Origin of the sequence: Arthrobacter sp. MYb224, from assembly GCF_002975455.1 — a bacterium.
GTDB lineage: Bacteria > Actinomycetota > Actinomycetes > Actinomycetales > Micrococcaceae > Glutamicibacter.
The window spans coordinates 1-57,544 of the sequence record NZ_PCPU01000013.1; the positions used below are offsets into that span (position 1 = coordinate 1).

At 59.9% G+C, this 57,544-nt stretch carries 52 protein-coding genes and 1 pseudogene (1 of these 53 cut by a window edge); 30 read left to right on the plus strand and 23 right to left on the minus strand.

Annotation, left to right across the window (positions count from 1 at the left end; all coding sequences use genetic code 11):
* The first annotated feature begins 86 nt into the window (after positions 1-86).
* Positions 87-1,508: an amino acid permease gene (locus tag CQ017_RS17060; RefSeq protein WP_258133789.1), complete on the plus strand. Its 1,422-nt coding sequence runs from the start codon at positions 87-89 to the stop codon at positions 1,506-1,508.
* Positions 1,509-1,795: 287 nt separating this feature from the next.
* Here the strand turns inward: CQ017_RS17060 and CQ017_RS17065 are convergent, their stop codons facing one another.
* The 3 genes from CQ017_RS17065 to CQ017_RS17075 form a co-directional block, all read right to left on the minus strand.
* On the minus strand, positions 1,796-3,448 hold the full coding sequence (locus tag CQ017_RS17065) for a thiamine pyrophosphate-binding protein (protein WP_105554726.1): 1,653 nt from the start codon (positions 3,446-3,448) through the stop codon (positions 1,796-1,798).
* Positions 3,449-3,585: 137 nt separating this feature from the next.
* Positions 3,586-4,353: a cyclase family protein gene (locus CQ017_RS17070; RefSeq protein WP_105554727.1), complete on the minus strand. Its 768-nt coding sequence runs from the start codon at positions 4,351-4,353 to the stop codon at positions 3,586-3,588.
* A gap of 189 nt (positions 4,354-4,542) precedes the next feature.
* Positions 4,543-5,022 (minus strand): thioesterase family protein, encoded by a 480-nt coding sequence (locus CQ017_RS17075; RefSeq protein WP_105554728.1) that lies wholly within the window; start codon positions 5,020-5,022, stop codon positions 4,543-4,545.
* Between the two features lie 131 nt (positions 5,023-5,153).
* On the opposite strand from CQ017_RS17075, the gene CQ017_RS17080 reads away from it, so the two are divergent.
* The gene (locus CQ017_RS17080) at positions 5,154-6,497 is read left to right on the plus strand and encodes an aromatic acid/H+ symport family MFS transporter (RefSeq protein ID WP_105554729.1); all 1,344 of its coding nucleotides are present in this window, start codon (positions 5,154-5,156) and stop codon (positions 6,495-6,497) included.
* Between the two features lie 755 nt (positions 6,498-7,252).
* On the opposite strand, the gene CQ017_RS17085 is transcribed toward CQ017_RS17080, so the two are convergent.
* The 3 genes and pseudogenes from CQ017_RS17085 to CQ017_RS18515 form a co-directional block, all read right to left on the minus strand.
* The gene (locus CQ017_RS17085) at positions 7,253-8,740 is read right to left on the minus strand and encodes an MFS transporter (protein ID WP_105554730.1); all 1,488 of its coding nucleotides are present in this window, start codon (positions 8,738-8,740) and stop codon (positions 7,253-7,255) included.
* Positions 8,737-9,477: an MBL fold metallo-hydrolase gene (locus CQ017_RS17090; protein WP_258133792.1), complete on the minus strand. Its 741-nt coding sequence runs from the start codon at positions 9,475-9,477 to the stop codon at positions 8,737-8,739. Before CQ017_RS17090 ends, CQ017_RS17085 begins: the two co-directional genes overlap by 4 nt.
* Positions 9,478-9,564: 87 nt before the next feature.
* Positions 9,565-9,912 (minus strand): annotated as a pseudogene (locus CQ017_RS18515) (MBL fold metallo-hydrolase); the annotation flags it as partial.
* An 87-nt stretch (positions 9,913-9,999) separates the two neighbouring features.
* Between CQ017_RS18515 and CQ017_RS17095 the strand changes: the two are divergent.
* Together CQ017_RS17095 and CQ017_RS17100 are read left to right on the plus strand one after the other, a co-directional pair.
* Entirely contained in the window at positions 10,000-10,488 is a 489-nt protein-coding gene (locus tag CQ017_RS17095; protein ID WP_105554731.1) for a cupin domain-containing protein, read from the plus strand.
* A gap of 69 nt (positions 10,489-10,557) precedes the next feature.
* Positions 10,558-11,301, plus strand: a complete 744-nt coding sequence (locus tag CQ017_RS17100; protein ID WP_181148514.1) for a S9 family peptidase — start codon at positions 10,558-10,560, stop codon at positions 11,299-11,301.
* Here CQ017_RS17100 and CQ017_RS17105 read toward each other — a convergent pair.
* A complete protein-coding gene (locus CQ017_RS17105; protein ID WP_258133785.1) occupies positions 11,278-12,159 on the minus strand; it encodes a PaaX family transcriptional regulator C-terminal domain-containing protein in 882 nt (293 codons plus the stop codon). The genes CQ017_RS17100 and CQ017_RS17105 overlap by 24 nt on opposite strands.
* A 645-nt stretch (positions 12,160-12,804) precedes the next feature.
* Here CQ017_RS17105 and CQ017_RS18210 point away from each other — a divergent pair.
* Positions 12,805-12,981: a hypothetical protein gene (locus tag CQ017_RS18210; RefSeq protein ID WP_181150585.1), complete on the plus strand. Its 177-nt coding sequence runs from the start codon at positions 12,805-12,807 to the stop codon at positions 12,979-12,981.
* A gap of 230 nt (positions 12,982-13,211) precedes the next feature.
* Here the strand turns inward: CQ017_RS18210 and CQ017_RS17110 are convergent, their stop codons facing one another.
* The 3 genes from CQ017_RS17110 to CQ017_RS17120 all read right to left on the minus strand — a co-directional run bounded on the left by CQ017_RS17110 (position 13,212) and on the right by CQ017_RS17120 (position 16,554).
* Positions 13,212-14,213, minus strand: coding sequence for a sugar phosphate isomerase/epimerase (locus CQ017_RS17110; protein ID WP_105554733.1), 1,002 nt, complete (start codon positions 14,211-14,213; stop codon positions 13,212-13,214).
* Between the two features lie 56 nt (positions 14,214-14,269).
* A complete protein-coding gene (locus CQ017_RS17115) occupies positions 14,270-15,418 on the minus strand; it encodes a Gfo/Idh/MocA family protein (RefSeq protein WP_105554734.1) in 1,149 nt (382 codons plus the stop codon).
* A gap of 92 nt (positions 15,419-15,510) precedes the next feature.
* Positions 15,511-16,554, minus strand: a complete 1,044-nt coding sequence (locus CQ017_RS17120) for a substrate-binding domain-containing protein (RefSeq protein ID WP_105554735.1) — start codon at positions 16,552-16,554, stop codon at positions 15,511-15,513.
* Between the two features lie 152 nt (positions 16,555-16,706).
* Between CQ017_RS17120 and CQ017_RS17125 the strand changes: the two genes are divergently transcribed.
* From CQ017_RS17125 to CQ017_RS17145, 5 genes are all read left to right on the plus strand, one after another.
* Positions 16,707-18,227, plus strand: coding sequence for a sugar ABC transporter ATP-binding protein (locus CQ017_RS17125; RefSeq protein ID WP_105554736.1), 1,521 nt, complete (start codon positions 16,707-16,709; stop codon positions 18,225-18,227).
* Positions 18,224-19,300: an ABC transporter permease gene (locus CQ017_RS17130; protein ID WP_374955001.1), complete on the plus strand. Its 1,077-nt coding sequence runs from the start codon at positions 18,224-18,226 to the stop codon at positions 19,298-19,300. The genes CQ017_RS17125 and CQ017_RS17130 overlap by 4 nt, the downstream gene beginning before the upstream one ends.
* Before the next feature lie 9 nt (positions 19,301-19,309).
* Positions 19,310-19,516, plus strand: a complete 207-nt coding sequence (locus tag CQ017_RS17135; RefSeq protein WP_105554737.1) for a hypothetical protein — start codon at positions 19,310-19,312, stop codon at positions 19,514-19,516.
* 178 nt (positions 19,517-19,694) lie between these two features.
* Positions 19,695-19,955: a hypothetical protein gene (locus CQ017_RS17140; protein ID WP_146112526.1), complete on the plus strand. Its 261-nt coding sequence runs from the start codon at positions 19,695-19,697 to the stop codon at positions 19,953-19,955.
* A gap of 94 nt (positions 19,956-20,049) precedes the next feature.
* The gene (locus CQ017_RS17145) at positions 20,050-21,303 is read left to right on the plus strand and encodes an ROK family transcriptional regulator (RefSeq protein ID WP_258133786.1); all 1,254 of its coding nucleotides are present in this window, start codon (positions 20,050-20,052) and stop codon (positions 21,301-21,303) included.
* A 342-nt stretch (positions 21,304-21,645) separates the two neighbouring features.
* Here CQ017_RS17145 and CQ017_RS17150 read toward each other — a convergent pair whose 3' ends face one another.
* Together CQ017_RS17150 and CQ017_RS17155 are read right to left on the minus strand one after the other, a co-directional pair.
* Positions 21,646-21,894 (minus strand): hypothetical protein, encoded by a 249-nt coding sequence (locus CQ017_RS17150; protein ID WP_105554740.1) that lies wholly within the window; start codon positions 21,892-21,894, stop codon positions 21,646-21,648.
* Positions 21,891-22,250, minus strand: coding sequence for a hypothetical protein (locus CQ017_RS17155; protein ID WP_146112527.1), 360 nt, complete (start codon positions 22,248-22,250; stop codon positions 21,891-21,893). The genes CQ017_RS17150 and CQ017_RS17155 overlap by 4 nt, the downstream gene beginning before the upstream one ends.
* Positions 22,251-22,614: 364 nt before the next feature.
* On the opposite strand from CQ017_RS17155, the gene CQ017_RS17160 reads away from it, so the two are divergent.
* Positions 22,615-23,814: an ROK family transcriptional regulator gene (locus tag CQ017_RS17160; protein WP_105554742.1), complete on the plus strand. Its 1,200-nt coding sequence runs from the start codon at positions 22,615-22,617 to the stop codon at positions 23,812-23,814.
* 148 nt (positions 23,815-23,962) lie between these two features.
* On the plus strand, positions 23,963-24,895 hold the full coding sequence (locus tag CQ017_RS17165) for a sugar phosphate isomerase/epimerase (protein WP_105554743.1): 933 nt from the start codon (positions 23,963-23,965) through the stop codon (positions 24,893-24,895).
* Between the two features lie 298 nt (positions 24,896-25,193).
* On the opposite strand, the gene CQ017_RS17170 is transcribed toward CQ017_RS17165, so the two are convergent.
* Entirely contained in the window at positions 25,194-27,437 is a 2,244-nt protein-coding gene (locus CQ017_RS17170; protein WP_105554744.1) for a polyribonucleotide nucleotidyltransferase, read from the minus strand.
* Between the two features lie 570 nt (positions 27,438-28,007).
* Between CQ017_RS17170 and CQ017_RS17175 the strand changes: the two genes are divergently transcribed.
* From CQ017_RS17175 to CQ017_RS17190, 4 genes are all read left to right on the plus strand, one after another.
* A complete protein-coding gene (locus CQ017_RS17175; protein WP_105554745.1) occupies positions 28,008-28,376 on the plus strand; it encodes a hypothetical protein in 369 nt (122 codons plus the stop codon).
* A gap of 780 nt (positions 28,377-29,156) precedes the next feature.
* Positions 29,157-31,415 (plus strand): PT domain-containing protein, encoded by a 2,259-nt coding sequence (locus CQ017_RS18465; protein WP_258133787.1) that lies wholly within the window; start codon positions 29,157-29,159, stop codon positions 31,413-31,415.
* A 250-nt stretch (positions 31,416-31,665) separates the two neighbouring features.
* On the plus strand, positions 31,666-32,709 hold the full coding sequence (locus CQ017_RS17185; RefSeq protein WP_105554746.1) for an NAD(P)-dependent alcohol dehydrogenase: 1,044 nt from the start codon (positions 31,666-31,668) through the stop codon (positions 32,707-32,709).
* 147 nt (positions 32,710-32,856) lie between these two features.
* Complete coding sequence (locus CQ017_RS17190; protein ID WP_176484260.1) at positions 32,857-33,159, plus strand: DUF1883 domain-containing protein; 303 nt, start codon at positions 32,857-32,859, stop codon at positions 33,157-33,159.
* A gap of 79 nt (positions 33,160-33,238) precedes the next feature.
* Here CQ017_RS17190 and CQ017_RS17195 read toward each other — a convergent pair whose 3' ends face one another.
* From CQ017_RS17195 to CQ017_RS17205, 3 genes are all read right to left on the minus strand, one after another.
* Complete coding sequence (locus tag CQ017_RS17195) at positions 33,239-34,219, minus strand: ADP-ribosylglycohydrolase family protein (RefSeq protein WP_219843968.1); 981 nt, start codon at positions 34,217-34,219, stop codon at positions 33,239-33,241.
* A 90-nt stretch (positions 34,220-34,309) separates the two neighbouring features.
* Positions 34,310-34,822, minus strand: a complete 513-nt coding sequence (locus tag CQ017_RS17200) for a PaaI family thioesterase (RefSeq protein WP_096288225.1) — start codon at positions 34,820-34,822, stop codon at positions 34,310-34,312.
* Positions 34,812-35,282, minus strand: a complete 471-nt coding sequence (locus tag CQ017_RS17205) for a PaaI family thioesterase (protein ID WP_105554749.1) — start codon at positions 35,280-35,282, stop codon at positions 34,812-34,814. The genes CQ017_RS17200 and CQ017_RS17205 overlap by 11 nt, the downstream gene beginning before the upstream one ends.
* Before the next feature lie 84 nt (positions 35,283-35,366).
* Between CQ017_RS17205 and CQ017_RS17210 the strand changes: the two genes are divergently transcribed.
* From CQ017_RS17210 to CQ017_RS17230, 5 genes are all read left to right on the plus strand, one after another.
* The gene (locus CQ017_RS17210) at positions 35,367-35,843 is read left to right on the plus strand and encodes a helix-turn-helix domain-containing protein (protein WP_105554750.1); all 477 of its coding nucleotides are present in this window, start codon (positions 35,367-35,369) and stop codon (positions 35,841-35,843) included.
* Between the two features lie 751 nt (positions 35,844-36,594).
* Complete coding sequence (locus tag CQ017_RS17215; RefSeq protein WP_176484261.1) at positions 36,595-37,620, plus strand: 3-oxoacyl-ACP synthase III; 1,026 nt, start codon at positions 36,595-36,597, stop codon at positions 37,618-37,620.
* Positions 37,614-40,205, plus strand: coding sequence for an alpha/beta fold hydrolase (locus CQ017_RS17220; protein ID WP_181148527.1), 2,592 nt, complete (start codon positions 37,614-37,616; stop codon positions 40,203-40,205). Before CQ017_RS17215 ends, CQ017_RS17220 begins: the two co-directional genes overlap by 7 nt.
* Positions 40,202-41,218, plus strand: coding sequence for an NAD(P)-dependent oxidoreductase (locus CQ017_RS17225; RefSeq protein ID WP_105554752.1), 1,017 nt, complete (start codon positions 40,202-40,204; stop codon positions 41,216-41,218). The genes CQ017_RS17220 and CQ017_RS17225 overlap by 4 nt, the downstream gene beginning before the upstream one ends.
* 274 nt (positions 41,219-41,492) lie before the next feature.
* Positions 41,493-42,353: a prephenate dehydratase gene (locus CQ017_RS17230; protein WP_096288237.1), complete on the plus strand. Its 861-nt coding sequence runs from the start codon at positions 41,493-41,495 to the stop codon at positions 42,351-42,353.
* A gap of 202 nt (positions 42,354-42,555) precedes the next feature.
* Here the strand turns inward: CQ017_RS17230 and CQ017_RS17235 are convergent, their stop codons facing one another.
* On the minus strand, positions 42,556-43,122 hold the full coding sequence (locus CQ017_RS17235) for a TetR/AcrR family transcriptional regulator (protein ID WP_096288318.1): 567 nt from the start codon (positions 43,120-43,122) through the stop codon (positions 42,556-42,558).
* Between the two features lie 153 nt (positions 43,123-43,275).
* Here CQ017_RS17235 and CQ017_RS17240 point away from each other — a divergent pair, with 153 nt between their 5' ends.
* The 3 genes from CQ017_RS17240 to CQ017_RS17250 are packed head-to-tail and all read left to right on the plus strand — an operon-like array spanning position 43,276 to position 46,446.
* The gene (locus CQ017_RS17240; protein WP_096288239.1) at positions 43,276-44,739 is read left to right on the plus strand and encodes an APC family permease; all 1,464 of its coding nucleotides are present in this window, start codon (positions 43,276-43,278) and stop codon (positions 44,737-44,739) included.
* A 39-nt stretch (positions 44,740-44,778) separates the two neighbouring features.
* Complete coding sequence (locus CQ017_RS17245; protein WP_105554753.1) at positions 44,779-45,111, plus strand: cupin domain-containing protein; 333 nt, start codon at positions 44,779-44,781, stop codon at positions 45,109-45,111.
* Positions 45,112-45,123: 12 nt separating this feature from the next.
* Complete coding sequence (locus tag CQ017_RS17250) at positions 45,124-46,446, plus strand: NAD(P)/FAD-dependent oxidoreductase (RefSeq protein WP_105554754.1); 1,323 nt, start codon at positions 45,124-45,126, stop codon at positions 46,444-46,446.
* 53 nt (positions 46,447-46,499) lie between these two features.
* Here CQ017_RS17250 and CQ017_RS17965 read toward each other — a convergent pair whose 3' ends face one another.
* Complete coding sequence (locus CQ017_RS17965; RefSeq protein WP_141393591.1) at positions 46,500-46,688, minus strand: hypothetical protein; 189 nt, start codon at positions 46,686-46,688, stop codon at positions 46,500-46,502.
* A 431-nt stretch (positions 46,689-47,119) separates the two neighbouring features.
* Here CQ017_RS17965 and CQ017_RS17255 point away from each other — a divergent pair, with 431 nt between their 5' ends.
* On the plus strand, positions 47,120-48,520 hold the full coding sequence (locus tag CQ017_RS17255) for an NAD(P)-binding domain-containing protein (protein WP_105554755.1): 1,401 nt from the start codon (positions 47,120-47,122) through the stop codon (positions 48,518-48,520).
* 373 nt (positions 48,521-48,893) lie between these two features.
* On the opposite strand, the gene CQ017_RS17260 is transcribed toward CQ017_RS17255, so the two are convergent.
* Positions 48,894-49,565 (minus strand): response regulator, encoded by a 672-nt coding sequence (locus tag CQ017_RS17260; RefSeq protein ID WP_096288247.1) that lies wholly within the window; start codon positions 49,563-49,565, stop codon positions 48,894-48,896.
* A gap of 10 nt (positions 49,566-49,575) precedes the next feature.
* Positions 49,576-51,183, minus strand: coding sequence for an ATP-binding protein (locus tag CQ017_RS17265; protein ID WP_308729564.1), 1,608 nt, complete (start codon positions 51,181-51,183; stop codon positions 49,576-49,578).
* A gap of 221 nt (positions 51,184-51,404) precedes the next feature.
* Here CQ017_RS17265 and CQ017_RS17270 point away from each other — a divergent pair, with 221 nt between their 5' ends.
* Genes CQ017_RS17270 through CQ017_RS17285 form a run of 4 tightly spaced genes read left to right on the plus strand, consistent with a single transcriptional unit; the run spans position 51,405 to position 54,945 of the window.
* Positions 51,405-52,424 carry a tripartite tricarboxylate transporter substrate binding protein gene (locus CQ017_RS17270; RefSeq protein WP_176484262.1) on the plus strand — a complete coding sequence of 340 codons (1,020 nt, stop codon included), beginning with the start codon at positions 51,405-51,407 and terminating at the stop codon, positions 52,422-52,424.
* The gene (locus tag CQ017_RS17275; RefSeq protein WP_105554757.1) at positions 52,421-52,924 is read left to right on the plus strand and encodes a tripartite tricarboxylate transporter TctB family protein; all 504 of its coding nucleotides are present in this window, start codon (positions 52,421-52,423) and stop codon (positions 52,922-52,924) included. The genes CQ017_RS17270 and CQ017_RS17275 overlap by 4 nt, the downstream gene beginning before the upstream one ends.
* Positions 52,925-52,945: 21 nt before the next feature.
* Positions 52,946-54,547 (plus strand): tripartite tricarboxylate transporter permease, encoded by a 1,602-nt coding sequence (locus CQ017_RS17280; protein WP_374955002.1) that lies wholly within the window; start codon positions 52,946-52,948, stop codon positions 54,545-54,547.
* Positions 54,544-54,945: a universal stress protein gene (locus tag CQ017_RS17285; protein ID WP_105554758.1), complete on the plus strand. Its 402-nt coding sequence runs from the start codon at positions 54,544-54,546 to the stop codon at positions 54,943-54,945. The genes CQ017_RS17280 and CQ017_RS17285 overlap by 4 nt, the downstream gene beginning before the upstream one ends.
* A gap of 154 nt (positions 54,946-55,099) precedes the next feature.
* On the opposite strand, the gene CQ017_RS17290 is transcribed toward CQ017_RS17285, so the two are convergent.
* The 3 genes from CQ017_RS17290 to CQ017_RS17300 all read right to left on the minus strand — a co-directional run bounded on the left by CQ017_RS17290 (position 55,100) and on the right by CQ017_RS17300 (position 57,060).
* Complete coding sequence (locus CQ017_RS17290) at positions 55,100-55,540, minus strand: DUF4282 domain-containing protein (RefSeq protein ID WP_096288253.1); 441 nt, start codon at positions 55,538-55,540, stop codon at positions 55,100-55,102.
* A gap of 234 nt (positions 55,541-55,774) precedes the next feature.
* Complete coding sequence (locus CQ017_RS17295; RefSeq protein WP_146112528.1) at positions 55,775-56,269, minus strand: hypothetical protein; 495 nt, start codon at positions 56,267-56,269, stop codon at positions 55,775-55,777.
* A 104-nt stretch (positions 56,270-56,373) separates the two neighbouring features.
* Positions 56,374-57,060: a GntR family transcriptional regulator gene (locus CQ017_RS17300; protein WP_096288257.1), complete on the minus strand. Its 687-nt coding sequence runs from the start codon at positions 57,058-57,060 to the stop codon at positions 56,374-56,376.
* A gap of 224 nt (positions 57,061-57,284) precedes the next feature.
* Between CQ017_RS17300 and CQ017_RS17305 the strand changes: the two genes are divergently transcribed.
* Positions 57,285-57,544, plus strand: the beginning of a protein-coding gene (locus CQ017_RS17305; protein WP_096288259.1) for an ABC transporter substrate-binding protein. 649 nt of this gene lie beyond the right edge of the window; 260 of the gene's 909 nt are visible here — the first part of the coding sequence; the start codon lies at positions 57,285-57,287; the stop codon falls past the right edge of the window.

The window sequence follows — 57,544 nt, forward strand, 5'->3', positions numbered from 1 at the left end:
CTTTATTTTCGCAGTTCAGGATCACTTTTTCTTTGTTAATGACGCTTAATTACTGGCCTCTCGATGAAATACCTGGGTTAGAGCGCATCAAAAATCACGAAGCAGGGCTTTCGCGCCAATTAAGTGCCAAACAGCTAAGTATGATTGCACTGGGCGGGGCCATCGGCACCGGTCTGTTCCTAGGCAGCAAGTTCGCAATTTCCTTTGCCGGACCCAGCGTCATCATCAGCTACGCCATCGGCGGATTTATCGCGGTACTGCTGATGGGCGCACTCGCCGAAATGACGGTGGCGCACTCGACTACAGGTTCATTTGGCGCCTTCGCGGAGCACTACATCAATCCTTTCACCGGATTCATGCTCAAGTACCTGTACTGGTCGTGCATTGTTCTGGCGGTCGGCACCGAAATCACTGCGGTGGGCGACTACATGCAAATGTGGTTCCCCGAGGTGCCGCCGATCATTTGGGTTGTCGGGCTGTCGGTGCTGCTCATCGGGGTCAATATGTTTAACGTCAAAGCCTTTGGGACCTTGGAATATTGGTTCTCGGCCGTCAAAGTGTTTGCGATCGTGGCGTTCATCTTGCTGGCGGCCATATTGGTATTCGGCAAAACCGATCCTTCCTATGGATTGGGCAACTACACCGCCGGCGAGGGATTCTTCATGGGCGGAATCCAAGGCGTATGGTTTGCGGTCGTGCTCTCGATCTTCTCCTATTTGAGCATCGAGATGATTGCGGTCGCCGCGGGCGAGGCCAAAGAGCCGGAATCGGCGGTCAAGAAGGCCTTCAAAGTTACCCTGCTGCGCTTATTTCTGTTCTATCTCCTGACCTTGTCGCTGATCTTGGCAATTGCACCGGTGGACGAGATCCTCCAAGGCGACAGCCCATTCGTCACGGTCATGCAGGTCATTGGCATTCCGTTTGCCGACTCGCTGCTGAATTTCGTGGTGATCGTGGCGGCCTTGTCAGCGATGAATTCCCAGCTATACATCTCCACGCGCATGATGTTCTCCCTCGCCCGCGCCCGGCAGGCTCCGGTTGCCCTGGGCCGTCTGCGCAAGAATGGTGCACCGGTTAATGCCTTGTTGCTCTCGGCCGCTGGAATCGCGGTGGCGACTATCATCTACGCGACGAACCCGGAGAAGGGTTTTACCCTCATGATGGCCCTGTCGATGTTCGGGGCTATGGCCACCTGGTTGCTGATCTTCCTGACTCACCTGTTCTTCCGTCGCCAGCATGCCCGCACCGGGGAACCGCTGAAGTACAAGCTTTTCTTCTACCCCCTCGGGTCGGTCCTGGGAGTCCTGCTCATGCTGGCGCTTTTGGTCACTACGCTCTTTATCGAAGAATTTAGACTCACCTTAATCTTCGGGATTCCCTTCGCGGCCGTGGTGGCCGGGTTCTACTTCCTCATGCGCAAACGCATGCGGGCCGCTCAAGAAGCCGATGCATCCCATGAGGCAGCCGAAGATGAGCCAGATTCCCTCACCTCGGTAGGAGTGGGCTGACCGAACTCACCGATGAGCTGCCCGGTCCCCAGGGAATGAGTTCAAAGGCGTGGCGTGCGCAGGATTTCTCAGCGCACGCCACGACTATTTTTAGCTCCGCGTGGATACTTCTTGGGACGCCATCCGGAATTTTCGCACCGCCGGAGCACCTTTCGCTCATTGGCGATAGGCAGCAGGTTCGGGTCTTAGGCCGGATGCCGAGCTCTCAGCGCTCAGCAGATTGGAGGCTCCATTTGGGTGGAAGCGGTCGAGGCGGCTGCCGCTCACCGGATACCTGAAGCGCGCCTCTAGTGCCCCTTGAACGCCTCGGCCAGCCACCAGGCCCCGCCATCCGAGGCGATCTTCGCATCGATGACCAATGGTCCCGATGGGTCCGAATCCAGCCAGCGCTTCACCTCCTGTAGATCTTGCACCGTGCGCACCGTAATGCCCGAGGCGCCGAAGCCGCGGCCCAGGGCCGCGAAGTCGGTGTCAGGGAAGACCACCGAGCTCATGTCCGGGGTTTGCCCCGACTCAGCGAAGTGGTGCACCTCGGCACCATAAGCGGCATCGTTGTAGACGATGCAGACCAGCGGCATTTTCAGCCGCACCGCGGTGTCCAGTTCGGCGATGGCCATATGGAATCCGCCGTCCCCGGTGCCCAGCACCGGCAGCCGATCGGGCCGTGCCAGCCCGGCGCCGATCGCCGTATACAGGCCAAGGCCGATGGACTGGAACGCCTGGGTAAAGCAGAAGCCATGCTCATCGGGCACCGAGAGGTACTGGCTCGGGTAGCCCATGAAGTTCCCCGAGTCGACGCTGACCACGCGCCGCTCGGGCAGGAGCTCATCCAGCGCCTTACTCAGTGTCCGCGGATCGATTGCCGACTCCGTGGAGAGATCCTCGAACTCGACCTGCTGCCAGTGGATCCGTTCGGTCAGGCGCTTGCTGATCTCGGGGGTGCGATAGCCAACACAGGCGGAGACCTTCTCGCGGCGCAGCAGCTCCAGCACGTCGCGGGCGCATTCGGCGGAGTCCCCAACCACTCCCAGGTCGATCGGGCGGTTGGCGCCCAAGGCCGGTTCATCCAGATCCACTTGGACGACCTTGGTTCGAGCGCCAATCAAATGGCCATGGCGCATGGTCCACATATTCAGGGCGCAGCCGAACCCGACGATCAGATCCGCGTCCGAGATCAGCTCGGCGGCCAGCGGCGAGGAGAAGCCGCCGGATATTCCGAGATTGAATTCATCCTCGTTGAACAAACCCTTGGCGACGGCCGAGGTAGCCACCAGTGCGCCGGTGTGGCGGGCCAGAGAACGTATTTCCTCCTTGGCGCCGCGTCCTCCGCGTCCTGCGACGAAAACCGGGCGGCTGGCGTTCTCGATCAGCACCGCCAGCGCACGGATCGAATCCCGGGAAGGACGCACCGGTTCACGGGGTATCACCTCGATCTCCTGGGTCGTTTCCGGGGCAGGCAGCACCTGGATATTCAACGGCAGATTCAGTACCACGGTGCGCCGGTCGTTGATCGCCGTGCGGTAGGCCCGGACGGTATCGGCCACGGCGCTTTGCGCACTGTGCACACGTTCGGAAACCGCGTAAACGGACGTGGCGAAAGCTTCCTGGTCCATGGCGAAATTCGAGTACACGGCGCTGGGTGCTGCCTCCGCGGCGAGGACGAGCAGCGGGGTGCGTGATTTGGCGGCCTCGCCAATTCCGGTGGCTGCGTTGGTCAACCCGCACCCCTGGTGCACGGAGACCACGCCCACCTTGCCGCTGGTGCGTGAATAGGCATCGGCCATCGTGGCCGCGCCGCCTTCGTGGCGTGCTTGGGTATAGGGCACTCCGTACTCGATCAGCGCGTTGGTGACGGCAAAGTTCCCGCTGCCCACCACGCCGAAAGCATGTCCGATACCGAGGTCCGCGAGGGTCTTGCCAACGAGTTCTGCGACGTTCATCAGGAATTCCTTAGAGGCTTGTAGTTTGTCGCTGACGGCCTGGGCGTACCTGGCCGCCAGCGGTTCCGGGCAACAGCCCACGCGAGCAGCGCTGGCCTTACCCATATGGAATCGGACAAGCTAGTCGGCGGCGGCCGCTAGCTCAGTGCGAGAACCCGCGCGGGCGCCCCGGTGCCTCCAACGATCGGCAGCGGGGCGACCACGAGCAGCGCTCCGAAGACCGGCAGCTTATCGAGGTTCTTCAGCGAAGTGATGCCGTACTTGTCATGGCCGAGCAAGAAGTTGTGCATCGGGAAAGGCGGATCGAGCAAGGCAGCGTTGCCCGCGTCGATGCCCACGGTTTCCACGCCCACCCCGGAGATCACCAGCTCCTGGGCTATGTATTGGGCGCATTCGGCGGTGAATCCCGGGGTATGCGAACCCTGCTCATCGGTGTTCAGGAACGCTGCACTGTCTTCTCCGTATTGGTCCCATCCGGTGCGGAAGAGCAGCCATGAATTGGGCGGGAACTCGCCATGTTGAGCCTGCCAGGCTTTCAGATCATCAACTGTGATCAGGTAATCCGGACTCTCGGCGGTCTCGGCGCTGAAGTCCAGGACCACCGCCGGCCCGACCAGTCGCTGCGGATCGATCTGTGACACGTCCTTGCCGTCCCGCCCCGAAATCCAATGGATCGGGGCGTCGATGTGCGTGCCGATATGCTCTCCGGTATGGATGTTATGGTGCTTCCAGAATGGGCCGGGTTCGTCATATGCGGAAACTTCCTCGATGCTGAAGTCTATTAAGTTGGAGAAGGGTTCCGGCAGCACAAGGGTCGGTGTATTGACGGAGAGCGGCGCCGTCAGGTCGTGAACAGTCACAGTTCCACTGGCGAGTGAAGACAGAACGTGGGCTAGCTGGGTCATGAGAACTCCGATAACTGGCGAAAACTTGACTGGGCATTGAACATGTATGACGGCCGTCATAGCCATTGGACGACTTCAACCTACCACCGAATCCATGCTCCGAGAAGAGCTATGCGCATCAGGCGCGCACCAATTCCCGCCCGCGCTTCGCGGCACCGACCGGGCAAAGCCCTGCATTGGGCCAACCCCTTACTGCCGCCCACCACTTGCCTGGGCGTCGACAATGGTCTGCCGAATTTCCGCAGGCCAGGGCCCGGATCCCGATGACCCTTCAGGCACGCAGACGGTAATGACCTTGCCTTCGGCAGCAACTGCCAGACCGTTGCCCTCGAACGGGTGACCCCACACCCTAAAGGCAAAGTGCATGGAGCTGGTCCCCAATCTGTCGATGCGGATCGCCGCCGTTGCAGACTGCCCGAAATACAGCTTGGACTTGAAATCTATTTCCTGCCTGACCCGCGGTGAAATGGGAAAATAACCCTTCAGGCCGAGCTCTCTAAAGAGCTTCGACTCGGCGGCTTCAACGAAGCGCATGATCACCGAATTGTGCTGATGACCTGCAGCGTCCGTGTCAACCCATTCGACAGTTCGTTCCAGCGAGCTTCCGGCGAGCGCAGCCCCGAGGAACTCGGACACCTCGGCCGCAACGGCTTCAGGCGCACCAGTCATTGGTTCCCGTCCATGGAAAGTCATGTTCACCTTTCTTTTATAGAACTATTGTAACGCACGTCACTTTAAGGCAATAATACTGGCTAGGCCCATTCGGGCGCTAACGACCACCCCTACGCCAGGAGAACGGTATGGCCTCACCCACCGCAGTAACCGAATGGAACATCCCAAAACGCACCACGGGATTGGTGCTCTTTGCCTGTTGGCTGGCAATTCTGGCCGAAGGCTACGACGTCGGCGTGCTCGGTGCGGTCCTCCCGGCCCTCGCCGAGTACAAAGAATGGTCGCTCACCCCTCTCGAACTGGGCGGCCTCGGCGCCTACGCGCTGGTCGGCATGCTGTTTGGCGCCCTGTTTATCGGGACCCTAAGCGACGTTATCGGCCGCAAGCGGATGCTACTGCTCGCCATGGTGATCTTCACTATCACCCAAGCAGGTGCGGCATTTGCCCCCACACCTGAAATCTTCGGACTGTTCCGGTTCCTCGGCGGCCTGGGAATGGGCGGGATCATACCGGTGGCAGCGGCCCTGACCATCGAATATTCCGCGCCTCGAAAACGATCGCTGAACTACGGCATCATGTATTCGGGATACTCCTTGGGAATTGTTGCCGCTGCTCTGGTTGCCATGGCGCTCCTTCCGGTACTTGGCTGGCGTTGGGTTGTAGCTGTCGGCGCATTGCCGGTTGTGCTGCTGCCGATTATCGCCTGGATTCTCCCTGAATCCTTGGAGTACTTGGTGTCCAAGGGACGCCTGGCCGAAGCCAAGGCACTGGCCTCGAAGCTCAAGGTGCCCAATTACCAGCCGGTCGCTCCGGCTCAGCCAGGCAGAAAGATTCCTTGGCGAGAAGTCATGTCGGCGATGTTCTCTGGTAAATACCTGCGTTCCACGGTCTTTTTCTGGATTTCACTGTTTTGCGGCATGGTGCTGGTCTATGGCCTGAACACTTGGCTGCCGCAAATCATGCGCAAAGCTGGCTACGACCTCGGGTCCTCGCTGACTTTCTTGTTGGTCTTCTCCTTGGCCTCGGCCGTCGGCGGATTGATCCTCGGATATCTGGCTGATAAATACGGCCAGAAGACCATCCTGGTGATCTTCTATCTGCTGGGGGCTGGTGGAATCTTGCTGCTGATGTTTCCGAACACCATGTTTATCAACCTGTGCTTTGTCGCCTTCGCCGGTATTGGTTCGATCTCCACCTCGTTGGTGCTCACCGGCTACATTGCCGACTACTATCCGGCGGCCCAACGCGGCACCGCCACCGGCTGGGCGTTGTCTTTCGCCCGCATTGGTGCAATATCGGGTCCCATCATCGGTGGCTGGATCGCGGCAACGGGGATTAGCTTCGAATTCAATTTTGTCTTCTTCGCAATCGTTGGAGTCGTAGCGGCGATTGCGGTGTCCCTGATACCACCGCGAATCGTGGAGAACCGGTCCCCAAATACCGCCGTCGAACGCGAGCTAGCAGTGGACTAATCCGCAGGAATTTACCCCCGTATTTTTGCAGGCACGGCTTCGGATCACGCATTCTCGCGTGGGCCGAGGCCGTGTTCGCTTGCGTGCAAGAAGGAAAAACCTTCTACCGCGACTTGCCCATGCACTCGGCTGAGCAGCAGCCGATGCAAGCACCGCTGCCCGGGTCGATTCCAGGTTCTGCACCGCCGTGCCATGATCTCCGGAACCGAAGCGACCGATCGCAGTTCGTACCTGGTGGCGCAAATTGATCAAGGCACATTCCCCAATTCCTATCGGCGAGGTTCGATAGGCGGCCGCAGTATTGGCGCAGTTCATGCCGCGAATGCACTCATCGGCGCCGCTGGTTCGCTTCAGTGCCATTGCGTTTGACGCTCCGGAGTTCACCGCACATCGCGGATGAAACTCCGCCGTTGCTGAAACGGAAACTCCACCGATCCAGCCTAGCTCCGCAGAATTCAGGACCTGCAGTTCGCGCACCTCGCCATTGACCGCTGGATCCACCTTGGTGGATTGCGCTCTGGGCGACTTCCGAATCGCCCATAAAAAACACAAAAATCATCGAATGGGCCGGCGATGTGCGCAGGTAATTTGAGCTTGCCGCGCCCGGCGTTCCCCATGTTCTTTGGATGGGATCTCGTCTCACGAGAATTCCGGGTTCGTCCCAAGCCTGAACCCCTCTTTGCTCCCGCGGTGATCGCTGCGCAAGCCAGCGAGCCACGGGAGCAAAGAGAATACCCAAAACCCCTACTGGATTGTCAGCCGGTGAACGTGAAACTGGTTTGCAGCTTACGGGCCGTCCGGTCCGGATTGAGCATCAGTACGCAGAAGATGCCAACGACGACCAGGTAGATTCCGATCATCCCGAACGAAGAGTTCATCCCCTGTGCCAGCAATGCAGCCATTTCAGCCGTATCCGCAACGCCCTTGGGGCTGGGCACGTACCCCGCCCGATCCATCAGACCACCCACCATGGCTGGAGCGATCACGCCGCCCACCGACGCCAGGCCCGTCAACGTGGCCATAATTGCCGCACGCTGCTTGGAACAGACGCTGAAGGCGATCGCAGTTGGTGCCAGCGGATAGATCATGGCCGTGCCGGCTCCCAAGGTCAACATGGCCACCGCGGCGTACCCCGAGAGGAATGGAAGAATCGAGAAGCACACGCCCGAGATCAGCAAGGTTGCCCCGAAAAGTGCACCGAGCGCCCAACGCACGGTAACCCCACGTTTCATCAGGTAGCGCGAGCCAAAGCCCAGAATCAACAGCGCGATGGCGCCGACGACCCAGGGGAATGTCGAGACGAGGCCAATCATTTCTGGAGACAGCGCCACCACAGAACCTAGATATTTCGGGGACCAAGTGGTCAGGAAACCTTGCGCCCAGAAGCATCCAGCACCAGCCAACACCGCGGCTACGAACATCCAAGATCCTAGAACGCGTCGGATTGGCACTATCTTCAGCAGATCCGACGAATCGGCAATACTGCCGGTACCGTTCGGCTCGAATTCCGCCACCGGCTCCGAGGGGTCCTCGGCCTTCTTCGGTGCCTCAGGTGCAATCGGCCGCGCATCCTGGGTCTTGTCCTGAGACCGCGCTTTGCCGTCTTTGGAATGGCTGAAGGGTCCATCGCGGCCGACAATGAGCCAGGCCACGCTCCAGAGCAATCCGACAAGTCCCAAGAAGCCGAAGGCCCAACGCCAGCCCAAGGCTGGGTGGGCAATAATCCAGGCCAGGGCAGGTGCAGCGAGAATCGGACCTAAGGTAGAGCCTGCGGCGATAATGCTGCTGGGCAGCCCGCGCTCTTTAGGCTTAAACCATCCGTGGGCATGCTGCAGTGAAATGGGCGTGGCGGGACCTTCGGCACCGCCCAAAAAGATACGTGTCACCAGCAGGACCGCGGCGCCTCCGCCAAAGAGCATGGGGAACTGCAGGACAGCCCACGCTATGCCCATGGTCAAGAGGATCCAACGCGTCGACACCTTACCGGCCAGGAAACCGACCGCTACGCCAACGATGGCAAAGAGGAAGAAGAACGCGCTGCCGATGAATCCGAACTGTCCGGCGGTCAATCCCAGTTCGCGCATCGCCGGGTCGGCCACCAGACCCAAAACAGCCTTGTCCGCAAAGTTGATTATTTGAAAGAGCACGAGCATGCCGGTGACAACCCACGCTCGTCGATTCATCTTGCCATTGCGAATGGCAGCACTCAAGGTGTGATCGGAGAGGTTCTGTGTAGCGCTCATACCAAGCTCCTCTTGGTTTCGGTGCCGGCAAGTTGCAACTTTACGCTTCCAATTTCAAAGACGTCGTTGTCTTCAGCAACGGATACGGTACCGGCGAAATCTTCACGTGCGGTATCTAGCATGGCTACCAGATCCGCGGCGCCTGGGGTGTTGGGAACAATGTGGTGCAGCACCAAGGAAGAAACGTTGGCCTTCTGCGCCACTTTGCCAACCTCGCTATATGGAGTATGCGACTCGCGCAGATGCACTTCGATCCCGTCTCGCGTGGGACCGTCCGGGAACGTAGCCAGAATCCCTGGCAGATCGATGACTTCATGCAGGAGCAGGTCGGCGCCTTGGGCGAGCTTCACGCAATTCTCGGAATACGCGGTATCACCCGAAACCACTACAGACCCATAGCGCGAGTCAATACGATAGGCGAAAGCGGGGAAGCACAAGCGATGGTCAACAAGGATTGCTGAAATGGTGACTAGCTCATCGCGGTAGATTTCGAATGGTTCCATCTCCGGGTGCCGGTTCTCCACGGCACAGGCCCGCACAGGTTCCGGGATCTGGATGTTGTGCGCCTGGATCCATTCATGGGGCTCATCTCGCCCTTCGTCAGCCATGCGGATGACCACGTCCGAGGCAAAGACCTTGTCCAGCAGGGCGTCCACGATTTCTTCCGTGCTTGTCATTTCACGGTCGGCCACGCGCGCGGCGATCTGCTCCTCATGCTTTCGGTCGAGGGCAGGCATGCGATTCGGCCGCCCGGGACCGTAAACCTGAATAGGACGGGTAAAGGACTCACCCGGAACTTGCCATCCGGTCACCAAGTACGCACCGAGATCGTAGATGTGATCAGAGTGGTGATGGGTCAACAACACGGCCCGCAACTCGCCCCAATCGGCGTGCGACCGGTAGTTGCGGATACTTCCCATTCCGCAATCGATGACATAGGTTGCCCCATCGACTCGAATCGCCGTGCTGGTCCCAGCACGGGAACTGGAGACTATAGGGCCGCCTCCGGTACCGAGCGTGTAAACGCTCATTCCTGTTCTCTGTTTGGTATTCACATTGATGCCTAACTCGTTGTGGGCAGCAAAGGGTCCCATCGACCGCGATGCGTGAATTGCGAGGGTGTGAAAGCGTTCGGCAGTGATGACCGAAGTGATAGAAATCATATACACCATATTTTGCGATCGCAAGACCTATTGCATATCCAATGTGATCTATGCCATGCTGAACGCGAGAGTTCGTTACCCCACAAAGGAGTCAAAATGGAGCAGCAGCAGGGTCAAGAAATCATCCTGGGCGACCTGCCCAAGGGCATTACCTTGGCAAGCGAGTCGATGGGCAACAAAACATGGAACGTCCTTGGCCACACGTACCTTTCCAAGGTTGAAAGCTCCAGCAGCTTTGCGTGGTTGTCTCTGGATCCTTCAGGAACCGGTGTCCCGCCACACGTTCACCCGACCCAGGATGAGCACCTCTACATCATGGAGGGCACCTACACCCTCTATCTAGACGGCGAATGGTTCAAGGCCGGTCCCGGCGACACCGTTCGCATGCCCATGGGTCTTCCGCACGCTTACTACATCAAAGATGAAAAACCGGCGAAATCGCTGTTCTGGGTCAGCCCCGCGGGACAACTCGCCACCCTCTTCGATGAGCTCCATGACTTGGCGGATCCCGAGGAAGTTGTACGCCGCTCGGCGCTGCGTGACGTCAATTTCCTGCCACCGGGATCGGTGCCCGGAGCAGACTAGAATCTATAGAAATTCCAGACGGCCGGCAGGAACATCCTGCTGGCCGTTTACCGGCGAAGGGAACGGCCCGTGACGCAAAACTCGCAAGATAGCCAAGTATTGAGTTACGGCGACCACCCCGATCAGCATCTCACCCTGGTGCACTCACGAGTTCAGCCTTCACGCGGCACCGCGGTTCTGGTCCATGGCGGCTACTGGAGGCAGCGGATCAATGCCGCGGTCATGCAGCCCATGCTCGAGGATCTATTGCAGGCGGGCTGGAACGTGGCCAACGTGGAATACCGGCGCGGCCCTGAGCATCCCTGGCCCACACCATCCGTGGATGTAGCTTTGGCGATCGAGCTGATCCGGAGCACACTTCGCCGCGAAGATCGCCCCGATCGCTTGGTCCTTATCGGGCATTCGGTGGGCGGGCAGCTGGTTCTGCTCAATGCCGATCGCGCCGATGCCGTAGTAGGACTTGCACCGGTCACCAATGCCATCAAGGTCTTTGAAGAAGACCTCGGTGATTCCGCGGCCAAAGAATATTTTGAACGTACACCCAGCGATGCGCCAACGACATACCGGCAGGCCTCACCTTGCCACCAGCCGTCCCCTGCGGTGCCCATGCTCCTGGTCCACGGTCAAGATGACGACCGTGTGCCATTGGAACATACACGGCAGTATATTCAATCACTGGGAGACAAAGCTCAGCAGACAGCCATGTTTCATCCGCACTTGGACCATTTCGAGGCCATTGATCCCAAGAAGCACCATTGGGACGCGGTCCGAAACTGGATGACCCGGGCGTCAGCCAATGCGCAGGCCGAGTAACTGATTGGCATACAGCTCCGCTTGCGGCGCCAGCAGCTCATGCAATGCCAGGAACGTGTTCTTGGCCTGCGGTGCTTTCCATCCTTCGGGCAGGTATTCGAAGGGAAGGTTCGGATCACGATACGGAAAATGCCGCCAACGGGTCAGCATTGGTACATAGAAAGCGAAAGCTTCTCGTTCAAGATCCATGCGCTGCTCATCGGATTCCACTGGCTTTGCCAGCTTTTCCTGCCAAGCCCCCAAGCGCCCTACGTACAGTTGCAAGAAGTCGGTGTACTGCTGGTCAAGCGCTTGGAGATCCCACCATTGCGCCACCCGATCTTGAATATCTTCCGGTGACATGTAGTCGGCACGGAAAAATTCAACATACCCCGATAATCCTCGTGCGTTCAGCCGTGCTTTGGCCTGCTCAAATGCCAATTGGGGCCCGACGGCGACACCGCTTGCAACCATTCCGAAACCCATGCTCGCCAACTCCGAACGCAGTTCGTAACGGCGATTCCGCTCGCTCTCGGGCACCGAAAATATGGCCAGGATCAGAGATTCATCGGAGCTGGAGCGAGACGGGGCGAAAATCCGCTGATCGTCCTTGCGGAAGCCATCGAGAATCTCGGCGGAAAGTTGATAATGCGAATCGCTGCCGGTGCGTTCATTGATGAGCACACCACGACTTTTTAAACGCGAAATCGTCGACCGGGACGCTTGGGACTTGATCCCCAACGCGCCGAACATCTCAACGATTGCAGATACCGGGAAGGAGCCGCTGGAGGGCTGTCCATACAAACCGTAGAGCGTCACCAGTAAGTTCTGGTGCTGCAATTTCATTCCCCCGATATCCACTGAAACGATGTCCTCCATTTTCTCCGCGGCCACGTTGACAGAGCTCAAGTTCTATCCTAAGCGGGCAGGTGCTGATTCGCGGGCAAGACGTTCGAGCACTCGGAAACCACGACCCGATGCTAACCATGTTTTTCCGAACATAGCTCGACCGATCGCGGTATCACGCCAGCGACTCGACCAGAGGACTGTTTTATACCGCTGCACATCAGCGTGAATGCCACAACGGAAAGTTCCAGTCCAATGAGCTATGTCTGCATATTGAGAACCGTTTTGTCGCACGATATCGGTGACGCTTCCACCCATAAATGACGCTCTCGATCAATGAGTGGGCACTAATTCGCTTCATCAGATCGGCCTGAACTGTGAAGAGCAATGATCCGGTTGATCCCAGTATTCGATTGGCGATCGCCCAGTGGCCCGAAAGCACTCCGCGCGGAGCAAGCAGCATGTTCTGCGCGGCTTCTCCCCCGACATCCCGTAGCACTCACACTTCGTCCATCCGAGCCGAATCGCTGCATAGCCGATCCCTCGCTGCGGATCGCGTAGAACGGCCAATCGCGCCGGCCAGGTCCGGGCACTCGGGCAACGGATGCTGCGCCTCGCACCACAAGCTCTTCCTGGGCTTACGCCAATTTCTGCTGGCAAGCCCGGAGGGGACTCCGAGTGTTTGGCGAACGCGCAACGCTCAACCAGGTCCTGTGCGGCAGCCGGCACCCGGTCTTCGAGAATCAGAAGTTCCTGGCCGACATGGAATCTTCCGGCAAGGACTTCGGATGCTTCCTCCCCGAGGAGTCCAAAGGCCATATGCGGCGTCCGGACCGGAAGAACGGGAAGCCATAATTCGGCCAGCCCGGGTCCGAACGCCACGGGGCGCGGACCAACGAGTGGTTGCCGGCGATGGCGCTGGGAGCTGGCCCAATTAGAAGACCGATGCCCCGCACAAACACTCCGTGGTCGCTACTGACCACGGAAGTTTGTGCGGGGCAGAGTTCCGGGACTAGCCATCTGGGCTCAGCTGCAAGCCCAGATCGCAGCGGGCGCATCCCGCGCGGCGGCGCAGACGCTCCGGCTCAGCCTTGCTTGAAGGCCGCGTCGAAGGACGTGGAGGACGCTGGAAAGTCCAGCTTCTTCAGCGCCGCCAGCGCCTCGGGCGCACCGTAGAGTCGGTCCATGCCGGCGTCCTCCCACTCGATCGAGATCGGGCCGGCATAGCCGATCGCCGCGAGCGCGCGGAAGGCGTCCTCCCACGGCACATCTCCGCGTCCGGCCGAGACGAAGTCCCAGCCGCGCCGCGGGTCGCCCCAGGGCAGGTGGGATCCGAGCCCGCCGTTGCGGCCGTTGCCCATGCGCATCCGGGTGTCCTTGCAATCCACGTGGTAGATCTTGTCCGCGAAGTCGGAGATGAACGCCACCGTGTCGATCCCCTGCCACACCATGTGGCTCGGATCCCAGTTCAGCCCGAATGCTTCACGGTGCCCGATCGCCTCCAGCGTCTTGACCGTGGACCAGTAGTCGTAGGCGATCTCCGAGGGGTGCACCTCATGGGCGAACCGCACCCCGCACTCATCGAAGACGTCCAGAATCGGGTTCCAGCGGTCCGCGAAGTCCTGGTAGCCGGCCTCGATGACCTCGCCCGGAACGGGCGGGAACATCGCGACGTACTGCCAGATCGAGGACCCGGTGAATCCGACGACGGTGTCCACGCCCAGGCGCTGGGCCAGCCGGGCGGTGTTCTTCATTTCCTCGGCCGCCCGCTGGCGGACGCCCTCCGGGTCGCCGTCGCCCCAGACCCGCTCACCGACGATCGCCTGGTGGCGGAAGTCGATCGGGTCATCACAGACCGCCTGGCCCTTCAGGTGGTTGGAGATGGCCCAGACCTTCAGGCCGTGGCGTTGCAGAATGCCGAGGCGCTCGGCGATGTAGTCGTCATCGTCCCAGCGCCAGGCGTCGAGGTGCTCTCCGGAGACGGCGATCTCCAGGCCGTCGTAGCCCCAGCCCGCGGCGAGGCGGGCCACCTCTTCCAGCGGCAGGTCGGCCCACTGGCCGGTGAACAGGGTGAAATCGCGTGCCATCCTTGTACTCCTTTGCTCGGTTCCTTCGTGCTGAGATGCGGTGCGGTGCGCTGGGCCTAGAGCGTCTGGGCCCAGGCGCTGGCGTTCTGCGCGCTGCGCTGGACGCCGTCGAGCACGCGCTGGACCTGGTGGCCGTCCGCGAATGAGGGCTCGGGTTGCCGGCCCTCGGCGACCGCCTCGACGAAGTCCTTGGCCTGGTGCACAAAACCGTGCTCGTAGCCGAGCGCGTGCCCGGTGGGCCACCACGCGGACATGTAGGGGTGCTCCGGCTCGGTGACCATGATATTCGTGAAGCCCTGGAGGGTATTCGGCGCGGTGGCATCGTAGAAGCCCAGCGAGTTGTAGTTCTCCAAATCGAAGGTGATCGCCCCCTTGGAGCCGGAGACCTCGATCCGCAGCGAGTTCTTGCGTCCGGTGGCCATGCGGGTGGCCTCGAAGATGCCGATCGCTCCGCCGTCGAACCGGCCGGTGAACATCGCGGCGTCATCCACGCTGACCTCCCCGCGCTGCGACTCCGCTCCGGGCAGCGGCCGCTCGTGGACGAAGGTTTCGAGAATGCCGCTGACGCCGGTGAGCTTCTGCCCGGTGATGAACTGGGAGAGGTCCACGGCGTGGGCCCCGAGGTCCCCGAGCGCGCCGCTGCCGGCGTGCTCCTTCTGCAGCCGCCAGGTCAGCGGGGCGTCGGCGTCGTGGAGCCAGTCCTGCAGATAGGAGGCGCGGACCTGGCGGACCTGGCCGATGGTGCCCGAGCCGACCAGTTGCCGCGCAAACGCCGCCGCGGGCACGCGGCGGTAGGTGAATCCAAGCATCGCCTGGACACTCTTGCCTGCGCTTTCGGCGGCCGCGGCCATCGCCTCGGCCTCTTCGAGCGTGTTGGCCAGCGGTTTCTCGCACAAGACGTGCTTTCCGGCGGCGAGCGCGGCGATCGCGATCTCGGCGTGCGAGTTGCCCGGGGTGACGATGTCCACCACGTCGATGTCCTCGCGCTCGATAGCCTCGCGCCAGTCGGTCGACGTCTCCGCCCAGCCCCACTTCGCGGCGGCGGCCTCGACGCCGGCGGCATTGCGGCCGACCAGCAGCGTCATCTCCGGTTGCATCGGCAGATCGTAGAATCGCGGCGCGACGCGCCACCCCTGCGAATGCGCGGCGCCCATGAAGCCGTGCCCGATCAGGGCGATTCTCAGGGCTGATTTTTGGTTGGGCATGTGTTTCCTCCTGCGAGGGGTAGACGTGGGGGCGCTGGCCGGGGCGGTCCGCCGGTGAACGGAGAACCGCCCCGATCCGTTGCCTGGGCCGGTTAAGAGCTGAACGCCGTCGGCAGGTACTGATCGACGTTGTCCACCGTGACCACCGGGGCGTTCAAGACGATGCGCTTCGGGACCTCGACCTCGACCAGATCGCTCATGGCCTTGTTCTGGGCGATCAGTCGGGCTAGGCGAACGCCGTCTGCGGCCTGAGTGGAGGGGTAGAGGACCGTGGCTTCGAGTACGGACTCCCCGCCCTTGATCAGCTCCATCGCGTTGGCGGAGCCGGCGCCGCCGACCATGAAGAACTCGTCGCGCCCGGCGCTGTCGATCGCGGCCAGCACGCCGTGGCCCTGATCGTCGTCGTGGTTCCAGAGCGCGTCGATCTTGGGGGCGGCGGAGAGCAGCTGCGAGGCCGCCTGTTCGCCGCCGGCTACCGTGAAGTCGGCCGGGACGCGGTTATCCACATTGAGGCCGCAGTCCTTCAAGGCGTCTTCGAAGCCCTTGCTGCGGTCCTGGGTCAGCGGCAGGGAGTCAATGCCCGGGATCTCGGCGACCACCGCGTCCGGCTTGTCCCCCAGGCGCTCGCAGATATAGTTTCCGGCGCTGCGGCCCATGCCGTAGTTGTCGCCAAGGATCGTGGTGCGGGCGGCGGCGGGGTTGGAGAACTCACGGTCCACGTTGACCACCGGAATACCGGCGTCCATGGCCTTGGTTGCGACGGCGGTCAGCGCCGTGCCATCGGTGGGCAGCAGCACAATCACGTCGACGCCGTCGTTGATGAACTGCTCAACCTGGCTGATCTGCAGGTTCGCATCGTTGGTGCCTTCGGCGACGCGCAGGTCCACGTCTTCCAACGCCTCGCCCTGCGCGATGGCGGCCGAGTTGATGGCGCCGAGCCAGCCGTGGTCGGCCGCCGGGCCTGAGAAGCCGATCACGACCTCCTCGCCCGCGGCCGAATTGCCTTCGATCGAGGCGTTGGAAGGCTGCGCGCTGCCGCCATCGGAGCCCGACGAGCAGCCGGTGACGAGCGCGCCAACCGCCAAGAGGGCACCGGTGGTGATGAGCATCTTCCGTCCGGAATGAACAGCAAACATGTCTATCTCCTCAATGAGTTAGGTACAACGCCGCCGTGTGCAGCCCGAATTATTCGGGCACCAGCCAGCGTGATTACAATCACAATAACAGAAGATCGGAGAAAATCGACGAACTTCTACCGATTGCCGACATAATGTGTTAGGTTCATCACATGCTGCAAGATGAAAAGCCCCGTCCTCTGCTCGAGGTGCACGGGCTCACCAAGCGATTCGGAGCCGTCCAAGCACTCAAGGGCGTCGACCTTTCCGTGCTCCCGGGCGAGGTCCACTGCGTCATGGGCCAGAACGGCGCCGGCAAGTCCACCCTGATCAAAACCCTGTCCGGGGTCCACCAACCCGACGAGGGCAAAATTTTCTGGGAAGGCCAGCAGATCAGCCTGCCCGGGCCCACCGCGGCCTTGGATCTGGGCATCGCCACGATGTACCAGGAACTCGACGTCGTCGACGGGCTGAGCATCGCCGAGAACATTTTCCTGGGCCACGAGCATGCGACCCGGGGCGTGCTGCACGTGAAAAGGGCCCACGCGACCGCCCGGTCGCTGCTGCAGCGCCTCGGACACGGCAACCTGTCGCCAGCGCGCGAGGTTGGCACGCTCTCCACCGCCAACAAGCAGATCGTCAGCATGGCCCGCGCCCTCTCCCGGGACACCAAGCTGATCATCATGGACGAGCCCAGCGCCATCCTCGATGCCGGCGAGGTCGCGAACCTCTTCCGCGTGGTCCGCGAGCTCACCGCCCAGGGCATCGCCGTCGTATACATCTCCCACCGGCTGGAGGAGATCCGCGAGATCGGGGACCGGATCTCGGTCATCAAGGACGGGCAAAGCACGGCGAACAACCTGCACGTCGCCCAGACCCCCAAGGCGGAACTCATCCGCCGGATGACCGGCCGCGATGTCGCAAACGTGTTCCCGGAGCGCCGGCCCCTCCCGCTCGATGCGCCCGTGGTGCTCGACGTAGCGGCCCTGGAGCTGGAGGGGCACTTCGCCAAACTCAGCTTCACGGTCCGCGCCGGCGAGATCCTCGGCATCGCCGGGCTGGTTGGTTCGCAGCGCTCGGAGATCGTCGAGACCATCTACGGCGCCCGCAAGGCAACCGCAGGCCAGGTCACGGTGAACGGCAAGAAGCTGGTTCCGGGATCGGTCAGCTCCGCCGTCGAGGCCGGGATCGGCTTATCCCCCGAAGAACGCAAAAGCCAGGGCCTGATCCTGGACGAGCCGATCTACAAGAACGTCACGCTGTCCACCTTCGAACGCTTCGCGCGCACCGGGCTGCTCGACGAAAACGCCGAGCGGCGAGCCGCGCGGGAGCAGATCGAGGCCCTGGAGCTGCGCCCTGCGGATCCGGAGCGGCCCGCCCGGACGCTCTCCGGCGGCAACCAGCAGAAGATCCTCCTGGCCCGCTGGCTGGTCCACGGGACCAAGGTCCTGCTGCTGGACGAGCCGACCCGCGGCGTGGACGTCGGCGCCCGCGCCGAGATCTACACGCTCATCCGGCGGTTGGCCGACGCCGGCACCGCCATCATCGTCATCTCCAGCGAGATCGAGGAAGTCCTCGGCCTCGCCGACAATGTGCTCGTCGTCGACGACGGGCATGTCCTCGCCCAGAGAACCGCAACCGATATCGACGAGCACGGCGTGCTCGACCTCGTCATGAAGGGAAGTGCCGCGTGAGCAAGCAAAAGACCCAGGTCATCGAACACTCTTCGGCCCAGACCCCGGACCCCGGCGCCACTTCCGGCGGCGCCAGCGGACTCCTCGGCAATCTCCTGCACGGCCCCGCCGCGCGCAGCATCGGCCTGGTTCTCGCGCTGGCCGTGCTGGTGGCCATCGGCCTGATCACCAGCGGGGACCGCTTCATGTCCTCGGACAACATGCTGGTGATCCTGCGCCATGCCTCCATCATCGGGGTGCTCAGCATCGGGGTCACCTTTGTCATCACCGCCGGCGGCATCGACCTGTCGGTCGGCTCCGTGCTGGGCTTGACCTCGGTGGTCGGCAGCCTCGCCGTCGTCCAAACGGCCGCGGCGGAATCGACGTGGCTGGTGATGGTCGTGGTGGCCCTGCTGGTCGGCGCGTTCGCGGGCCTGATCAACGGGGTGATCATCGCCTACGGCAATGTGGTGGCGTTCATCGCCACGCTGGCCATGCTGGTGGCCGCCCGCGGGCTCGCCGAGATCATCTCCGAGCGCCGCACCCTGCTGGTGACCAACACCGACTTCACCGGCTTCATGCGCGCCGACTTCCTCGGCGTGCCGGTGCTCGTATGGATCTTCGCCCTGGTCTCCGCCGCCGGCTGGTTCCTGCTCAACCGCACCACGTTCGGACGCCGCACGGTGGCCATCGGCGGCAACCTCGAAGCCTCCCGCCTGGCCGGCATCAAGGTCAAGCGCCACATCGTCTCGCTCTACGTGCTGGCCGGCGTCGCCGCTGGCATCGCCGGCCTGATGATGATGGGGCGCACCACCTCGGGCACCTCCACCCATGGCTACCTCTACGAGCTCGATGCGATCGCCGCGGTCGTGGTCGGCGGCACCCTGCTCGCAGGCGGCCGCGGCACCGTCATGGGCACCGTCTTCGGCGTGCTCATCTTCAGCACGCTCACCAACGTGTTCACGCAGAACAACATGGACACCTCCGTCCAGGCCCTGGCCAAGGGCGCCATCATCGTGCTCGCCGTCCTGCTGCAGCAGCGCTTCGCCGTCCGCAAGGAGCGCAAGGCCAAGAAGCAACCGGTGAAGGCCTAGGGGCACGACATGGATCCGGCAGCGGGCGGCGAACTGGCCGAACAGGCCCTCCAGCGCTTTTTCACCGAAGCGAAGCTTCGCGCAAACTTGGTTGGCGCAGCCTACGTGGAGCTCTGGGAAGCCCTGGAGCGCGCCGCGGCCGGCGGCGCCCGGCTGCTGAGGTCGATCGAGGTGCCCGAGCCCATCCACCGGAAGCTGCACGAGGTGCTCGACTAGGCGGAATTTGCCTCGGTCGGCGGCGAGATCTTCGACATCGAGATCAGCAGCTCCCAGACGATGCCCGAGCTGGAAGACATCGTCAAGACCGCACGGCAGAGACCTCTGTGTACTCCTTCGAGGCCCCGTTGCAAGCCGGGGCGAAACTCGCCCAGGCTCCCGAGCCGGTGTGCGCCGCGTGAAGTCAGTCGGCCGCTACGCGGGCATCGCCGATCTCATCGGGTCCCCGGAGCTGACCGCGGACGGCGCCGAGCGCGTCCGTTCAGTCCTGGTCGGCTGCGGTGCCAAGGACTTCGCGATCGACCTCGCCGCACAGCACGCCGGCTTCGCCCTGGCGCAGCTGGAGCACGGCGGCGTCCCGGAGACCCTTCCCAGGGCGCTGCGCGAACCTCTGCTTTGCGCCGTTGACCGCGTCTATCCGGCCGGAATCATCACTTGAATCGCCGATCGAAGGTCACTGTTTGGCGCGTCGCTGCAGATAGCATGTAAGCGGAAGCAGGCACGGCAGCCTGCCAGAAAGTGACGGTCCGGAAGTGGATAGCAATTCGTCGAAACCCGCTGGCGTGCGTCCGGCCGGCGCCGGGCTGGGCAACAACCGCGACTCGACGCGGCAGCACAACCTCTCCACCGTACTGGGCCTCGTGCACAGCTCCGCGGGTCTCTCCCGCGCCCAGCTCACCCGCACCACGGGGCTGAACCGCTCCACCATCGCCGCTCTTGTCGGCGAACTCGTGCAGCTCGGCCTCGTCGTGGAGAGCGATCTGGACCAGAGCCAGCAGCACGGCCGCCCCAGCATCATGATCAATCCCGGCCCGTCGGTGCTCGCCCTGGCCGTCAACCCCGATGTAGACGCCGTCGGCGTCGCACTGGTGGCCCTCGGCGGGAATATCGTCAACCCCGTGCGTTTCCATACCGTCCGCGCCCCCTCCATGCCGGAGGTCGTGAATATCGTCTCCGCCGTCTACGCGGGCATGGCCGCGGCCCTGCCCGCGCATTTCCGTGTGGTCGGCATCGGTGTGGCCGTCCCCGGGCTCGTCGACCCCGCCGATGGGACGGTGATCGAGGCACCGCAGCTCGGCTGGCGCGAGCAGCCGCTCGCCGCGCAGCTGGCCAAGGCCCTGCAATTGCCGGTGGCCTGCGCGAACGACGCCGTTGTCGGAGCCCGGGCGCAGGCGGCCTTCGGCGCGGGCCGGGAAGTCGCGGACTTCGTCTACCTCTTCGGCGGAGCCAGCGGCATCGGCGGCGGGATCGTCAGCGGAGGCAAGCTGATGCACGGGGCGACCGGGTTCGCCGGGCAACTGGGGCACATGCTGGTGCGCACGGACGGAGCAGCCTGTTCCTGCGGTTCCTCGGGCTGCCTCGAAGCCGAAGTCACCCGGGAAGAACTGCTTCGGGCTGTGCAGCTGCCGGTGGACCGGGCCGAGGACCTGGAACAAAGCGTGCTCGGATTATTCGCATCCGGCGAGGCCTCCGCGCAGCTGCGCGAGGTTCTCTCCCGGCAGGCCCGCCTGCTCGCGGTGGGACTGCGCGGCGTGGTGCACCAGGTGAACCCGTCGCTGATCGTGCTCGGCGGATTCCTGCGCATCCTGGCCGAGGCGATGCCCGATATCGTGGAGGGGGCCGTGTCCCTCGGTGCCGCGCGCGGCGCTCGTGAGCAGGTGCGCATCGAGCTTGCCCCGCTCGGCGAGAGCCTCATCCTGGTGGGTGCCGCCGAGCTGGCCTTCGCCCCGCTGTTGGCTGATCCCGCCGGCGTGCTGCGCGCGGCATCCGCGGACCGGGAAAATTAATCGGTAGGTTGCGTCCGGGTTTAAACAGCTAGCAGGCACCGTGGTGATGAAGGAGCCGGTGCAGCCGCTGGTGGTCGCCTGCGGGTGGTGGCCCAAGATGCAGCTCACTTCCACGCGCACGCAGTCAACCGGCTGGTCGCAGGAGACCTGGACCTCGTAGCTGACGGTATCTCCGAAGGCGAAGCCCTCCTGATCGGTTGCGCAACCGATGGCCGTCGTGGCCGCCACCGAACCGCGGGCGCCGACGAGCCAGAGGCCCACCCACCCCACCGTGGAAGCGCCAGGGATTCCCCGTCCGCGATTTCGTCCTCGTTAATGTCCAGGTTGGCTGGTGTTCCCACCTCATTGTCCTTTCACATACTGTGGTGCGAGCGGTGATGCTCGTGCGAAAGTGCTGTTTCGCGGCGGCGCGCCGCATCCAGGATGGGCGACCAGTCGATCTGCCACTCCCCCCACATCATCGGTCGGTATGGCGCGCTCCTGGAGCATCTGCACGACATCCACGCCGGCGTCAGTCGCCCAGAGCACGTCCAGTTCGAAGCTGACATACCGCGAATCGGTGTATTCGGCCAGCAGCTCCCAGGCGCTCATGAGCTCGCCGGTCTTCGGGTGGGGTATTGGCTGGTGAATTCACCCTGGTGGTTGTGCACGAAGATCTTGCCCGTATCGGATTTCTTGGACCGCTCGCCGAGCCGGTTGAGGGTTTGGACGGTGGCAAGGGTGTCCTCAAGGTTTCCAATGCCCGGGGAGGCGGCACCGCCCGAACCCACGTATTTCTGGCCAACGGTCTTGGCGAACTCGATGGTATCGCCGAAGGGCTCGATGTTTCGGTATCCGATGTCGGCCAACTCGGCGAGCACCGACTCGGTCCCAACCTCGTTTCCCCACGTCAAATAGCTGAAAATCTGGTGGAGATCTTGCTGGCGGGCACGCCCTTGCCTGCGCATTGCCCGGCCGATCATAATTGCCCTTCGTCATGCGCTTCTCGTGATGTAGTGGCACGGTGCGACGCAGCCGGCAGAGCGTGCAAAAACGCACCTACCGGCCATATGAGATCCCGGTCACATGAAACTAGCACGACAAATGAGGATAAGTAACGAATCTATCTAGTTTGACGATGCGTCTTCGAAACCTATGCGCAACCTTCCATCGCCGCAAGACGCGATTCTGCGGTTTAGCGCCAATTTGCCCATGCCTGCGCGCGAGGCGCAGGGCCGTTTCCATATGTCGCTTCACACCACAAACCCCTTGGTGAGCCGTGCCCATGGAGCGCAGAGCGCGTTCCGTCGATTAGTATGCTGTAATTAGTCGATGAATGACATAAGCAACTTCAGCGGCCTCAGCGGCTCAGGTGCCAGCGAACTATTCCAGATCCTCCGCGACGGACGAGCGCGCACGCGCACGGAGCTCTCGGAGATGATGGGCTTGGCCCGCTCCACGATCACCCTGCGCATCGAAGCGCTTATGGCCCTCGGGCTCGTGGGGTTCGTGGACGACGCCACCTCCACCGGCGGGCGCCCTTCCTCACGCATTGCACTGAACGCAGGCAGCAAGGTGGTTCTCGGCATCGACATCGGCGCATCCCACGTGCGCGTGGCACTCACCGACCTGCTCGGGCATCGGTTGCGTGAGGACGGGCGGAATATCGAGGTATCCCAGGGTCCAAATGTCGTCCTCGAAGCCGCCGTCGAGCTGGGCAAGGAGCTGCTGGAGGCGAGCGATCACGCGCTGACCGACCTGCTGGCGGTGGGCGTCGGGATCCCCGGTCCGGTAGAACACCGCACCGGCCGCCCGTTCAACCCGCCCATCATGCCCGGCTGGAACGGATTCGACGTTCCGGGGCTGCTGCAGGACCACTTCCATGTCCCGGTGCTCGTCGACAACGACGTGAACATCATGGCCCTGGGCGAGCGCAATGTCTCGTGGCCGGAGGTGGACAACATGCTCTTCGTGAAGATCGCCACGGGCATCGGTTCGGGCCTTATCTCGAGCGGGAGACTGCAGCGGGGAGCCGACGGCGTCGCCGGCGATATCGGGCACATCCGCGTGCATAACGGCTCGGGCATCACCTGCCACTGCGGAAACCTGGACTGCCTCGAAGCGGTCGCCTCGGGACCCGCCGTGGCCAAGAAGCTCAACGCCCTCGGCCTGGACGCAAATTCCAGTGAAGACGTGGTCGCGCTCGTCAAATCGGGCAACGCCGAGGCCGTGCACGCCGTCCGCCAAGCCGGCCGCGATGTGGGCGAGGTCCTCTCCGCCTGCGTCAGCCTCATCAACCCATCCGTCATCGTCATCGGGGGCTCGATGACACTCACCGGCGAGCACTTCATCGCCGGGATACGCGAAGTGGTCTACTCGCGGGCCATCCCGGTCGCAACCCAGCACCTGCGGATCGTCCAGTCCGGAGCCGGACAGGACGCCGGTGTGCTCGGCGCCAGCATGCTGGCCATCCACCACGCCATGTCGCCGAAGCATATCGATGCCCTCGTGAATGGGCTCAAGGGAGACTAAGCCAAGCGAAGAAACGACCTTTTGTCGATTGTCGACGATTTTTGCTTGACAGACAACAAAGTCTGGAAATAGTGTTGCATGCGTCACATACTCCAAGCGCTGGTGCTGATTGCCGCTGGCGTTTATCACACGCCAGAAAGGCATCACTATGTGCTTCGGATTCAATGCCCCCGCGGCTCTCAAACGCTCCCTCGAGCAGAAGGACGTGGGGCGGCGCGGCTTCCTCCGTAGCGCGGCAGCCCTCGGCGCCGGCGCCGGACTCGTCGCTCTCGGCGGAACCACCGCGCTGGCTGCACCCACTGGCCGCCGACCGGTGCCTCCAGGACAGATCAGCATCCAGCTCTACACGCTCCGCTCGATCATGCAAGGCGAGGGCGTCGACAGCGCCCTGGCTTCCCTGGCCGACTACGGCTACACCAAGATAGAGCTATCAAGCCTCTACGGCCGCACCGCAGGGCAAATGCGTGCCACGCTTGACTCGTTGGGCCTCACCCCGTCATCCAGCCACAATGGCATCAGCAATTCAGCCGCGGATCTGGAGGCAAAGCTCACCGATGCGCTCACGCTGGGCCAGACCTATATCAACGTGCCCTACCTCGTCTCCGACAACGCCGACGACTGGCGCCGCTGGGCCGACCAGATGAACGAAGAGGCCGCGGCCGCGGCCGCAGTGGGCCTGAAATACGGGTACCACAACCATGCCCACGAGTTCACGACCGACCTCGGCAATGGCGAAACCCCGTGGGACATCTTCACCAGCCGACTCGATCCGCGCCTCGTGCACCTAGAGGTCGACCTCTACTGGGCCGTCACCGGCGGCGTGGGCGTCGGCGCAGAAGATCCGATACAGTTCGCGATTGACACGATCGCCCAGGCACCGCAGAAGACACTGCAGTACCACGTCAAAGATCGCGATACCGCGGGCGACTTCGCGGATCTCGGCACCGGTGCCATCGATTTCTCACGCATTTTCGCGGCCCACCGCCCGAAGGAGTTCATCGTGGAGAACGACCGCCCGGACGTCACCCCGTTGCAGACCGCCGAGGTGGGTTACAACTACCTGCGCACCTTGCGCTTCTAAAGATCGCCGGCAGGAGGCTAAGCGCTAGTCTCAAGCTGGCAGGCTTGAAGGCCGGGCACCATGCGGTGCCCGGCCTTCGCAGTAAGCTCCATCCGCTCCTGGAGCAGGCCTCGCAAAGCACGCCGACCGGCCGCGCTGGCCTGAAGGAACCGTAGCAACGCGAAATATCGCCTTGCCGCCCGCACACGTAGCAGCTGTTTTCACCTGCAACCACGGACTGCAACCGGTTTAAGCCGATAGGTCCCGGCTCGCACAGTGTGCGGGCCGGGACCTATCAAAACGAACTAGAAGACGAGAATTACTCGGCCGCTACGGCTTCTGCTTCTGCTTCGGCTTCGTCGTCTCCCTCAACAACTGGAGACAGCGAGAGCTTTCCGCGGTCATCGATCTTGGTGATCTCGACCTGGAGCTTCTGGCCTACCGAGACGACGTCCTCAACATCCTCGACGCGCTTGCCGTCGTTGATCTTGCGCAGCTCGGAGATGTGCAGCAATCCGTCCTTGCCTGGGGTCAGCGAGATGAACGCACCGAAGGTGGTCAGCTTCACGACGGTACCCAGGTAACGCTCGCCGATCTCAGGAACCTGAGGGTTGGCAATCGCGTTGATGGCCGAACGTGCGGCTTCGGCGGACTCACCATTGGTGGCGCCGATCAGCACGGTGCCGTCATCTTCGATCGAGATGTCAGCTCCGGTGTCTTCCTGGATCGTGTTGATCATCTTGCCCTTCGGGCCGATGACCTCGCCGATCTTATCCACTGGGATCTTCACCGAGATGATGCGTGGCGCGTAGGTGGACAACTCATCCGGGGTGTCGATGGCCTGGTTGACCACGTTCAGGATGTGCAGGCGGGCCTCGCGGGCCTGGGTCAGCGCTGCGGCGAGCACCGAGGCCGGGATGCCGTCTAGCTTGGTGTCCAGCTGGATCGCGGTGATGAACTCAGGAGTACCAGCCACCTTGAAGTCCATGTCGCCCATGGCATCTTCGGCGCCGAGGATATCGGTCAGGGCAGCGTAGCGGGTTTCGCCGTCGACGGTGTCCGAAACCAGACCCATGGCGATACCGGCAACCGGTGCGCGCAGTGGCACGCCGGCGTTCAGCAGCGACAGGGTGGAGGCGCAGACCGAGCCCATGGAGGTCGAGCCGTTGGAGCTCAATGCCTCGGAGACCTGGCGGATTGCGTATGGGAATTCTTCACGCGAAGGAAGAACAGGCATGATGGCGCGTTCTGCCAGGGCACCGTGGCCGATTTCGCGGCGCTTCGGCGAACCTACGCGGCCGGTTTCACCGGTCGAGTATGGCGGGAAGTTGTAGTTGTGCATGTAGCGCTTGCGGGTGACCGGGCTCAGCGAGTCGATCTGCTGTTCCATCTTCAGCATGTTCAAGGTGGTGACGCCCATGATCTGGGTTTCGCCACGCTCGAAGATTGCCGAACCGTGCACGCGAGGCAGGACCTCGACCTCGGCGGAGAGCTGACGGATGTCAGCCAGGCCACGGCCGTCGATACGGATCTGCTCGGTCAGGATGCGCTGGCGCACGATGTGCTTGGTAACCGCACCGAAGGCCTTGGAGATTTCCCCTGCACGCTCGGCGAAGGCTGCGCCTTCACCGGTCAGCTGTGCGACGATCTCGTTCTTGAACTCGCCTGCGGCGTTGTCGCGGTCCTGCTTGTCAGCGATGGCGTAGATTTCGGCCAGGCGGGTGGAGGCTGCTGCCTCGACCGCTGCGTAGGCGTCATCTTCGTAGTCGCGGAACACAGGGAACTCGACGGTTTCCTTTGCGGCACGCGAAGCCAGATCGGCCTGCGCCTCGCAGAGAACCTTGATGAATGGCTTAGCGGCTTCAAGACCCTGGGCAACGACCTCTTCGGTCGGCGCGGTGGCGCCGCCCTGGATCAGTTCCCAAGCGTTGTCGGTAGCGTCGGCCTCGACCATCATGATCGCCACGTCGTCGCCTGCCACACGGCCGGCAACAACCATGTTGAACACGGCGTTCTTCAGCAGGCTGTGCTTCGGGAAGGCAACCCACTGGGCGCCTTCTCCGTCGTCAACCAGTGCAACGCGGACGCCGCCGATTGGGCCGGAGAATGGCAGGCCCGAAAGCTGGGTGGACATCGAGGAAGCGTTGATCGCGACGACGTCGTACAGCTCGTCTGGATCGATGGCCAGAACGGTGACAACAACCTGAACCTCGTTGCGCAGGCCCTTGACGAAGGCTGGGCGCAGCGGGCGGTCCATCAGGCGGCAAGCCAAGATGGCTTCGGTCGATGGGCGGCCTTCGCGACGGAAGAAGCTGCCCGGAATACGGCCAGCTGCGTACATGCGCTCTTCGACGTCCACGGTCAGTGGGAAGAAGTCGAAGCCTTCGCGTGGGTGCTTGCCGGCCGAGGTGGCCGAGAGCAGTGCGGTCTCTTCGTCGATGTAGACCATTGCAGCGCCCGCGGCCTGCTTGGCCAGGCGGCCGGTCTCGAAACGAATGGTGCGGGTACCGTAGCGACCGTTGTCGATCTGTGCTTCGGCGAACTGAATTTCTGGACCCTCCATTAAGGGGGTTCTCCTTTCGATCGCTCCCAAAGTGACAAGCGATCCGTGCAGGCCTACCCAGATCTGGTCTTCGATCGAGACTCGCACTTTAGCCGCAATAGACTAGAGCGAAAGCCACTACCGAGGACCGCGATACTGGCGGTCAGGACTCACGGTGACGCAGTCAAGGGAGTGTTTTTATCGTTGAGGGCTTGACCAAAGGCCAAGACCTGACTCTAAGCCTACCGGGAATTAGTCAAAGGTGCAGTTTTTGTCGGATCGGGCGGGTGTCTTGGTGCTCAAACCCAAATATCGAGGGTTCTCTGACGCGTTGCAGCGGACTCCCGCCCAAACCCAAACCAGGAATGAAGGAGTCGTATTAAATTGTCCATCCATCGCCTTGCGGCGGCACTAGCGACCGCCTGCCTGTTCGCATTGACGGCATGTTCGACGCCAGCAGCAGATCGCACAGACGCCGCCGGCTCTACCGAAGGACCTACGTCGACCGAGGAGGCATTCGATATAGCCGTTAGCCCAACTGCAGAACCCGACTCCCCCGAGGCATCCCCGACTCCCGCAGCAGCGGAGGAAATGACTGAGGAAGAACTCGCTGTTTGGGCAGATGAGAAGTTGCAGCAGTGGATGGACGACATCAACGAGGGCTGGGAAGACGTTGCAATGGACATCCATCAACCATCTGATTTCCTCAAGTGGTATCCGACGGACCCGCACGGTCATATTGTCTCGGTCGCGGCGCCCGCATACGGCGAACTGGTCATCACGCTAGAACCCTACAAATGGGAATCGAGCCCGACCGACGACCTCGCGTATGTAGGAAGCAACACCATGCTGCGCATTGGAGAACGCGAGCCCAATCTAGAAAGGATCACGGTCCTCACGCAAGACGGGAAACACAGCTACGTTGCCACTCGCGCGCAGTGGCCGCCGATGGAAGGCTAGCGCCCGACTCCAAAGTCGAAACGCATGGGCCAAATGCCTGCTAGCTGGCGCGCGCCCAACGGCGATGCCGTCGAAGTTCGCCTGCCCTCCTCCCCCGAAAACAGTGCACCCAGAGGCAAAGGAACTGGCCCACGGACCGGGCTAGGATCCATTGTTAGAAAACTTTCGCGGCGCTCAGGCTAAATGCACGCCACGAATAATTGGTCCCGATCTAGCGATGAGACGCTAGGCGGACACCGACTATTCCGCACCTTGTATTGTCGCGACCTTCACCTGCTTCTTAATACCCTTCTAAATCAAGGAGAGGCCACGCGCTCGATAAGCAATGGCCGAAACTTGCCGCACTGAAACGCAATACTCAGATCGAGATGCACCGATTAGTGCCTCATCAAGCTCCTAGGTCAACGTATCCATTTACCTTCAGAGTCGCGCCCTAAGGACGCCTGCAGCGCGCAAGCGGATCATTCATTCGAATGGCCATTAAAATTACTTCACATTAATCTCTCCTATAAAACACCTAGTCAAAACAGTCTGTCGCACTTCTTGTACATCAACTGGTTGAACTCGTTATCTATTCGTGATCTACTGGCCGGAGTTCCGGGTACCTCGACGGTACTGGGTTCACACTTGCCCGCATCTTCTTGAAGACGAAAGCTTTTCTCTATGAACCAGTCCCCGAAATCCAACGCGCGTAGAGCTCGATTGCCACTTGCCGTCATCACGGCCGGCTCGCTCGCCTTAGGCGGCGTTGTTGGCGGAGCAGCAGTCATTTCTCCGGCCATGGCAGTCCAACAAGCCACGATCAATGCTGCGAATCCCTCCGCGGATGTGCCACCTATCAAGAACGATGAGGAACTTAAGGTCGTCAACCCAGGCGAGGAACTGTTCTCTTTCGATTATGAAAACAGCGACCCCGCCAAGGGACTTGTGATCCTCAACGACAAAACTGGGCTCATCAACGAGGGCGACGAAGTGTGGTTGAGTTCGTCATCCCTACCGCAGACCGGAAGTTCGACCCCGGCAAAATACGAAAATGGGCAAGTTGTGTACAACGGCCCACGCGATACCCCTAATGGTTACCAAACGTGGCCATCGGATACCAAGCAGGTGAGTTTCGGGGCTTCTGTAGGCCCTGACCACGGGATCCACCAAGGCGGCACTCACTTCGTGCCCGCTGGCGCTCCCTCGTTGGAGGCCGACAAAATAGAGCAGACCAGCGACACTCCACTACTGCCGGTAGGTACTGAGTCTTGGACTTTTAACATTCCTACGTCGCCGTCATGGATCGCAGATGCCACGGTCGAAGTCGCATACTGGAGCGACGCTCCGGATGCACCTAATCAAGGGTTCATGAACTACGAGCTAAGCGACAAGACCTTTGCAAACGGTCAGCTTACGGTCTCCGATGAAGTACTACCGAAACTCTCCGAAGGTGATTTTTACTTCGTCACGTTTAGAGGAGCGGGCGAGGATCAGCTTGCCACCGCCTACATGGGTCTGTACGGCGAGCTTCCTGAACCGACTCCCGAACCAACCGAGGAGCCAACGGCGGAACCGACCGTAGAACCGACCGTAGACCCTACTGAAGAACCAACAGAGGAACCGACTGTAGAACCTACCGAGGAACCAACAGAGGAACCGACCGTAGAACCTACCGAGGAACCAACAGAGGAACCGACCGTAGAACCTACCGAGGAACCAACAGCGGAACCGACCGTAGAACCTACCGAGGAACCAACAGCGGAACCGACCGTAGAACCTACCGAGGAACCAACTGCGGAACCGACCGTAGAACCTACCGAGGAACCAACAGCGGAACCGACTGTAGAACCTACCGAGGAACCAACAGCGGAACCGACCGTAGAACCTACCGAGGAACCAACAGCGGAACCGACCGTAGAACCTACCGAGGAACCAACAGCGGAACCGACCGTGGACCCTACTGAGGAACCAACAGTTGAGCCAACGGCAGAGCCAACAGAGGAACCGACCGCCGATCCGACGGCAGAACCAACTGATTCCCCAGAGGTCCCCAAAGCTCAAGAACCAGAGTCCGGCGATCAGGTAGCCCCAGGCGAGGAAAACTTGTCGTATGACAGTGAATCCTCTGCACCTGACGAGGGTAAGTTCGTTTTCAACACCGGTACCGATGTTGAAAACGGCGCGATTACCGTCAACTACCGCACTTCACCTGATGCCGAACCTCAGACCACCACCGGCAATGTCAGCGACGGCAAACTCACTTTGCAAGGCGACGATGCCTTCACCGACACCGTAAAGGACTTCAACCAGCTGCTCATCACTGTGCAAGACGCTGAGGGCAAAACCATCTCTTCCGTCCTCTCCGGCGCCAGCGTTCTAGCTTTGCAGTCCGATATCGTTGATAACCGTTTGGGGCTACCACTGGTTGAAGCTGGAGCAGTTGAGCTGGGCTTCGATGTACCCGCAGGGTTCCCAACTGTGGCTGAAGACAACTTCAGATTTGATGTGAAGTTCGTCGACACCCAGGGACAGCCAGTTTCCGTTTCGGACGTGGCTTTTACCGTCGAGGGTGAAACCCTGATCGTCAACGATCCACGAGTCGCAGAACTCACGGCCGGTACCTACTTCCTCTATGGTGAACAGCAGGCCGATGACGCAAACCGCAGCGCAGCAGCGTTTGCCCAGCCTGCAGCTGATCCAGTTGTCAGCGTGTCTACTTGGTTCGGACTGTTCGCCCCAGCGGCTGAGGTAACACCAACCCCTACCGAAGACCCAACGGCGGAACCAACGGCGGATCCTACCGACGATCCAACGGACGAACCTACGGGCGATCCAACCACGGAGCCAACGGACGACGAGGCCCCTACCGCTACGGCACCTCCTACACACGAAGCGCCAGAACAGGACAACAGCCCAAAGGACGATAATTCCAATAAAGACGAGCTCGCCGACACCGGCGCGAGCGACGGTTTGCTCATTGCGGGCAGCCTAGCGCTAGGACTCGTCATCTTGGGCGCAGTCGCACTGGGCCTGCGTCGACGCGGGCGCCACGGCTAGGCAGAACAGCAAACTTCGAAAGCACTGCTAGAGCCGTGCAATTGAAGCGAACCGGACGGCCGTTGGATCGATACGACAAAGTATGGATCCAACGGCCGTTTCGCATTCTCCCAAATTTGTTCCCCAGAACGGGACTATTCTCTGGATTACGCATGTTCTACCCATGGACGACTTAAAGACGTTTGGTATCCGCGTGCCGCCATCCGGCGCGCGGAGACAGGCTTACATCAAGACTAGGGAAAGAACTCCTATGACAACCATGGTCAACGCATATGCTTCCCCTTCGGCCACCGAGGGACTCATTCCCACACAGATCGAACGCCGCGATGTCGGGCCTCACGATGTACTAATCGACATCAAGTACTCGGGCATCTGCCATTCCGACATCCACACCGTACGTGGCGAATGGGGCCCGCAGACTTATCCGCTGGCTCCTGGCCACGAAATCGCCGGCATCATTGCGGAGGTCGGCTCAGCTGTCACCAAGCACAAGGTCGGTGACCGCGTGGGTGTGGGTTGCATGGTCAACTCCTGTATGGAATGCGAGAACTGCCTCGCGGGAGACCAGCAATTCTGCGACAAGTCGGTGGGAACCTACGGTGCCACGGACCGCGACGGCACCATCACCCAGGGCGGCTACTCCACCCACGTGGTCGTCACCGAGAACTTCGTGCTGAGCATTCCTGAAGGTATAGAACTCGATGTCGCCGCTCCTCTGCTTTGCGCAGGCATCACAACTTTCTCTCCGCTGAAGCACTGGGGTGCCGGACCGGGCAAGAAAGTTGCAGTGGTGGGCCTTGGCGGTCTGGGCCACATGGCGGTGAAGATCGCCAGTGCCTTGGGTGCCGAAGTAACCGTGCTGTCCCAGTCCTTGAAGAAAAAGGAAGACGGGCTGCACATGGGGGCAAGCGATTACCGCGCCACCAGCGACGAGAACACCTTCAAGGAGCTGCAAAAGAGCTTCGATCTGATCATCAACACGGTTAGCGCCTCGATCAATGTCAGCGACTACCTTGGATTGCTGCGCGTCAATGGCACCATGGTCAACGTTGGCGCGCCGGCAGAGCCACTGCCGGTCAACGCCTTCGCGCTTATTGGCGGTCGCCGCTCATTCGCCGGCTCGCAGATTGGCGGCATCGAGGAAACCCAAGAGATGCTGAACTTCTGCGCCGAGCACGGAATTGGCGCAGAAATTGAGGTCATTGCCGCCGAGCAGATCAACGAAGCATACGAACGCGTGATGAAGTCCGATGTCCGCTACCGCTTCGTGATCGATACAGCGACGCTCGTCTAGGCGAACAAAACTTGATCGACTGAGGTGCACACGGCGTTCGAACTATTGACCGAAGAGTGAGTGGTTCGAACGCCGTTTTTGGAGGAAACACTTGCATCTACATCTGAACGCCCCGCCACTGCTTGCCGAGAAATTAGGGGAAGTACGGTGACCGCTCCCGATTTCACCGAATATCAGTGGGATTTCCTTGAACGCGGCAGCGTGCTATTGGTAACGCTCAGTGGACCTGCCAACCTCAGGCTCATGGATCCAGAAAATTTCGCGGCCTTCCAAGACGGTGCCGAATATGACTTCCATGGCGGAATGGCGCGCAAGGCACCCTACAGGCTCAAAGTCCCTCAGTCCGGTCCATGGTTCTTGGCGATTGATCTGACGGGACTGAGCGTCCGCGGAGTACGCCACGCGGTGAGCGTGGAACCACCGCAGAAACTCGTCGAGCGACGGTCCTAATCAAAAGCGCTCGGGTGTGCCAAAAGGCAGGTGGCCCGTTGGTCCGAATCAAAGGGTTGCGCGCAGATTGCTGCGATCTCTAACCTGCAAGTTTAAGTGAGAGATCTACTAGGCTCTTAGCGTCGAGCCCCGGCCAGCCATGGAGCTTGTCTAGCCAATCCTCTGGGATAGCCGGCAGCCCATAGGCAGCACCTACCAACGATCCAGCAATCGCCGCTACGGTATCCGTGTCAACTCCGCCACGTACCGCTGCTTCCAGGGAAGCAACTAAATGCGTTGACTTCTCCCCTACGGTATCCGTGGAAACGGCAATGGAGCTCCATGCTCCTTGGAAAGCTTCCACGACCCACCCGTTACGCGAGAAGTCGCGCGGCCGCTTGTCTTCGGCCTGTTGAATGCGCTGTTCCCAAACTACTGCGCGAGCGGGTTCCAAAAGCTGCAGCCCAATTCGGATATCCAGTTCACCGGTGAGCACAGCGTGACGCACGGCAAGAGTCCACAAGCCGCAAGCCTCTGCTGCCTCCTCGTCGAAGTGAGTCAGCCTGCTGATGGCAGTTGCCGCTTGATAGGCCTCGGCCGGCGTGCGCTCTAGATAGGCCAAGGCGACGGGTGCCGTTCGCATGAGGCTTCCGTTGCCAGCCGAGCGGCCGGTTCGCAGGTGAACGGATTCGGCAGCCTTCAGTGCGTCTTCTGCGCTGGGCTCGTGGCGGTTACTTTCACGCGCGCTTTTTTCGGCCTCGCCGAGGACGGCACGCGTCTGGCTGCCAACATCCGGTGCGCTCTGAGCCCAAATGGCCCACTGCCGCACCATGTAATCCGCTGCGTCACTATTGAGTGTTCTTTGGGAGTTTACGAGTGCCCGTGCAATCACGATTGCCATCGAGGTATCGTCCGTCCATTCCCCCGGCGCAAAGTCTCCGAGCCCTCCGCCGATCATGGCAACCGGGGCGTCCTGAGGCATCGGGGCATCGAATTCATAGCCAGCGCCAAGTGCGTCCCCTGCAGCCATGCCCACGAGTGCTCCACAGATACGGCTCTTCATGCCAGACGAAAACTCCATGCGGTCCCTCCACCAGAAAATTTGACTCATACTCAGCTACTGCTGTGTGTCTAAATTACCGTGCGCGCCCGACAAGATGGCCGGAAGCTACTACTTGTTCGAATCAAGAGGGAATACGAGAAGCGAGCTTGATGCGGTCGCAACGACCTTGCCGTTCTTATCTACGACTTCCCCTTCAGCGAAGATCACTCGCCGGCCCGGCTTGGTAACCCTCCCGGTGCATCGCAACGGCCCACTGTCGGCAAGCACTGGACGCAGGTAGTTCACTTTGATCTCGATAGAGGTATAGCCCATTCCTGCAGGAAGCGTCGAGTGCGCTGCGCAGCCGAGCGCCGAATCGAGCAGTGCACACACCAGCCCTCCGTGCACCGCACCAATCGGATTGTAGTGCGACTCCTCCGGAGTGCAGGTGAAGGCCACCGACCCCTCAGATACTTCGGCTACATCCATATTGAGATGCCCTGCGATGGGCGCCCCCGGAATTTCGCCGGAGGCCATCAGTTTCAAATACTCGAGCCCGGAAAACAACGGTAGCTGCTGCAGCGCGCTAGCAGGATCTCGCCACCTCACGACCTTTTCGTGTTCGCCCTGTCTAGCTTCCATCTGTTTTTCCCTCTTCGTTCCGGGCTTCAGTAACTTGCGAAGGCAACGGCACGTTTTGCAACCGCAACTGTCCGCGGGCAAGCACCTTGGAGCTGGCAACATCTGTGATGATGACTTCCCACAATTGCTGAGTAAGTCCTTGGTGTAGCGCGGTGGCTTCCACCCTTGCCAGTCCCGCACTGCCTGGCCGCAAGAAATCTGTGGCGTTATGTACACCGACGGCAAATTGGCCAAGTTCCTTCACCGCATAGCTCGCCGCGATGCTGGCGGCACTTTCAACGATCGTGGTGAACAGCCCGCCGTGCACCACTCCCCATGGGGTGTGGTGGTTTGCCCCTAGCTCCACGTGCCCACGGAGGAACGTCTTGCCGACCTCTTCAACGATAAAGCCGGAAGCGGCGACAAAGTCGCTAGCCGCATCGAGCCCCATGTCAGGAAGTACGTCGTTGCTTGTTTTCATTGATTGGCCTCTCAAAAGCTAACTGTTATATTTGAAGCTAGCTAGATCGACGGGACATGTCAACGGTAAGGAGCGCTCTTCATCATGCAATGGCTCGACTATGACACCGAGAATTGTTCGATTCAGCGCACACTGGACACCATTGGTGAAAAGTGGAGCCTCATGGTGCTTCGTGAAGCTTTTAACGGTGTGCGCCGATTTGACGAGATCCGCAATCATCTAGGGGCTTCCGAGGCGGTCATCGCTGCCAGACTGCGCACCCTAGTGGCAGCTGGAATTCTCTCGGCCACACCGTACAAGGAGCCAGGCCACCGTACTCGAAACGAGTATCGCCTGACGCAAAAGGGCTTGGATCTCTATCCCGTACTTATCTCGTTGCTCCAGTGGGGCGACAAATACGAAGCAGATACGGCTGGCCCACCGCTACTCGTCACGCATCGGGAGTGCGGCGAACCGGTGTCAGCAATTATCCAGTGCGCCGGTGCGCATGTTCTTGATTCACCACGAGAATCGCAAGTCTCCCCCGGCCCAGGGGCAAAACTCCGCAACTCCGTTACCTAAGGCCACGAGACCACAGCCCCGACTTTTTCCGGAACCGCGGCCAACTCGTTCAACACCCCGGTCCTCCAGAACAGATTAGCTGTCGTCAAGGCTCGTTCCTGACCCGAACGCGGACAGCGGTCGATTAGCTTTTAGCGCATTCCCGCCGCAATTTGTCCTTTGAGCTGTCCGAAATCAATTTTGCGTTGGTAGAGGGTGGCTCGGTATAAACCGACTACTTTCTAGCATCGCTAGCGGCGGCGCACCTCATTACCGCGACAAATACCAGCGGCATTCCTGCTATCTGCAGGGTCCAACCGCTTCTGGTCGCATCGACAAAATAAGTACTTTCGAATGACCTGGCGTTCAACTTCCACACTCGATCATTTGGAGTTTTCAGATGTAGCCTGCATTGAGCTCAGCTACGAAGACCAGAGCCCATCACGCAATTTAGCTTGTTCGGAAAATCTTGCTCAAGGAAATTAGCAATAACCCCAGCAGAACCTCAGGAATTCGATACCTCATTTAGCTGAAATGCAAGAAACAAGTTACTGTGCAGTAACTCACCGAGCGAAAAACCACTGGAATTTAGCTGAAAACCCTGAGAGTTTCTTGCTAACCGCTGAAAATAGCGCGCCCGTGTACGCAGTGCGCTCCAACAAGGAATACGGTAGAGGTAGACGTTTTTTCGTTGATGACTCTAACGCATCAAACGATTGTTACTTCGTCGCGTCCGTGAACGGCGCGACAGCCCCGACACAAAGGCTAAATTTTGAACGGCAATGCCACTTTTAAACACCACAATGTGGCCCTCTTGGCGGTAAACAGCGTACTTGCACCTGAGGTCATGAGTTCGGCAGAATTCGACGAGCGTCTGGCTCCTAGCCTCAAGCGTCTGCGCCTCTCCAAAAAGCTGCTTGAACGCGTGTCGGGTGTCAAAGAACGCCGCTGGTGGTCCGAAGGCATGGAATTTGATGATGCGGCGATTCTCGCTGGCAAGAAAGCGCTGGCTCAGGCCGGCGTTGAACCAGGCCAAATTGGCCTCCTGATCAACACTTCGGTGACCCGACGCAACCTAGAGCCTTCGGTAGCCTCAAAGGTTCACAACGGATTGGGCCTGCCGTCCTCCGCCATGAACTTCGATGTGGCCAACGCCTGCCTGGGGTTCGTCAACGGTATGAGCCTGGCTGCAAACATGATTGATTCCGGACAGATCAAGTACGCGCTGATCGTGGCCGGCGAAGATTCCCGGCCCACCCAGGAGACGACGTTCCAGCGCCTCAACGCCGAGAACTCCACCCGTGAAGACTACATGCGCGAATTTGCAACTCTGACTCTGGGCTCCGGCGCGGCCGCCGCCGTCATTGGACCGGCGGATGTTCACCCTGACGGACACCGCATTCTCGGCGGGGTTTCCCGCGCAGGAACCGAGCACCACGAGCTTTGTGTCGGCGGTCCGACCGGCATGTACACCGACACCAAAGGCCTGCTGGACAACGGCTTGGAGCTGGTAGTTGATGCTTGGGATGAAGCACATCATTCCGGCTGGGACTGGAAGTCCATGGACCGCTACGTCACCCACCAGGTCTCGAAGTCCTACACCAGCGCCATTATCAAAGCCGTGGGCCTAGTAAAGGACCGAGTGCCGATCACCTTCTCCAAATGGGGCAACGTGGGGCCTGCTTCCCTGCCAATGACCTTGTCGCAGGAGGCCGACTCGTTAAAGCCTGGTGACCGCGTGCTCTGCATGGGCGTCGGTTCAGGACTGAACACCGCGATGATGGAGATCGCCTGGTGACCGAGATCTTTCCCGGCGTAGATGCAAAATACTCGGGCTACCTAGACGTCCCTTCTACTTCGGAGGTAGACGATCCAGGAACCACCCACCTGTGGCATTTGCTGGACAACGAAGAAGAACTCATCGCGCGTGGTATCCACCCAGTCGGCACCCTGGTGTGCGTGCACGGCAATCCCACATGGTCCTACCTGTGGCGCAGCCTGCTGAGCCACGTTTCGGACAACGCCTTGCCATGGCGTGTCATCGCCGTAGACCAGCTTGATATGGGATTCTCTGCCCGCACCGGGAAGTTCCGTCGGCTGGCCGATCGAGTCAACGACCTAGGCGATTTGATCGAAGGCCTCGGACTCAACGGCAAAGTCACCACGGTTGGCCACGACTGGGGAGGAATCATTTCCCTGGGCTGGGCCGTAGCCCACCAAGAGCAGCTGGCGAACGCAATCCTTACCAACACCGCCGTACACCCTGCGGGCTTCGAGCTACCAGCCGCCCTGCGTTTGGCTTCGAACCCTGCAGTCCATGGGTGGGGCACCAAGAGCACTGACGCATTCCTTCGAGTGACTCATTCGCTGGCTCAGCCGGCCTTGGAGGCAGACGTCCGCAAGGCATTCATGGCTCCCTACACCAGCGCGGACAAGCGCACAGGCGTCGCAAACTTCGTAGCGGATATTCCTTTTAGCGAAGATCACCCGAGCCGTCCTGCATTGGAGGAGATCTCCGACGCAATTCGCTCGCTCTCCGTTCCGGCGCTCATGCTGTGGGGCCCTAAGGACCCGGTGTTCTCCGATCGCTACCTAAGAGATCTGATGGGCCGTCTGCCCCACGCTCAGGTGCACCGTTTCGAAGGCGCCAGCCACCTGTTGCCTGAAGACCGCGATATCGCCTCCCCCATTTTTAATTGGTTGGACGCCGAACGGGATTCTAAGAACTCCTCACGCGCCACCGCCCTGAGCGACTACCGTCCGATGCTCGCCGAGCTGGATTCACGCACAGATGACCACAGCATTGCGGTAGTGGATATCAATCCCCCGCGCTCCCTGTCCTGGTCTGAGCTCGGCGAACGGGTCAATGCTCTCGCAGCTGGCCTCTCGCAGATTGGTGTCACCGCCGGATCCAGAGTCAATCTTTTGGTGCCTCCCGGCATCGAATTGACTTCGCTGATTTATGCTTGCCTGCGTCTGGGCGCGGTCATTGTGGTGGCAGATGCAGGCCTGGGCACCAAGGGCTTGGGACGTGCCATCAAGGGGGCGGGCCCTAGTTTCCTTATCGGGATCGATCGTGCACTCGTGGGAGCCAGGTTCTTTGGCTGGCCCGGCACCCGAATTGCCGTGGAAAACTTGCCGGCCACCAAGCGCAAACTCCTCGGGGTGGCACATACCGTCCCCGAGCTGCTCGAGTCCGGTAATTCCGCTGCCCACGATGCGCCGACATTTGGCGAAGCCGACCCGGATGCCGATGCCGCGGTACTCTTCACCTCCGGGTCCACCGGCCCAGCCAAGGGAGTGGTCTACACGCACCGGCAATTGGCTGCCATGCGGGATACGCTGCGCGAGACGTACAACCTCAAGGCCGGCGCGGCTCTGGTAGCAGGATTTGCACCATTCGCACTTCTCGGCCCAGCTTTGGGCGCAACCTCGGTCACCCCCGATATGGATGTTACGGCACCGCGTACACTGACCGCCGCGGCGCTGGCGGATGCTGCTTTAGCCGTTGACGCAACCACCGTGTTCGCTTCTCCTGCCGCCTTAGCGAATGTGCTGGAAACTGAAGAGGCTCTAGACGGACGCCAACGCAGGATCCTCGAAAACGTCTCCCTGATGCTCTCGGCCGGAGCACCGCTTCCAGAGCCTTTGCTGGCCAGGGTCCAGGGCCTGGTACCCAATGCCCGGGTGCACACCCCGTATGGGATGACCGAGGCGCTTCCCGTGACCGATATAGATTTGGCAGGTATTCGCGCCGCCGGATCAGGGAACGGAGTATGCGTTGGCACTGCGGTCGCGGGGGCTCAAGTAGCCATTGCGCCGCTTGATTCCGATGGCCAAGCAGGCAACGAACCATTGGAAGAACCAAATCTCACCGGTGAAATCCTGGTGCGCGCACCCCACGTGAAGGATCGCTACGACAGGCTCTGGATCACCGAGCAGGTTAGCACCTCCATTCCTGGCTGGCACCGCACCGGAGACGTGGGTCATCTCGATGACCATGGACGGCTATGGGTCGAAGGCCGCCTCGGCCATGTGCTGCACACCGCCACGGGCTCGAAAACACCTGTGGCAGCGGAGCAGGCAGCCGAATCTGTAGCCGGCGCCGGACGAGCTGCGGTGGTCGGTGTCGGACCGGCAGGGACTCAAGCCGCCGTAGTGGTGATGGAAACAGTCCCACCGGCCCGCCGCGCGTCTCCCGCCCCGGCCGCATTTGCGCACGCGGTGCGCACCGCGGTGGAACGAACTGGTCTGGAAATTTCGGCTGTACTCCTCGTCCCGGATCTGCCAACCGATATTAGGCACAATTCCAAGATTGACCGTGCGGCGCTGGCAGGCTGGGCGGCGACCACGCTGGCCGGCGGAAGGATCGGCAAGCCATGAGTGAAAACCAAAGTTCCGCGCCAACCCGTCGCGTCTTAGTCACCGGCGCCAGCGGAATGCTTGGCGGCGCCGTAGCAGAGCGGTTACGCACCCAAGGCCATCTTGTCCGAACCTTCCAACGCAGACCATCGCAGGGAGCCACGGACGACGTCTTGGGTTCGCTTACGGATTCTGAGGCAGTAAGGCAAGCGACCAAGGGCATGGATGCTGTCATCCATCTGGCAGCCAAAGTTTCATTCACCGGTGCATGGCAAGAATTTGTCGACACGAATATCAACGGAACTAATAATCTGCTCAGGGCTTCCAAAGAGGCCGGAGTCAAAGACTTCGTCTTTGTTTCTTCCCCTTCGGTGGCGCACTTCGGCGAACCGTTGGCCGGCGCAACCGCCGGTGTGGCAGATCCTGAGCGGGCCCGCGGAAACTATGCGCGTTCCAAAGCGGCGGCGGAGCTCAATGCCCTTGCCCAAGATTCGTCTGACTTCCGGGTAACCGCGATCAGACCCCATGTGGTCTGGGGTCCCGGTGACACGCAGCTGGTTGAACGTGTCATTCACCGAGCAAAAGCCGGACGACTTCCGCTGCTGGATCATGGAGCAGCGCTCATTGACACCACCTACATCGACAATGCAGCCTCGGCGATAGTTCGCGGCCTCGAGCGCATGGAGTTTGCTCACGGTCGTGCCCTGGTAGTCACCAATGGTGAGCCGCGCCCGGTGGGCGAACTCATTGCAGGGATCTGCCAAGCGGGCGGCGCACCGGCCCCCCGGCTAAACGTTCCGGGCTGGCTTGCACGCGGTGCGGGATCAGTCATCGAACGCGTCTGGCTTGCGGCTGGCGCCAAGGATCTAGTACACGACGAACCGCCGATGACGCGGTTCCTTGCGGAGCAGCTGTCGACCGCACACTGGTTTGATCAGCGCGAAACGCACGAAATCTTGGATTGGAAACCTGAAGTAACCATCGCTGAGGGATTGCAAAGACTAGCTTCGCACTACGTTGAGCTGGATCGATAGATTGCATAGGAAATTAGCCGCAGAATAGTCGCCTCTGCCCGGAGGGTACATCTGGAGGGCTCGCAGCGTTCTACAGCTTCTGCGCCCCGGACCTGACGGATTACTTCGAGGTGTTCCCCGAACCCGAATTGGCGTGCATCTAAGTGCTGCCAAGCGGTCGACTACCTGGCAACTGCTCCAGCGGCAACCGCGCAGAATTCGAAAATTGGCGCGCATCAGGAAACCTTGATTCACTCTTTCTTGCAGCACGAGTACTCTGCGCTAAGTTGATTCAATGAGCAATAAGATTTCTTATCAGGGCGAAGCCGGATCGAACTCAAACATCGCTTGCACCGAGAGGTTCCCCGATATGGAAGCCGTCCCGTGCGCCAGCTTCGAGGATGCGTTTGCGATGGTCGAAAGTGGCGCGGCAGACCTCGCCATGATCCCGATAGAGAATTCCATTGCCGGCCGTGTTGCCGATATCCACGTATTGCTCCCGGAATCTGACCTCCAAATCGTTGGGGAACATTACCTCAGAATCCGTTTCGACCTGCTCGGAATTCCCGGAAGCAGCATTGAAGCCGCCACCGAGGTCCATAGCCACATCCACGCGCTGGGCCAGTGCCGACGTTTGATACGCGAACATCAGCTGACCCCGGTCATAGCCGGGGATACTGCAGGGTCCGCCCGCGAGATCCGGGATTGGGATGACCCCCGAAAATTGTCGTTGGCCCCGCCGATGGCCGCCGAACTTTACGGACTCGAGGTCCTGTCCAGCGGGGTCGAAGACGACCCAACGAATATGACCAGATTTGTTGTTCTGGCCCGCAAACAAGCTTTGCCTACCCGGGCGCAACTGCCCGATGAAGTCATCACGAGCTTGGTCTTCCAGGTACGCAACGTGCCCAGTGCGCTGTACAAGGCACTTGGCGGATTCGCAACAAATGGCGTGAACCTCACGCGTATGGAAAGCTACATGGTCGGCTCCACATTCGCCGCGACCACGTTCATGGTTGACATTGAAGGGCACCCGGAAGATCTTCCCGTACGGCTTGCCCTAGAAGAACTGGATTTCTTCACATGGGAAATCAAAACCCTCGGAACCTACGCGGCCAGCGAGCACCGGCAGGCCGGATCAGCTTCATTCATCTAATGTTGCTCCGTCGCTCTGACACGCTTCGTATCCATTGGACGCAAATGTTCTAGGCCGCAGGGGAATCAGTCTGAGGGACTTTCATAGCCTGCGACCAAGCAGTTCTGCACCATGGCTGCTGGAGAATCGACCGTATCCGGAACGTACCCCGTAGACGTCGCAGATCACCAACGGCGTATTTCCCGTTGCGGCGTTATGCCAGCTATTGGCGAATAGCAGCCAAATTAGCTTCAAGCAGAGCTCCGACGGTTTCGATTGCCTCCCGTACGGCATCCGGATCGGCAACAGTCAGTTGCTGAAACACTAAACCGTCCAAAGCGGCAAAGACCGCTCGGGCCAGCGGTCGTGAGTTGACGTGCCCTTGCCTACCCAAGGCACGCTGCAAAGCGTCGATATATCCCTCATAGAGCGCTTTGGCCTCATCGCGAAGGTCGGGGCGGCGGCGCGACTCCAGCACGAATTCATACTGAAACAGCTGAAGCTGCGGCTCTCGCTCGACCAGTTCGACCAGCGTACGCGCGAACCCCCCGTCTATGGTTTCCGCGGCAGACAAGTCACTTAGTCGTATAGCCCTAGATATTGCCCAGGCCACCGCCTCATGGAGCAACGTGTCCTTGGTCCCGAAGTGGTGGCTAATCAGGGTGTTGTTGACCTGCGCTACCTCGCTGACCGCACGAAAAGTAAGGCCGTGGAGTCCGCGTTCGGCCACGACCGCCACGGTGGCGGCAAGCAGTGCTTCCTTGCCGTCGCCATATTTATTGTTCCGCATCGCTTTCACATACTGAGTCTAACTCCTCAACGTGGCCCTTGACACAACGAACTAAGCAGATGCATAGTTTTAACCATGTGAGGCAGACCACGCCTCGAAACCCGCGAAACACAATTCCCGCGCAGCCTCCAACTCGTGATCGAAAGGCCCCTCATGTCTGCCTCGATAGACCCCAGCAAATCCCCTCCGACGCTTCACCGCACCTTGCGGTGGCAGGATGCATTCGCCTTGGCGATGGCCGTCTCCGGAGGTCTGTTCGTATCCTTCGGTGCAACCATGGCCGCCATCGGTGCGCTGTCGGCCATGTTCATTTGGGCCCTTGCCGCAGGCATCGGCTGGGCGCAGAATCACCTCTTCGCGGAGATGGCATCCATGTTCCCCGACAAGCCCGGAGGGGTCCCGATCTACGCGCATGAGGCTTGGAAAGGACGATTTGCTCCAGCAGGTGCGCTGGCGACTTTCGGATATTGGTTCGGCTGGTCCGCCGTTATTTCAATCGTCAGTCTGACCGCCGGTGCCATCATCCAGGTCCGCTGGTTCCCGGTAGCGACTTGGGTCCTGGACTTGGGAATCCTGCAGGTAGGGCCGGCGCAGTTGATCGGTATTGTGCTAATTCTTGCACTCATGGTGCCGAACCTCTTCGGTGCACAGCCAGCGGCTTGGGTAAACAAAATCTTCGGAGCCTTGCTGCTGATCCCCCTACTTACCTTCGTGGTTGCCCCGCTGGTTAGCGGCCAGTGGGACGTGAGCAACCTGTCTTGGGGTCTAGGACAGGCCGGAGCCGACCACTGGGGAGGCTGGCAAGACGCCGCAGTATGGCTCTACCTCATCGGCTGGACCGCGTACGGCACCGAAATGTGCGCAGCGTTCACGCCCGAATACCGTAGCAAGAAGGACGCCCGCCGCGCGCTCTCCAGCTCCGGGGCCTACACGTTCATGATGTTCGCACTGGTCCCCATTGGCATCGGCGGACTGCTCAGCCAGGCCGACGCCGCAGCAGATCCCGCGGCAGTGTTTGTCAGTGGCTTCGCGGCCGTATTGCCCGCTGGCTTCGCCGGGGATGCGGCGCTGCTTATTACCATTGGAGCGCTGCTCATGGGCGTGAACGCCAGCATGGCGGACGGGTCACGCGCGCTCTTCGGAGCCGCAGTCGATGGGTTGGTCCCCCGCGAGTTCGAGAAGCTCAACCGTCATCAGGTCCCAGCCAGGGCTATCGCTGCCGCCGTGGTCATGAACATCCTGCTGGTCCTCTTCGTCTCCAACCCGATTTCCATCCTCGTGGCGGCAAATATCGGCTACCTCTTAGCCATCCTGCTGGCCGTCTCCGGTTTTCTGCTTCTTCGCTGGGATCGGCCCGACGATCCACGCAGTTTCAAGCTCGGGCGTTGGTCAATTCCACTGGCCATAGTTCTCACCATCTATGGAGCGGCAGTCTTGATCGTCGGGGCCGCTTCGTCCCAGATATCTGGATATGGAGGGCCCTTCGAGTTGACTATCGGCGTCGGCATCCTCCTGCTCTCCCTGGTCCTGTTTGTGATCCGGCGCCGATTCCAGGATCGACTGCCATTGATGCGCGAGCCGCAGGCCCCTTCAGACCTCCACGAAACCCAAGCCTAGAACTCTCTTTATTCACCCCAACAAAGGAAGAACAACCTCATGCCACAGGTATTCCACGCCCATCACACCACCACCGCATTCGAACCGTTCGAACTCGGCACCGTCCAGTGGCTCCGCCGCAATGGCGACAACGGCAATCAGGCGCTCGCCTCCGGCATCTGGAGCATCTCCCCTGAGGAGGCGCCCGAGCCCTTCGACCTGCCCATCGGGGAAGACGAAACCATCTACATCGTCTCCGGGCACATCCGCATCGAGGTCCAGGGCGGAGACATGCTCGAGCTCACCGCCGGATCCATGGCCTCCCTGTCCAAGGGCGCCATGACGCGCTGGACCATCCTCGAACCCACCATCGAATTCTTCGTCTACAGCTAAGGCACTGCCACCATGGAAACCACTGACGTCATCATCGTCGGCGCGGGCTTCACCGGCCTGACCGCCGCCCGCGAACTGTCCCGCCGCGGATTCAAGACCACCATCCTGGAGGCCCGCGACCGCATCGCCGGGCGCACCCACCTCGAGGAGCATCTGGGCCGGAACCTGGAACTCGGCGGAACGTGGGTGCACTGGACCCAGCCCTACGTCTGGGCCGAAATGGGCCGCTACGGGATCGCCCCGGTCGCCGGCCCCGACTTCACCAAGGCCTATTGGAGCACCGAGGGCCAGCAACATACGGGGCATCCAGACGAGCTGATGGACTTGCTCGACGCCCCCAACCAAGCCCTACTAGCCGATGCTCGCAAGTATTTCCCCTTACCCTGGTCCCCGCTGGCCAACCCCGAGCTCGCCAGCATCGACGGCACCACGCTCTCGGAGGCCATCGACCGCCTGGACCTTCCGGAGAACCAACGCCAGCTGCTGCGCTCCTTCTGGACCTTAAACTTCAACGGCGCCCTAGACCAAGCCGCCTACACGCAGGCACTGCGCTGGTGTGCTGCGGCCAGCGGGTCCTGGCAACTTATGTTCGAAACCTGCGCAACCTTCAAGATCGAGGGAGGAACCCGGCGCCTGGCCGAGGCCATCCTGGCGGACTCTGACGCCGAGTTGCGGCTGAACCAGCCGGTGGCTTCCATCCATCAGGACGAGAACGGAGTCGTCGCCAGCACCATCGACGGACAGCAACTCACCGCCCGCCAACTCATCCTTGCCGTCCCCCTGGGCACCCTGAACGACATCGACATTCATCCTGAACTTTCAGCCATTAAACGCAAAGCCGCAAGCCGCAGCCATGCCGGCCGCGGCGCAAAGCTCTGGATCAAGGTCAAGGGACGGCAGGAACGCTTCGTTGCCATGGGCCCCGAAAACGCCGCCCTGAACTTCGCCCAAGCCGAGTACATCGATGCGGACACCACCACCTTGGTCTGCTTCGGACCCGACGCCGCAGCTGTCAACGTCACCGATACGTCCGCGGCCCAGCGCAGCCTCGATGCTCTCGTCCCCGGATTGGAGGTCTTGGAAGTTGCCGGCCATAACTGGGTCGACGACGAGCATGCACGCTGCACCTGGTCGATGCACTACACGGGATATCTCACCGATTCCCTAGCCGAGCTGCAGCGCTCCGAGGGCCGCATCCGCATCGCAGGCTCGGACCTGGCCAAGGGATGGGGAGGCTTCATCGACGGCGCCATCGAGTCCGGCATTGCGGCAGCCCGCGACGCCGCCCTTGAGCTCACCGATATGCCGCGCGTCAATTCAGCCCTTCCCATCTGATCCGTTGCACTTCTTCTAGGGATTGGCCTCAGGTCGTTGCTACAGATTCAGAGCTATTCATGAGCATCTGCTCGGTTGGATTCTTGGATTGAAAAATGGTTAATTGCTTCTTGTCGATGCAATGGAAACCTAGGTTGGGTAGATAATCTAGGACCGCTAATCGCAGCGATCATGGTCCACAGCGCAAATGCGATTTCCACCAGCAGCAGCGATCCGCCGCTTAGAACCGAATTCAGCAGCACGTCACCAGCCTCCTTCCCAGTCCAATGGACAGGGCGGGGGCTGGTCTCTTCTGGCCCCAAAACGCAAGTCTGCTTGCGCCAAGATAGTGACTGCAGGCAAATCACTTTAACCTGCTTTCAGGCGCTTTCGGTGCTGGGTTCGTAGGCGCAGCTTAACCCTTACCCAGCCTCAAATCAGCACCCATATCTCCCTGGCGACTGTTCCCTGTCCCTCGGTTTCCCGGTCAATAGAATCGGTTACTGGTAAACTCGATAACGATGCCCTTTGGAACAGGGCAGTTTTGCCTCGACATGTGAACGCTTTTTATGCGCGACTGGTCGACTGGTTTAGAGCATTTTTTGTTGATTCGCGTAGCACGCTCGAACCCACAATCGGGATCCGGAGCATCGCGCGAAACTTGAATAAGGCTTAACAAGCCGGAGAGGTATGTTTGACTCAACGCGTCGCCATCATTGGAGCAGGACCCAGCGGCATCGCCCAGCTGCGGGCATTCGATTCTGCCAAGAAGTCAGGGCGTGAAATCCCCGAGATCACCTGCTTTGAGAAGCAAGATGATTGGGGAGGCCAGTGGAACTACAACTGGCGCACCGGCATCGACAAGCACGGCGAACCTGTACATTCGAGCATGTACCGCAACTTGTGGTCCAACGGCCCCAAGGAAGCCTTGGAATTCGCCGAATATACCTTCGACGAACATTTCGGCCGCCCCATTTCTTCCTACCCACCACGTGCCGTGCTGTGGAATTACATCAATGGCCGCGCAGAGAAGTCTGACGTTAAGAAATACGTCCGCTTTGCGACCGTAGTGCGCTGGGTCGATTACGACGAGAGCACCAAACTATTCACCGTCACCAGCGAAGACCTGAAGACCGGTCTGACGGAAAAGAACGATTTTGATCATGTCATTGTCGGCACCGGTCACTTTAGCTTCCCGAATGTTCCAGATTTCAAGGGAATCGAAAGTTTTCCCGGCGAGCTCATGCACGCCCATGACTTCCGTGGCGCCGAGCGCTTGGCAGGCAAAGACGTTCTGCTGATCGGCGCAAGCTACTCGGCCGAAGACATTGGTGTCCAGTCCTTCAAGATGGGTGCACGCTCGGTGACGTACAGCTACCGCACGGCCCCAATGGGATTCGATTGGCCAGAAGGCATTGAAGAGCTCCCCCTCATTGACCGCTTCGAAGGGTCCACTGCACATTTCAGCAATGGCGTATCCCGCAAATTTGATGCTGTTGTCTTGTGCACCGGGTATCTGCACCATTACCCCTTCTTGCCCTCCGACCTTGCCCTAAGTTCACCGAACAACGTCTACCCGGACACTCTGTACCGTGGTGTGGTTTCCGAGAACAATAGCCAGCTTTACTACCTAGGTGCCCAGGATCAATGGTTCACCTTCAACATGTTCGATGCGCAGGCTTGGTATGTCCGTGATCTGGTTTTGGGAGAAGCCGCGGTCCCTTCAGCGTCCGAACAGCGTGCAAGCATAGATGCGTGGCTGGAGCGATTCAACGCTATTGAGACCGCGGAAGATGAAGTGAAGTTCCAGGCGGACTACATTCGCGATCTCATCGAGCAGACGGACTACCCGATGTTTGATTTGGATGAAGTCACCCGGACTTTCATGGCGTGGAAGATGGATAAGAAGAAAAATATCTTGACCTACCGCGACAAGGTCTACCGTTCAGTCATGACTGGCACCATGGCAGCAGAACACCACTCGCCCTGGCTGAGCGAGCTCGATGATAGCTATCAGCGCTACATGTCATTCCCTCAGGAAGAAAAGCTCCAAGACCTTACGGCAATTGAGACGGCCAAAGTCCATAAATTCTAGTCAGAATCTGGCTTGATAGTTCAGTTGATAAAGTTCGTATTGCCCTGTGCCGATTTCCCGACACAGGGCAATACGTTTAATTCCTTCCGTCATTTCATAGCCGCTGCCGATAGGTATCCGGGAGGATTCGCTGAACGTTTGAAGGATCCTATTGCGAAGTTGCGAAAGCTGCATCGAGATTCCGCAATGTTCCTGTGGAATCGGGAGACCGGAGGATTTAGTTTCAGCTATGACTGGCGAGGCAGTTCCCAGCTGAAGTCGGGTGGATAAAACCTCATTTGCACCTTGAGATGTGGAGAGCCTCGTTATTCGACATAAGGTCCGTTTAAGTACAGTTGGACTGCAATAGACGCGTCGCAAGGACGACAAGCACCTAACTGTTCCACGAATACCTTCGCTCTGGTCTGCCCACTCCCCCGTACCGCAGATTCACCTGAGCCAGGTTCTCTTCGGCCAAATATTCCAGATACCGGCGAGCGCTCACCCGCGAGGTGCCCAGTTTCTCGGCGGTTTCGGTGGCGGAGATGGGATTAGTGGCTTCCTTGACGATGTTTTCCACGAGTGCCAGCGTTTCAGCGCTGCAGCCTTTGGGCAGGGGGCGTCGGTTCTGCCCACTCAGTCCGAAAAGCCGGTTCACGTCTGCCTGTTCCAGCTCTTGATCTGCCTCTTGCAGCGGCTGGTAAGTTTTCGAATAGTGCTCCAGCCGTTCGCGAAGATCTTCGCGGGAGAACGGCTTCATCAGGTAGTGGACGATTCCGCCCCTCAAAGCACGGCGGACGGTGTCCATTTCTCGGGCCGCGCTAATGACGATGACATCTAAGTCCGGCTGTACCTCGCGTAGCCGTTGGAGCAGGTCGAGCCCGTTCATATCGGGTAAGTGGATATCTAGCAACGCGAGATCCGGCGAAAGCGCGGTTGCGGCTTTGATCGCCTCGTTGGCCGAGTGAGCTACTCCCACAACCGAGAACCCCGGCTCGTTATTGACGAACCCTGAGTGCACCTTGGCGACCATGAAATCATCATCGATCACCAGTACTTTGATCACGAGTTGTTCCCTACTTCCTGAGTGTAGCGGTGAACCGCGCACCGTGGTCGTTAACCGCTTGGACGTCCCCTGCGCGGCGACGGCAGACCAGTCTGGTTAAAGCCAGCCCGAATCCCCTTCCGCCGGAAACGGTCGTGTCTTTGGTGGAGAATCCCTGGGTAAAGATTTCATCGATTGCCGCGTCATCTACCCCCGAACCATTGTCGCCCACCACAACGGTAATTTGCGTATCGCTTTCTGCAATGCGTAGTTCGATGCGTGGTTGGCTCACCGCCGATACCGCGTCTATTGCGTTGTCTACGAGGTTTCCGATAACGGTGGTCAAGTCCCGAGCCAGTTGGTCATCACTGCGGCCCAGGTTGGAATCCTCGGCGACGGTGAGTTGGATTCCGCGTTCGGTCGCGACACTTGCCTTGGCAATGACCAAGGCAGCTATGGTTGGTTCGGTGATTCGCGCTGCGACATCTTCAAAGAGTTTGCTGCGGCTGAAGCTCACTCCATCAATGAATCCTACGACTTCGTCGTACTCTCCTAATTGGATGAGCCCGGAGATGGCGTGGAGCTGATTGGCGAACTCGTGGGTTTGGGCTCGGAGCATGTCCGATGTCGCTTTGCTGTCTCCGAGCTCTTGCTCCAAGAGAGTCAGCTCGGTTCGATCGCGGAAAGTGGTCACCGAGCCGAGGTCCCTGCCGGAAGTCATCACTGGCATGCGGTTGAAGACCAGCACTCGTTCGCCGATGAGGAATTGCCGGTCTGCCTGCTGCTGTTGCGTGGTTAGAGCGCGAGTAACCTGCGGTGCCACCTTGAGTTGGTCAAGTGTTTGTCCTACGCAGTTGATGGGTAGTTGCAACAGCTCTATGGCGATGTCGTTGGCGAGCATGACCCGGTGTTCCGGAGAGACGGAGACGATCCCCTCTTTCACTCCGTGCAGCAAGGCTTCGCGGTGTTCAAAGAGTTCAGAAATTTCTCTTGGCTCCATACCGCGGGTTTGGCGCTTGACGCGTCTGGACAGGAGCACCGAGCCGGTGGCCCCCAAGAGTAGTGAGATGAGGAGGGTGAATAGTGCGCTGGGCGCGATTTCACGAATGACAGCCTGCGTTGAGGGATATTTTTGCCCTGTGCTCACAATGCCCACCATCGACCCATCATCGTCCAAGACCGGCACCTGAGCGATCAGTACGTGCTTCCCTTGGCGCCAGATATCTCCGGTCCAACCACGTCCTTCGGTGACCTGAGACTCGGGCTGAAGAATTGTGGTGCCTACTTCGTCGGGAAAACTGGACGTGATCGCCTCACCGCTAGGATCCGCAATCGTGACAAATTGCAGGCCCGAGGTACTGCGTACGGCTTCGGCCATGGCTGGCAACGCGGACCCCATTTCCGGTTCGGCCCCCGGGAGGAGGACCCGCAAGAGCGGGTTGGCCGCTAGCGATTCTGCTGCGGAAAGGCTGCGCCGGCCTTCTTCTTTTTCAAAGGTATTCGTTGCCTGGGTAATTGAGACCACCACAAATCCGGTGACCACTACGCCAATGATCAGCAACTGCAATATGAGGTACTGCCCGGCTAGGGACATTCTGTTGGCGAATAGTTCGCTGGGCCAGGCCCTTGTAGTGTTCACTGTTCCTCCTTCCCCATCATCTGCTGCCTTTGCAGTTGCTTCTCATCCGGCACCGCCCTTGCGGTGCACCTGGCAACTTTACCGAAGTTTGGCATGAGCCAGCTCACAATTTTTAGTTACACAATGAACAGTATTTTCTTTGCGTACGCAAGCGTGACCTACCTCACTCACCTGCTTAGTGTTGAACTATTCGCACCCCAATGAAGACAAAGGCTGAATCCATGAAGAATTTCAAGTCACTCCGCATGCTGACAGCGGTAGCCGCCGCTGCAACGCTCGCACTGACCGCAACAGGTTGTGGCGTCACTAGCTCTGGCAGCGATCCAAGCGCCTCCGGCTCCGCCGCAAGCGGCCCACTGGAGGGCCTGCGCATTATGGTTCCAAACACTCCTGGAGGCGGTTATGACACCACCGCCCGTGTGGCAGCGAAAGTCATGGATGACGCAGCAATCGCTTCCAACCTCGAAGTCTTCAACCTTGCCGGTGCTGGCGGCACCGTTGGCCTTGCTCGAATCGTCAACGAAAAAGGCAACGGAGACCTAGGGATGCTCATGGGCTTGGGCGTGGTGGGCGCAAGCTACACCAATGAATCAGAAGCCAAGCTGACCGAGACCACCCCGATTGCAAAGCTCATCGAAGAGCCGGGCGCAATCATGGTGTCCAAGGATTCCCCATACAAGACCATTGACGATCTTGTAGCTGCGTGGAAGAAGGATCCAGGGAAACTCTCGGTCGGTGGCGGCTCGTCGCCGGGTGGACCCGACCACCTGCTGCCGATGCAGCTGGCCGAAGCCGTGGGCATTGATCCCAAGGACGTGAACTTCGTTTCCTATGACGGTGGTGGCGATCTGCTGCCAGCCATCCTGGGCAACAAGCTCGACTTTGCAGCTTCCGGTGCAGGCGAATACATGCAGCAGATTGAAGAGGGGTCGGTTCGTGTGCTGGCGACCAGTGGCGAAGAACGCTTGGAAGGCGTTGATTCACCAACCTTGCAGGAATCCGATATTGACTTGGTCTTCTCCAACTGGCGCGGCCTGGTCGCTCCACCGGAGATTTCGGACGAGGACAAGACCAAGTGGACCGAAGCGGTCACCAAGATGCACGAGTCCGATGAATGGCAGGAAGCCCTGGATACCAACGGTTGGACCGACGCGTTCATGACCGGCGACGAGTTCTCGACCTTCCTCAGCGAACAGGACGAGCGCGTAGCCAACGTGCTCAAGACCCTGGGTCTGGCGTGAGCCAAGTAACCACAGCGAAAAAGAAGCGCGTCGAACTCCTGTTCGCCGCGTTTCTTTTTCTGGTGGGAATCATCGTGTTCGTTGATGCGTCGCAGCTGCATGTGACGTACTCCCAGTCCGACGTGGTGGGCCCAAAGGCCCTGCCGTACGGGGTTGCGGGAATCCTGGTACTTTCTTCTATCGCTCTGGCGATCACCGTGCTCCGCGGAAACCTCGCCGAGGGCGAGGAAGGCGAAGACGTTGACCTTAGCCAGCCTTCGGACTGGAAGGTCGTCCTTCCGCTGCTGGCAGTATTTGTGGTCAACATCTTGTTGATCAACACAGCCGGCTGGGTCATCTCGGGAACCATTCTGTTCTTCGGAGCAGCCGTTGCCCTAGGAAGCCGCCGCTACGTGCTGACGTTGCTAATCTCAATCGCCATGTCGCTTGGTACCTTTTACGGCTTCTACTTGGGTCTGGGCATCAAGCTGCCGGCCGGAATTCTCTCGGGGGTGCTGTAAGTGGAAACACTTAATCTACTGATGGAGGGTTTCGCTTCGGCGCTCACTCCCATCAATCTGCTCTTCGCTTTAGTTGGCGTGATCCTAGGTACGGCCGTAGGTGTCCTGCCCGGGATTGGCCCAGCCATGGCCGTAGCGCTGTTGCTGCCGGTCACTTATGGCATGGAAACTTCTAGCTCACTGATCATGTTCGCCGGTATCTACTATGGCGGCATGTACGGCGGCTCGACCACCTCGATTCTGCTCAATACACCGGGCGAGTCCTCCACGGTTATCACGGCTATCGAGGGCCACAAGATGGCCAAGGCCGGGCGTGCTTCCCAGGCGTTGGCTACAGCTGCTATCGGCTCGTTCGTTGCAGGCACCATCGGCACCGCCTTGCTGGTGACCGTGGCACCGTTTGTGGTGAAGTTTGCGGTAAGCCTTGGCGCTCCGAGTTATTTCGCCATCATGGTCCTCGCCCTGGTTACGGTTACCGCGGTTCTCGGTTCCTCAAAGATCCGAGGTTTCGCGGCCCTTGGCCTTGGCCTCGCCATTGGCTTGGTCGGCATGGACCCGGTATCCGGACAGAGCCGTTTGACCTTTGGCTTTGCACCGTTGATCGATGGCATGGATATCGTAGTGGTTGCCGTGGCGATCTTCGCCATTGGCGAGGCGCTATGGATCGCAGCTCACCTCCGGCGCAATCCTGCACGCACGATACCTGTTGGACGTCCTTGGATGGGCAAGGAAGATTGGAAACGCTCATGGAAGCCATGGCTTCGCGGCACCGCGTTCGGGTTCCCGTTCGGCGCACTGCCTGCAGGAGGCGCCGAAGTGCCCACCTTCCTCTCCTACGTCACGGAAAAGAAGCTTTCAAAGCACCCGGAGGAATTCGGGCACGGTGCAATCGAAGGTGTCGCCGGCCCGGAGGCAGCGAACAACGCTTCGGCCGCTGGCACGCTGACGCCGATGCTCGCCTTGGGCTTGCCCACTAACGCGACCGCAGCCGTCATGCTCGCTTTCCTGACCATGAAAGGTATTCAACCAGGCCCCTTGCTCTTTGAAAATGAGCCGGACTTGGTTTGGGCGCTGATTGCCAGCCTGTTCATTGGCAATACCCTTTTGCTGTTGCTCAACCTTCCGCTTGCCCCGTTGTGGGCGAAGCTGCTGAAGATCCCGCGTCCGTTCTTATACGCAGGCATTCTGTTTTTCGCCACTTTGGGCGCGTTCTCGGTGAACATGCAAACCGCGGACTTGTGGCTTCTGCTGCTGCTCGGCCTGCTGGGGTTTGCCTTGCGTCGCTTTGGGCTGCCAATCCTCCCGTTAGTCCTCGGCGTGATCATTGGCCCCATGGCCGAACAGCAACTGCGTAAGTCATTCCAGCTCAGCGCCGGTGAAATCTCCGGGCTTTGGAGTGAGCCGGTAGCGGTGACGATCTACATCATCATTGCCATCTTGCTACTCATCCCAACGGTCCTCAAGATGATTGGCAAGGCACGAGGCGGAGCCTCCGAGCTCACCGCAGGTCTAGCCGCCGGCGGAGCCATCAGCGAAGACGAGTTGGAAAAGACAGAACTTCGTCTGCCAACCGGAGCACGTCGCTCGGCCGATGACGAGCAGGACGGAAAGGACAAATCATGACAATTGTTGTGGGTTATCTCCCCTCGCCACAGGGCGAGGCAGCTCTAGATCAGGCAATCATCGAGGCACAACGTGCGCAAGCACGACTTGTAGTGGTCAACTCGTCAAAGGGAGATGCATTAGTAGATGATCGTCTAATCGACGCTAGGGAGTTTCATTTACTGGAAGAGCAGCTCACCTCAGCGGGCCTCGACTTCTGGATCGAACGCTCCACCCAGGGACGTGATGCAGCGGACGAGATTTTGCGAGTTGCACAAGCGCAACGAGCACAGCTCATAGTCATCGGGCTGCGCAAGCGCAGCACAGTGGGCAAGTTTATTATGGGTAGCACCGCGCAACGCATCCTGATGCAGTCCGGGTGCCCGGTCCTCTCGGTAAAGGCTGGCAACGCCTGGTAGAGGATCTAGAACGTTGAAGCCGGGTGCGCAAAGACAATTGTCTTTGCGCACCCGGCTTCAGCTTTTCTGGCTACTCCCTGGACGCCGAACTGGCCCCGTTCGAATAGCAGAGCCGGGCACGTATACTTCCGTGCCCGGCATGGCCTACAAGCAGTTAGGACTTGTATGGATTGGTTGGAGGGGTTGATCCGTCTTCAGGGTCCTGTCGGTTGACCGGACGAGTCGGGTCGGCTTGATTTGCCGGGCGGATGTTAGTAGTCGATGGTCCGGCAGGATTTGGTGGAACTATTCCCGTCGATAGTTCGTTTGGTGGCGTTCCACCGGCCAGGCGCACAAGTTCAGACGTATTTTCAGCGGTACGAATCTGCGCGATCAGCGATTCCAAGCATGCGCGAGCAAACACGAGGTAGATCAAAACGAAGAGCGGGCCGAGAACTAACAGCACCAGGAGGCCAAAGATGGCGTCTTCGTTGAAGGCGGCGATGGTGAACCCGAGGTAGGACACGACCAGCATGATCATGATCAAGATGTATACGATCTTGATAATTGACGGCGTGACAAATTTACGGAACCCGAAATCAAATAATGCTTTCACTGTGCAGCCAACTTTCTTTCATGGACTCAACTGACTTGTAAGAGGCTACCGCAAACCAAAGGGATTGTCCTGACGCATGACAAACTATTTTCTACTGGGTTGGATAAACAGAAAGTCATCGACAATGTTCATCTTGAGTTTCAGCGGCGTCCAATAGTTTCTACTAGACGTGCAGTTTTAGACGAGCTGCTCAAGACGGCGTTTTACGATCCACCATTCAAGTCGATCTGAAGATTAGTCTTGTTGCCTACGCCTCGAGAATGAATCGCGAGATCTGCTGTAGTTTGAGATCGCTTTCTTCGCCTTCTTCACGCCGTGGATACCGGAAATCGATGAGGCAACCAATATTGAACCACGGCTCGACACATGGGATATAGGTGGCTTGCGAAACCGGGCCCTGCGCATCGGGATCGTAGTACCAAAGTTCGCGAGAGTCTCGCTCACGTCCACATAGTTCTTCACCGGCTCACCACCGTAGCCAAACTTGTCGGGTCGATAGCCTCCTGCACGAATTGCCCATTCGGAGAACCCCGAATCAACGTAAACATCCATATTGGCTACCGCACGGAGAGTTTCGATCATGTATTCCGCCATGGCCTGCGGGTCCTGAGCCAATGAACTGCCCAGTTTGGTGGGGATGAGTTTGCCTTTGTACTTTCGAATGAGCTTGAGGCCGGTCACGCAGTCGCGGATTCGAGTCACGGAGTGCATGTTGTTTTCCCGCTTCAACTTGACGCCTTCGAAGTCGACACGGCTAGATCGCAGTGCTTGACCAGCTCGGCGACAATCGCCGGCGGCATCCAGCCCGCCTTGGATAGTGCACCCACTGTGCACTAGGAATAGCTTTGCGTGGCTCGCTGCGCAATACCTGAAATATGCGCTTCCATCGCCGCGTGCACAGCCGAGGAGTCCTTTGTAATGAGAGCTTCGATAATCCGTTCATGCTCTTCGATGGTGTGTTCACCACTCATCGAATTTTGCACAACCAGCCTGAACCTCTGGATATGCCCCTCGATGGCGGAATAGGCCCTGAAAAGGAACTCGTTACCTGCGGCCTCGGCGAGACTTCGGTGGAACTTTTCATCGGCTTTCCAATAGGCACGGTAGTCCGCGAAGGCTTCACCGCCCCGCGCTTCATTCAACTCGCTATTGCAAGCTAGGAGTTCGCTCACCAGCGTCTCGCTTTGGTTCTCGCAGGCGAGCCGTGCCATACCCGGCTCTAGCATTGCACGGGCCGCATTTATTTTTTGTACATCATCGACCGTCGGTTCCGGCGCCACTCGATATCCGCGCAATGCTTCCCGTCGAACCATGCCAGTGGTTTCCAGACGCGCAAGCGCTTCACGTACCGGCGTGGAGGAAACTTGGAATTTTTTGGCCAATCCGTCAATGCTCAGCTGCGAACCGGTGGGCAGTTTATCGTCCAGAAGGAGAACCAAAATCGCGTCAAAGACCTGGTCTGCCAGCATCGGACGCGCGGCGATTAGCGGGGTCGTATCTTCCGACGGCAATGCGTTCATGACGAAATCCTATCCAACGTATGTTTTCTCTTCATCCTTTATTGCCAATTCATCATCGAGACCGCTGAGGATCTGCTATTGCTTCAAAATCGTGCACGATGTACGGTACATGATATCGGGAATCGGGGTGACATGCATCACTAGCGTGTTTCGCAGGTGTTTTTCACGATCCGCTTGGCCCAGTTCCCACCCGTCCATCACTTCACGACAGATAAGGCACGAACATGCGCTCGCAATTCAAGCTCCCTTCATTGGCCCTCACTGGCCTGCTCGCGCTCTCATTGGCAAGCTGTTCAAATCCAGAAGTACCTTCTGGACAGTCAGCCGAATCGCCCGCCGCCAACGAAGCGATCCAAGTCGAGGTAGACCAAGCTGCGCATGATGCACTTCCCGCGAAGTTCAAGGACAGTGGCAAACTCACCGTGACGATGAGCGAGAGTTCACCGCCGTTGCACTTCATCGCGGATGATGGAAGCACGATAGT

Excerpts from the sequence above, each read along its gene's own strand:
- CQ017_RS17065 (WP_105554726.1), bottom strand. The coding sequence starts at position 3,448 with ATGAACGTCGCAGAACTCGTTGGCAAGACCCTCGCGGACCTCGGTATC.
- CQ017_RS17070 (WP_105554727.1), bottom strand. The coding sequence starts at position 4,353 with ATGACCCAGCTAGCCCACGTTCTGTCTTCACTCGCCAGTGGAACTGTG.
- CQ017_RS17075 (WP_105554728.1), bottom strand. The coding sequence starts at position 5,022 with ATGACTGGTGCGCCTGAAGCCGTTGCGGCCGAGGTGTCCGAGTTCCTC.
- CQ017_RS17080 (WP_105554729.1), top strand. The coding sequence starts at position 5,154 with ATGGCCTCACCCACCGCAGTAACCGAATGGAACATCCCAAAACGCACC.
- CQ017_RS17085 (WP_105554730.1), bottom strand. The coding sequence starts at position 8,740 with ATGAGCGCTACACAGAACCTCTCCGATCACACCTTGAGTGCTGCCATT.
- CQ017_RS17090 (WP_258133792.1), bottom strand. The coding sequence starts at position 9,477 with ATGCCTGCCCTCGACCGAAAGCATGAGGAGCAGATCGCCGCGCGCGTG.
- CQ017_RS17095 (WP_105554731.1), top strand. The coding sequence starts at position 10,000 with ATGGAGCAGCAGCAGGGTCAAGAAATCATCCTGGGCGACCTGCCCAAG.
- CQ017_RS17105 (WP_258133785.1), bottom strand. The coding sequence starts at position 12,159 with ATGGAGGACATCGTTTCAGTGGATATCGGGGGAATGAAATTGCAGCAC.
- CQ017_RS17110 (WP_105554733.1), bottom strand. The coding sequence starts at position 14,213 with ATGGCACGCGATTTCACCCTGTTCACCGGCCAGTGGGCCGACCTGCCG.
- CQ017_RS17115 (WP_105554734.1), bottom strand. The coding sequence starts at position 15,418 with ATGCCCAACCAAAAATCAGCCCTGAGAATCGCCCTGATCGGGCACGGC.
- CQ017_RS17120 (WP_105554735.1), bottom strand. The coding sequence starts at position 16,554 with ATGTTTGCTGTTCATTCCGGACGGAAGATGCTCATCACCACCGGTGCC.
- CQ017_RS17125 (WP_105554736.1), top strand. The coding sequence starts at position 16,707 with ATGCTGCAAGATGAAAAGCCCCGTCCTCTGCTCGAGGTGCACGGGCTC.
- CQ017_RS17135 (WP_105554737.1), top strand. The coding sequence starts at position 19,310 with ATGGATCCGGCAGCGGGCGGCGAACTGGCCGAACAGGCCCTCCAGCGC.
- CQ017_RS17150 (WP_105554740.1), bottom strand. The coding sequence starts at position 21,894 with ATGAGCGCCTGGGAGCTGCTGGCCGAATACACCGATTCGCGGTATGTC.
- CQ017_RS17155 (WP_146112527.1), bottom strand. The coding sequence starts at position 22,250 with ATGCGCAGGCAAGGGCGTGCCCGCCAGCAAGATCTCCACCAGATTTTC.
- CQ017_RS17160 (WP_105554742.1), top strand. The coding sequence starts at position 22,615 with ATGAATGACATAAGCAACTTCAGCGGCCTCAGCGGCTCAGGTGCCAGC.
- CQ017_RS17165 (WP_105554743.1), top strand. The coding sequence starts at position 23,963 with ATGTGCTTCGGATTCAATGCCCCCGCGGCTCTCAAACGCTCCCTCGAG.
- CQ017_RS17170 (WP_105554744.1), bottom strand. The coding sequence starts at position 27,437 with ATGGAGGGTCCAGAAATTCAGTTCGCCGAAGCACAGATCGACAACGGT.
- CQ017_RS17175 (WP_105554745.1), top strand. The coding sequence starts at position 28,008 with ATGACTGAGGAAGAACTCGCTGTTTGGGCAGATGAGAAGTTGCAGCAG.
- CQ017_RS18465 (WP_258133787.1), top strand. The coding sequence starts at position 29,157 with ATGGCAGTCCAACAAGCCACGATCAATGCTGCGAATCCCTCCGCGGAT.
- CQ017_RS17185 (WP_105554746.1), top strand. The coding sequence starts at position 31,666 with ATGACAACCATGGTCAACGCATATGCTTCCCCTTCGGCCACCGAGGGA.
- CQ017_RS17195 (WP_219843968.1), bottom strand. The coding sequence starts at position 34,219 with ATGGAGTTTTCGTCTGGCATGAAGAGCCGTATCTGTGGAGCACTCGTG.
- CQ017_RS17200 (WP_096288225.1), bottom strand. The coding sequence starts at position 34,822 with ATGGAAGCTAGACAGGGCGAACACGAAAAGGTCGTGAGGTGGCGAGAT.
- CQ017_RS17205 (WP_105554749.1), bottom strand. The coding sequence starts at position 35,282 with ATGAAAACAAGCAACGACGTACTTCCTGACATGGGGCTCGATGCGGCT.
- CQ017_RS17210 (WP_105554750.1), top strand. The coding sequence starts at position 35,367 with ATGCAATGGCTCGACTATGACACCGAGAATTGTTCGATTCAGCGCACA.
- CQ017_RS17225 (WP_105554752.1), top strand. The coding sequence starts at position 40,202 with ATGAGTGAAAACCAAAGTTCCGCGCCAACCCGTCGCGTCTTAGTCACC.
- CQ017_RS17230 (WP_096288237.1), top strand. The coding sequence starts at position 41,493 with ATGAGCAATAAGATTTCTTATCAGGGCGAAGCCGGATCGAACTCAAAC.
- CQ017_RS17235 (WP_096288318.1), bottom strand. The coding sequence starts at position 43,122 with ATGCGGAACAATAAATATGGCGACGGCAAGGAAGCACTGCTTGCCGCC.
- CQ017_RS17240 (WP_096288239.1), top strand. The coding sequence starts at position 43,276 with ATGTCTGCCTCGATAGACCCCAGCAAATCCCCTCCGACGCTTCACCGC.
- CQ017_RS17245 (WP_105554753.1), top strand. The coding sequence starts at position 44,779 with ATGCCACAGGTATTCCACGCCCATCACACCACCACCGCATTCGAACCG.
- CQ017_RS17250 (WP_105554754.1), top strand. The coding sequence starts at position 45,124 with ATGGAAACCACTGACGTCATCATCGTCGGCGCGGGCTTCACCGGCCTG.
- CQ017_RS17270 (WP_176484262.1), top strand. The coding sequence starts at position 51,405 with ATGAAGAATTTCAAGTCACTCCGCATGCTGACAGCGGTAGCCGCCGCT.
- CQ017_RS17280 (WP_374955002.1), top strand. The coding sequence starts at position 52,946 with ATGGAGGGTTTCGCTTCGGCGCTCACTCCCATCAATCTGCTCTTCGCT.
- CQ017_RS17285 (WP_105554758.1), top strand. The coding sequence starts at position 54,544 with ATGACAATTGTTGTGGGTTATCTCCCCTCGCCACAGGGCGAGGCAGCT.
- CQ017_RS17300 (WP_096288257.1), bottom strand. The coding sequence starts at position 57,060 with ATGAACGCATTGCCGTCGGAAGATACGACCCCGCTAATCGCCGCGCGT.